This is a genomic window from Ensifer sp. ENS08 (genome assembly GCF_014852195.1).
In the GTDB taxonomy this organism is placed as follows: Bacteria; Pseudomonadota; Alphaproteobacteria; order Rhizobiales; family Rhizobiaceae; genus Ensifer; species Ensifer adhaerens.
On record NZ_JACVBF010000010.1, the window covers coordinates 57,319 to 114,989 of the forward strand.

Annotated in this window: 51 protein-coding genes (2 of these 51 only partly in view); 23 read left to right on the forward strand and 28 right to left on the reverse strand. The window is 61.3% G+C overall.

The genetic code is table 11. The features are described 5' to 3' along the window. The 5 genes from IB272_RS20905 to IB272_RS20925 all read right to left on the reverse strand — a co-directional run. On the reverse strand, positions 1-1,799 hold the 5' portion of the coding sequence (locus IB272_RS20905; protein WP_246810395.1) for a diguanylate cyclase. The gene continues 109 nt to the left of window position 1, outside the view; only the first 1,799 of its 1,908 coding nucleotides appear in the window; it begins with the start codon at positions 1,797-1,799; its stop codon lies beyond the left edge, outside the window. 101 nt (positions 1,800-1,900) lie between these two features. Further along, positions 1,901-2,077 carry a hypothetical protein gene (locus IB272_RS20910; RefSeq protein WP_167550733.1) on the reverse strand — a complete coding sequence of 59 codons (177 nt, stop codon included), beginning with the start codon at positions 2,075-2,077 and terminating at the stop codon, positions 1,901-1,903. Between the two features lie 778 nt (positions 2,078-2,855). Further along, positions 2,856-3,662, reverse strand: coding sequence for an aspartate dehydrogenase (locus IB272_RS20915; protein ID WP_060517961.1), 807 nt, complete (start codon positions 3,660-3,662; stop codon positions 2,856-2,858). Between the two features lie 29 nt (positions 3,663-3,691). Continuing rightward, entirely contained in the window at positions 3,692-4,234 is a 543-nt protein-coding gene (locus tag IB272_RS20920) for a 3-hydroxyanthranilate 3,4-dioxygenase (protein WP_060530138.1), read from the reverse strand. Between the two features lie 21 nt (positions 4,235-4,255). Then, a complete protein-coding gene (locus IB272_RS20925; protein ID WP_034796473.1) occupies positions 4,256-5,212 on the reverse strand; it encodes a dihydrodipicolinate synthase family protein in 957 nt (318 codons plus the stop codon). A 141-nt stretch (positions 5,213-5,353) separates the two neighbouring features. On the opposite strand from IB272_RS20925, the gene IB272_RS20930 reads away from it, so the two are divergent. Beyond that, entirely contained in the window at positions 5,354-6,259 is a 906-nt protein-coding gene (locus tag IB272_RS20930; RefSeq protein ID WP_060580828.1) for a LysR family transcriptional regulator, read from the forward strand. 76 nt (positions 6,260-6,335) lie between these two features. Here IB272_RS20930 and IB272_RS20935 read toward each other — a convergent pair whose 3' ends face one another. The 5 genes from IB272_RS20935 to IB272_RS20955 all read right to left on the reverse strand — a co-directional run bounded on the left by IB272_RS20935 (position 6,336) and on the right by IB272_RS20955 (position 12,056). Beyond that, positions 6,336-7,766 (reverse strand): NAD-dependent succinate-semialdehyde dehydrogenase, encoded by a 1,431-nt coding sequence (locus IB272_RS20935; protein ID WP_192444926.1) that lies wholly within the window; start codon positions 7,764-7,766, stop codon positions 6,336-6,338. Positions 7,767-7,965: 199 nt separating this feature from the next. Beyond that, a complete protein-coding gene (kynU, locus tag IB272_RS20940; RefSeq protein WP_192444928.1) occupies positions 7,966-9,207 on the reverse strand; it encodes a kynureninase in 1,242 nt (413 codons plus the stop codon). A gap of 12 nt (positions 9,208-9,219) precedes the next feature. Further along, a complete protein-coding gene (locus IB272_RS20945; RefSeq protein WP_060517968.1) occupies positions 9,220-10,143 on the reverse strand; it encodes an ABC transporter permease in 924 nt (307 codons plus the stop codon). A 7-nt stretch (positions 10,144-10,150) separates the two neighbouring features. Next, positions 10,151-10,930, reverse strand: a complete 780-nt coding sequence (locus IB272_RS20950; protein ID WP_034796481.1) for an ABC transporter ATP-binding protein — start codon at positions 10,928-10,930, stop codon at positions 10,151-10,153. Positions 10,931-11,069: 139 nt separating this feature from the next. Beyond that, positions 11,070-12,056 (reverse strand): ABC transporter substrate-binding protein, encoded by a 987-nt coding sequence (locus tag IB272_RS20955; protein WP_192444930.1) that lies wholly within the window; start codon positions 12,054-12,056, stop codon positions 11,070-11,072. Positions 12,057-12,221: 165 nt separating this feature from the next. Here IB272_RS20955 and IB272_RS20960 point away from each other — a divergent pair, with 165 nt between their 5' ends. From IB272_RS20960 to IB272_RS20970, 3 genes are all read left to right on the forward strand, one after another. Then, positions 12,222-13,007 carry a GntR family transcriptional regulator gene (locus IB272_RS20960; RefSeq protein WP_192444932.1) on the forward strand — a complete coding sequence of 262 codons (786 nt, stop codon included), beginning with the start codon at positions 12,222-12,224 and terminating at the stop codon, positions 13,005-13,007. Positions 13,008-13,242: 235 nt separating this feature from the next. Continuing rightward, the gene (locus tag IB272_RS20965) at positions 13,243-14,979 is read left to right on the forward strand and encodes a hypothetical protein (RefSeq protein WP_089045147.1); all 1,737 of its coding nucleotides are present in this window, start codon (positions 13,243-13,245) and stop codon (positions 14,977-14,979) included. 149 nt (positions 14,980-15,128) lie between these two features. Next, on the forward strand, positions 15,129-16,202 hold the full coding sequence (locus IB272_RS20970) for a porin (RefSeq protein ID WP_112772006.1): 1,074 nt from the start codon (positions 15,129-15,131) through the stop codon (positions 16,200-16,202). A gap of 332 nt (positions 16,203-16,534) precedes the next feature. Here the strand turns inward: IB272_RS20970 and IB272_RS20975 are convergent, their stop codons facing one another. From IB272_RS20975 to IB272_RS20995, 5 genes are all read right to left on the reverse strand, one after another. Next, positions 16,535-18,424, reverse strand: a complete 1,890-nt coding sequence (locus tag IB272_RS20975; protein WP_192444934.1) for a sugar phosphate isomerase/epimerase and 4-hydroxyphenylpyruvate domain-containing protein — start codon at positions 18,422-18,424, stop codon at positions 16,535-16,537. A 29-nt stretch (positions 18,425-18,453) separates the two neighbouring features. Beyond that, entirely contained in the window at positions 18,454-19,314 is an 861-nt protein-coding gene (locus IB272_RS20980) for a shikimate dehydrogenase (RefSeq protein WP_168711262.1), read from the reverse strand. A 91-nt stretch (positions 19,315-19,405) separates the two neighbouring features. Further along, entirely contained in the window at positions 19,406-20,422 is a 1,017-nt protein-coding gene (locus IB272_RS20985) for a TRAP transporter substrate-binding protein (protein ID WP_112975571.1), read from the reverse strand. A 63-nt stretch (positions 20,423-20,485) separates the two neighbouring features. Continuing rightward, the gene (locus tag IB272_RS20990) at positions 20,486-21,766 is read right to left on the reverse strand and encodes a TRAP transporter large permease subunit (RefSeq protein ID WP_060517979.1); all 1,281 of its coding nucleotides are present in this window, start codon (positions 21,764-21,766) and stop codon (positions 20,486-20,488) included. Between the two features lie 10 nt (positions 21,767-21,776). Beyond that, complete coding sequence (locus IB272_RS20995) at positions 21,777-22,340, reverse strand: TRAP transporter small permease (protein WP_034796497.1); 564 nt, start codon at positions 22,338-22,340, stop codon at positions 21,777-21,779. Between the two features lie 278 nt (positions 22,341-22,618). Here IB272_RS20995 and IB272_RS21000 point away from each other — a divergent pair, with 278 nt between their 5' ends. The 7 genes from IB272_RS21000 to IB272_RS21030 all read left to right on the forward strand — a co-directional run bounded on the left by IB272_RS21000 (position 22,619) and on the right by IB272_RS21030 (position 30,932). Beyond that, positions 22,619-23,284 carry a TetR/AcrR family transcriptional regulator gene (locus IB272_RS21000; protein ID WP_029742882.1) on the forward strand — a complete coding sequence of 222 codons (666 nt, stop codon included), beginning with the start codon at positions 22,619-22,621 and terminating at the stop codon, positions 23,282-23,284. Positions 23,285-23,477: 193 nt separating this feature from the next. Next, the gene (locus IB272_RS21005; RefSeq protein ID WP_060530147.1) at positions 23,478-25,349 is read left to right on the forward strand and encodes a sigma-54-dependent Fis family transcriptional regulator; all 1,872 of its coding nucleotides are present in this window, start codon (positions 23,478-23,480) and stop codon (positions 25,347-25,349) included. Positions 25,350-25,512: 163 nt separating this feature from the next. After that, positions 25,513-26,586 (forward strand): 2,3-butanediol dehydrogenase, encoded by a 1,074-nt coding sequence (locus IB272_RS21010; protein ID WP_029742884.1) that lies wholly within the window; start codon positions 25,513-25,515, stop codon positions 26,584-26,586. A gap of 67 nt (positions 26,587-26,653) precedes the next feature. Then, complete coding sequence (locus IB272_RS21015; RefSeq protein WP_029742885.1) at positions 26,654-28,453, forward strand: NAD(P)/FAD-dependent oxidoreductase; 1,800 nt, start codon at positions 26,654-26,656, stop codon at positions 28,451-28,453. A gap of 397 nt (positions 28,454-28,850) precedes the next feature. Next, a complete protein-coding gene (locus IB272_RS21020) occupies positions 28,851-29,897 on the forward strand; it encodes a glutathione synthetase (protein ID WP_029742886.1) in 1,047 nt (348 codons plus the stop codon). Positions 29,898-30,026: 129 nt separating this feature from the next. After that, entirely contained in the window at positions 30,027-30,275 is a 249-nt protein-coding gene (locus IB272_RS21025; protein WP_034796515.1) for a hypothetical protein, read from the forward strand. A 159-nt stretch (positions 30,276-30,434) separates the two neighbouring features. Continuing rightward, the gene (locus IB272_RS21030) at positions 30,435-30,932 is read left to right on the forward strand and encodes a hypothetical protein (RefSeq protein WP_034796517.1); all 498 of its coding nucleotides are present in this window, start codon (positions 30,435-30,437) and stop codon (positions 30,930-30,932) included. A gap of 82 nt (positions 30,933-31,014) precedes the next feature. On the opposite strand, the gene IB272_RS21035 is transcribed toward IB272_RS21030, so the two are convergent. Beyond that, positions 31,015-32,307: a DUF763 domain-containing protein gene (locus IB272_RS21035; protein WP_192444935.1), complete on the reverse strand. Its 1,293-nt coding sequence runs from the start codon at positions 32,305-32,307 to the stop codon at positions 31,015-31,017. A 163-nt stretch (positions 32,308-32,470) separates the two neighbouring features. Between IB272_RS21035 and IB272_RS21040 the strand changes: the two genes are divergently transcribed. Then, complete coding sequence (locus tag IB272_RS21040; RefSeq protein WP_192444937.1) at positions 32,471-33,805, forward strand: sorbosone dehydrogenase family protein; 1,335 nt, start codon at positions 32,471-32,473, stop codon at positions 33,803-33,805. Between the two features lie 23 nt (positions 33,806-33,828). Here the strand turns inward: IB272_RS21040 and IB272_RS21045 are convergent, their stop codons facing one another. From IB272_RS21045 to IB272_RS21060, 4 genes are all read right to left on the reverse strand, one after another. Further along, positions 33,829-34,719: a hypothetical protein gene (locus IB272_RS21045; RefSeq protein WP_192444939.1), complete on the reverse strand. Its 891-nt coding sequence runs from the start codon at positions 34,717-34,719 to the stop codon at positions 33,829-33,831. A gap of 218 nt (positions 34,720-34,937) precedes the next feature. Next, positions 34,938-35,957: an aminoglycoside phosphotransferase family protein gene (locus IB272_RS21050; protein WP_110819257.1), complete on the reverse strand. Its 1,020-nt coding sequence runs from the start codon at positions 35,955-35,957 to the stop codon at positions 34,938-34,940. Positions 35,958-36,246: 289 nt separating this feature from the next. Beyond that, on the reverse strand, positions 36,247-37,494 hold the full coding sequence (locus IB272_RS21055) for an MFS transporter (protein WP_060580741.1): 1,248 nt from the start codon (positions 37,492-37,494) through the stop codon (positions 36,247-36,249). 15 nt (positions 37,495-37,509) lie between these two features. Beyond that, positions 37,510-38,919, reverse strand: a complete 1,410-nt coding sequence (locus IB272_RS21060; RefSeq protein ID WP_060530151.1) for an amidase — start codon at positions 38,917-38,919, stop codon at positions 37,510-37,512. A 172-nt stretch (positions 38,920-39,091) separates the two neighbouring features. Here IB272_RS21060 and gcvA point away from each other — a divergent pair, with 172 nt between their 5' ends. Beyond that, a complete protein-coding gene (gene gcvA, locus IB272_RS21065; RefSeq protein WP_134887118.1) occupies positions 39,092-40,024 on the forward strand; it encodes a transcriptional regulator GcvA in 933 nt (310 codons plus the stop codon). A 362-nt stretch (positions 40,025-40,386) separates the two neighbouring features. On the opposite strand, the gene IB272_RS21070 is transcribed toward gcvA, so the two are convergent. The 3 genes from IB272_RS21070 to IB272_RS21085 form a co-directional block, all read right to left on the reverse strand. Next, positions 40,387-40,812, reverse strand: a complete 426-nt coding sequence (locus IB272_RS21070; RefSeq protein ID WP_112975597.1) for a DUF4168 domain-containing protein — start codon at positions 40,810-40,812, stop codon at positions 40,387-40,389. A gap of 699 nt (positions 40,813-41,511) precedes the next feature. Next, the gene (locus IB272_RS21080; RefSeq protein ID WP_034796355.1) at positions 41,512-41,964 is read right to left on the reverse strand and encodes a DUF2721 domain-containing protein; all 453 of its coding nucleotides are present in this window, start codon (positions 41,962-41,964) and stop codon (positions 41,512-41,514) included. Positions 41,965-42,123: 159 nt separating this feature from the next. Then, positions 42,124-42,957: an alpha/beta hydrolase gene (locus tag IB272_RS21085; RefSeq protein ID WP_060530164.1), complete on the reverse strand. Its 834-nt coding sequence runs from the start codon at positions 42,955-42,957 to the stop codon at positions 42,124-42,126. A 329-nt stretch (positions 42,958-43,286) separates the two neighbouring features. Here IB272_RS21085 and IB272_RS21090 point away from each other — a divergent pair, with 329 nt between their 5' ends. The 7 genes from IB272_RS21090 (at position 43,287) to IB272_RS21120 (ending at position 50,348) form a co-directional block, all read left to right on the forward strand. Then, complete coding sequence (locus tag IB272_RS21090) at positions 43,287-44,906, forward strand: benzoate-CoA ligase family protein (protein ID WP_034796293.1); 1,620 nt, start codon at positions 43,287-43,289, stop codon at positions 44,904-44,906. Between the two features lie 4 nt (positions 44,907-44,910). Then, positions 44,911-45,747, forward strand: coding sequence for a tryptophan 2,3-dioxygenase (kynA, locus tag IB272_RS21095; protein WP_060518000.1), 837 nt, complete (start codon positions 44,911-44,913; stop codon positions 45,745-45,747). Between the two features lie 42 nt (positions 45,748-45,789). Next, on the forward strand, positions 45,790-46,929 hold the full coding sequence (locus IB272_RS21100) for an ABC transporter substrate-binding protein (RefSeq protein ID WP_060518003.1): 1,140 nt from the start codon (positions 45,790-45,792) through the stop codon (positions 46,927-46,929). Between the two features lie 94 nt (positions 46,930-47,023). Next, positions 47,024-47,944, forward strand: coding sequence for a branched-chain amino acid ABC transporter permease (locus IB272_RS21105; protein WP_034796285.1), 921 nt, complete (start codon positions 47,024-47,026; stop codon positions 47,942-47,944). A gap of 7 nt (positions 47,945-47,951) precedes the next feature. Then, complete coding sequence (locus IB272_RS21110) at positions 47,952-48,923, forward strand: branched-chain amino acid ABC transporter permease (RefSeq protein ID WP_034796282.1); 972 nt, start codon at positions 47,952-47,954, stop codon at positions 48,921-48,923. Next, complete coding sequence (locus IB272_RS21115; protein WP_034796279.1) at positions 48,916-49,665, forward strand: ABC transporter ATP-binding protein; 750 nt, start codon at positions 48,916-48,918, stop codon at positions 49,663-49,665. Before IB272_RS21110 ends, IB272_RS21115 begins: the two co-directional genes overlap by 8 nt. Next, positions 49,662-50,348 (forward strand): ABC transporter ATP-binding protein, encoded by a 687-nt coding sequence (locus IB272_RS21120; RefSeq protein WP_060580770.1) that lies wholly within the window; start codon positions 49,662-49,664, stop codon positions 50,346-50,348. Before IB272_RS21115 ends, IB272_RS21120 begins: the two co-directional genes overlap by 4 nt. A gap of 8 nt (positions 50,349-50,356) precedes the next feature. Here the strand turns inward: IB272_RS21120 and IB272_RS21125 are convergent, their stop codons facing one another. The 5 genes from IB272_RS21125 to IB272_RS21145 form a co-directional block, all read right to left on the reverse strand. After that, positions 50,357-51,325 carry a pyridoxal-phosphate dependent enzyme gene (locus IB272_RS21125; RefSeq protein WP_034796273.1) on the reverse strand — a complete coding sequence of 323 codons (969 nt, stop codon included), beginning with the start codon at positions 51,323-51,325 and terminating at the stop codon, positions 50,357-50,359. 141 nt (positions 51,326-51,466) lie between these two features. After that, positions 51,467-52,714 (reverse strand): kynureninase, encoded by a 1,248-nt coding sequence (gene kynU / locus IB272_RS21130; RefSeq protein WP_192444941.1) that lies wholly within the window; start codon positions 52,712-52,714, stop codon positions 51,467-51,469. A gap of 15 nt (positions 52,715-52,729) precedes the next feature. Then, the gene (locus IB272_RS21135) at positions 52,730-53,653 is read right to left on the reverse strand and encodes an ABC transporter permease (protein ID WP_034796270.1); all 924 of its coding nucleotides are present in this window, start codon (positions 53,651-53,653) and stop codon (positions 52,730-52,732) included. Positions 53,654-53,658: 5 nt separating this feature from the next. Beyond that, on the reverse strand, positions 53,659-54,438 hold the full coding sequence (locus IB272_RS21140; protein WP_034796269.1) for an ABC transporter ATP-binding protein: 780 nt from the start codon (positions 54,436-54,438) through the stop codon (positions 53,659-53,661). Between the two features lie 66 nt (positions 54,439-54,504). Continuing rightward, complete coding sequence (locus IB272_RS21145; RefSeq protein ID WP_034796266.1) at positions 54,505-55,494, reverse strand: ABC transporter substrate-binding protein; 990 nt, start codon at positions 55,492-55,494, stop codon at positions 54,505-54,507. Between the two features lie 161 nt (positions 55,495-55,655). On the opposite strand from IB272_RS21145, the gene IB272_RS21150 reads away from it, so the two are divergent. The 3 genes from IB272_RS21150 to IB272_RS21160 all read left to right on the forward strand — a co-directional run. Then, on the forward strand, positions 55,656-56,429 hold the full coding sequence (locus IB272_RS21150) for a GntR family transcriptional regulator (protein ID WP_060580771.1): 774 nt from the start codon (positions 55,656-55,658) through the stop codon (positions 56,427-56,429). 100 nt (positions 56,430-56,529) lie between these two features. After that, positions 56,530-57,054, forward strand: a complete 525-nt coding sequence (locus tag IB272_RS21155) for a MarR family transcriptional regulator (RefSeq protein WP_226020898.1) — start codon at positions 56,530-56,532, stop codon at positions 57,052-57,054. A gap of 231 nt (positions 57,055-57,285) precedes the next feature. Further along, positions 57,286-57,671 carry the beginning of a bifunctional salicylyl-CoA 5-hydroxylase/oxidoreductase gene (locus IB272_RS21160; RefSeq protein ID WP_192444943.1) on the forward strand. The gene runs 1,936 nt beyond the window's last position, so the window shows 386 of its 2,322 coding nt (coding positions 1-386); its start codon is at positions 57,286-57,288; its stop codon lies beyond the right edge, outside the window.

Sequence of the window (57,671 nt, forward strand, 5' to 3'; positions counted from 1 at the left end):
TCGGCCCGTTCATAGAGTTTCTCAAAACCTTCATCGCCGAAGGTATCCGCCACTCCCATGCTGGCGGTTACAGGTCGCTCGAGACCCGGAACGGTACTGGCGACAATTCCCGGAATTGCCTGTCGCCGGCGTTCGGCCAGGGTGGCGGCATCATTGCCGCGCAAGAGAAGTACAAATTCTTCACCGCCAAGACGGTATGCCCGCACGTCCGGCCCTGTCTGGAAAGCATTGGCTACAGCTTTGAGCACGGCATCTCCAACGGCATGTCCGTTTACGTCATTGATTGACTTGAAATGATCAAGGTCAATGACCGCCAATGTTGCAAAGCCATCAGCTCGAAGCTGCGCGAACTGTCCCTCAATAGCTCGACGATTGAGCAATCCCGTCAATGGGTCCGTTTCGGAAAGCCGTTCAAGCAGATCGGCTTCGATGCGTGCGCGATCTCGCTCCCGCTTCATGGTCACGAAGCGATCAGCTACGCCGAGCGTGGTGAAGAGGGCTTCGAATAGACAGCCAGCATAAAACGCGAGCGTGGCGTCGATACTTTCGAACCAGGGTACGACGCCCGTCACCAGACGGATCAATCCGACCGCGATCATTGGCGTGTATCCGACTGCCTGAAATTTTGCCGCACGACTCCCGCGGCGCAATGCGTCGATCATCGACAGTATGAAAATGATGAGGATCGGTGCAAACGCAGCCGTGTACGCGGTCGATTGTATTGGCCGCGCAACGAACGGGAATGCCGCGTGAAACGCACTCAGGAACAATGCCGATGCCGCACAATAGGGTAGCAGACGCCGTAGTGCAGGATGCATCAGTCCAGGTTCGATGAAGCTGTACGTAAACATCGCTCCTGATGCGACCGTCATCCCGAAGAGCAAGGTGGTCATCCAGCTCAAAGTCATGGCCGGCGGGTCGAAAAATACGACTGACAAACTTGATGAGGTCATAATGGTCATCAGCAACGACAGCGTCAAAGCCGAGTGCCAGAGAACAAAAGGTTCGCGCAGGATCCGATAGAACGCCGCATTGAAGATCAGAAGCATGGCGAGCATGCCAGCTAGGCCTGCGACGAACGTCAGGAGTTGCATATCGTCGATGCTATCGACTGCGACATCCACTGGTGCCAGATATGCTCGCTCCAGTGTCATCCGATGGCTAGGCAAATCGATTGCGACGACGACTTGCCGCGTCGCATCTGTCACTACAGGCAGGGGAGCCTTGAAATACCCACCGGCCATTGAGCTGGGCAACGCTGCTGCAGAAACGGAGGCTTGCCGCACCGCGCCGTCCTGGTCGATTGCAAGGAGATGCACCGCCTCAAGTGCGCTCCGCCTGGAGAGAAAGTATCGAGGAGGGCTATCGCCCGGCCTGAGATCGAAGCGAAGCAGCACTCGCTCGGAATCAATCGAGAATTTCCGGTCATCACAGGACCACCGCTCGGCTGCCAAAGCTATGGTGATCACGTTCTCTGAGATGCGGCCGGATGCCCAGCAGGAATTGCGAATGTTGCTGGAATCACCAGCGTGGGTCGATCCAACGCCCAGGTGCGTCAGCATCAACAGAAGCAGAAATACCGCCAAAGCACGACTTCGAAACCCACCCCCAAGCATAGGGCTTCGATACAGCCAGAAGCTTTCGATACCATTAAGCGCCGCAAAAACGCGCCTGTTATCGGCTCGGCGGAAGGCGACGACCTTGCTATAGCGCCTGAACGCGAACCGCGGCCCGCTCACACTTCCTGTCTTCAATTCTGGCGCAAGGCGCTGGACGACGACAAGCGGGCAATCATCCATGGGCCGCTCCAGAAGAGCGCGCGACCGCCTCTCTTCATGAACTGCAACCGGACACGACGGATGTTTGAGATGGCTCTTTGAGGGTTTGCGCCGATCGCGCGCTAGAGCCGGTCGCCGCTTTCGATGGCGGCCGGTGCCTCTACTGGGTTCTCGGATGCCACGTGCTCTTCGGCAACGCTCAAATCCAGTTTCCCCCAGATCGATAGTTTTTCGCCGTTGGGTTTAAGCTTTCGGGACTGCTTGATCTCAACGATAAACGGCTTTGTCTGCTGACGCATCTTTCCTCCAGGCGACGAATCGCAGAGCAACTCTATCGCAACGCATTCGTCTCGCAAGCGGACCTTGCCCGAAGGTCGTGCGAGAAACGGGCGTATTTTCACTGTGGGTGTGGCAGTGTGCTGCAGCGCGCTGCGTCCCTTCGGGTAGGGGCGCGATTGCGCTGACGCCACTGTCAGATCTCTTCCCTTCGGCCGTTGCTCCAAGTGCGGGCTCGATGAGGCAGGTCTGACCGTAGAACGGCCGCGCTTCGCTCTTGTTCCCGAAACGAGCTTCACAAAGACAGGCATCGAGCCACTCGCAGGCTTACGTCGCTCGCCGGCCATCGTTACTTCCTCTGCGGCATCAACCCGCGTTCTAGACGTTTTGCCGGGGTTCGAACTTCGCGGTGACCATCTCGCTCTCCTTCGAGACGAGCCTGGCGGGCAAGAAGTTGATCCAGCCTTCGTTCGGCAGCAGGCACATTGGCGCGCATCACTGTATCGCGTAGCTTTCGCGCAATGCGATTCTGTCCCGCTTATCCCCCGTTGACAGCAGGAAAAACCACCTCCTACCTCTCCTGGATCGGCCGACGGCTTGCTAGGAAGAGCGTGAAAACCCGCGTCGGAGCGACTGCCCCCGCAACGTCTGGGCGTTCAAGCACCACCGCACGCGTGTTTCACCGACGATGCCAAAGGTGGTTTCGATAGAGCCAACGGATAAAGCGGCGCATGCGGTTGCCGGCAGCACAAAGATCTGCCCGGAACGGCAATGGCCGAGCAGTCGAGCGGCAGCTACCGACTAAAGGACAAGCGCGCTTGTCCTGTTCTCGATCAGGCGAACGAGGTTCAGTGCCGTCATCTCCGAGGATTTCGGATTGGTTGCGAGCGGGCGGTTCTGAAGGCGGATTTCGAGTGTGCCGAAGGCGCCGCGGGCGATAATGCTGTGCGTGTTTTCCACTGCTTTGGGATCGGCGACGAGCTGCACACGCGTATGTTCCATACCGATGCCGGCAAGGGAGATGGTCGCCGCCACATTGGCATTTTGCGGAAAGGCCGTCGCCGCCTCAGCGGCCGATCCTGCAAAGAAAGCTTCCGCTTCCTGAAGTTCGCCTAGGCGACAGCACTCTTCGGCGGGCGTCCCAAACCAGGCCCTCGCGGGCTTGGTGATGATGTGCTCCACGCTGTCCAGACCCAACCGTGAGGCCGCCGAGAGCGCATCGATGCCGCCGAGCGCGCCCGGCGGTATGATAAGCTTGCAACCGTTCCGCCGCGCAAGTTCCACGAGTTCGTCGAGCACGGTGGCATCCACCAGGGCCGAGGTCGAGGACACCGCGAAATCCATGCCCGCCGCCAATGCCGCCCGGGCGAAGGGCTGGACGCTTTCGCGGCTCGCCGCCTCGACGACCAACGTCGCGCCGGTCGCCGTCAGCGCTTCTGGACCGGCAACATGAACCGCCCCTTCCGGCATGGTCGCTTCGATTTCCCTGGGATCGCGCACGGCGATCCCGACAATCCGGGCGTTCGCGGCCCGCGCCTTAAGAAGTGCTGCCACCCGCTGTCCGATGGCGCCCCAGCCCACGAGGCAGATGGCTTCGACTTTCGACATGACGATCCTTTGCTGGTTGGCTGCCGGGTTCAGAGCGTCACCCAGCCCTCGGGCGGGGTCTTGCCGGGGTGCACGGTTCCGCATTTCGGGCACGTGCGCAGCTTTTCGTCCGCGTAGAAGGCCTGATAGATCGGCGGCAGATCGTCGACGATGGATTCGAGGTCTACCTCCGCGCGGTGCACAAGCTCCGTGCATTCGAAGCAGTACCATTCGACAGCGTCGAGCAGGCCCTCAGGCCGCGTGGGCTCGATCACAAGGCCGATCGATCCCTCCATCGGCCGCTGCGGCGAGTGGCGCACATGCGGCGGCAGCAGGAAGATGTCGCCCTCCCGGATCGGCACGTCGTAGAATTCCTTGCCGTCATAGAGCTTCAGCACCATGTCGCCCTTTAGCTGGTAGAAGAACTCCTCGACGGGATCGTCGTGATAGTCGGTGCGCTTGTTGGGGCCACCGACTATCGTCACCATGAGGTCGGCGTCTTTCCAGATCTGTTGGTTGCCGACCGGCGGCTTCAGCAGGTGCTTGTGCTCGTCGATCCACTTTTGCAGATTGAACGCCTTGAGCTTCGTCATCGATATTCCTCCCTGTCCCGTTCAGCGCAGTTTCAGGCCGCATTCCTCGAAGGCGGCTCTGGTCAGTCTCTTTTCCGCATCCGTCAGCTCCAGCAGTGGCTGGCGGACGGCTCCCCCCACTTGGCCAAGCAGTTCCTGCCAGTACTTCTGGTGCGCATGGGGCTTTTCCGCGGGCTTGGACTTGCGGAAGGCGTCACGCACCCCTTGCAGGCTCGCGCTGACGGCGCGGCTCTCCTCGGCCTTTCCGGCAAAGGCGAGTGCTGTGTACTCGGCCATGCGCCGGTCGGCCTTGGTCTGGAGCGTGTAGGGTGGCGACGAGCAGAGATAAAGCTGCCAACCGAGTTCCAAGACGTTATCCAGCCATTCCTCTTCCGAAGCGGTCGAGACGAGGATGCGGTCGCCGGCGAGCGCCGTCAGCGCCTTGTACATGGCGCGCGGCACCGAATACTTGATCGCTACCACCGTCTCGATGTCGGCAAGCCGGTTGCACAGTTCCGGGCTCATCAGATAGCCGCTGTCGGGATGCGACCACAGCGCCATGCCGATATCCACCTTTGAGGCGATGGCCTCATAGTAGCGCAGCAGCGTTTCGTCCTGCTGCTTGAAGAAATGCAGGATCGGCGCATGCACGACGATGTAGTCGGCGCCGCAGGCCTGCGCATGACGGGCAAGATCGATCACCACATCCATGTTCTGGTCGGAGCAGGACATGATCGTCTGCGCCCGTCCTCCGGCCGCTTCCACCGATAGATCGAACATCCGCTTGCGCTCGTCGACCGACATGGAGAAGAACTCACCCTGCTTGCCGGCAATGAAGAGGCCGTCGATACCGAGATCGGAAATCCAATGCTCGACATTGCGGCGGTAGCCCTCTTCGTCGATGGCGCCATCGGCCGTAAACGGCGTGTTCGCCGCCGCCCAGATGCCGCGCATCGTGGCACGGGAATGGGCCTTTGCATCTTTACGCTGGTATTTCATGACGCTCCCTGTCGCATGTCCGTCCGGTGGCGCGTGAAGCAACCGCTCCGGTCTCTCTCGGCGCATTTAGCGCAGGATTTTTTTATTCATTAAGACACATAGTCTGTATATATTCATGCCGAAATCAGTATGGATCCCGCGATGCTCAATCTCCGTCAGATCAAGTGTTTTCAGGCCGTGGTCGAACTCGGCAACTTCTCCCGCGCCGCCGAACGCTTGCGCACCAGCCAGGCCGGCATCTCGCATGCGATCCGCGACCTCGAGGCGCTGCTCGGCGCGCGGCTCTTCGACCGCACGACCCGACGCGTCGAACTGACCGAGGCCGGTCGGGTCTTTGCGGCGGCCGCGCTGCCCGGCCTTGCGGAAATCGAGCGCGCCGTCGATGCGGTGCACGATCTCGGGCAACTGAGAACGGGCCTGGTGCGCATCGCCGCCCCGCCCTTCCTTGGCGCAACCGTGCTGCCGCGCCTGCTGCAGGAAGTCGCTCAAAGCCATCCGAACCTCAAACTCAGGATCGAGGACGTCGTGACGGACATGATCGCGCCCCGGGTGCGCAGTGGCCTCTGCGACCTCGGCGTCGGCACCTTTGCCAGCGACGAGGACGGCCTTGAGATCCAACGCGTGCTGCGCGACCAGCTGATGGTTTTTGCGCCCGAGGGCCACGCCATCTGCACGAAGGCCGAAGTGGCCTGGTCCGCGCTTTCCGACCAACCGATCATCACGCTGACGCGCGAAAGCAATATCCGTCTTCTGACCGAGGTCGGCTTCGAAAGCGCCGGCGTGCCACTGCGCCCTTCTCTCGAAGTGCACCAGATCAACACGGCCCTTTCGCTCGTCGAGCGGGAGGCGGGGGTTGCCATCCTGCCGACCTATGCCTTTACCGGCCTCAACGGTCGGAAGATCTCAGCCCGCCCGTTGGTCGAGCCGTCGATTGCCCGCGATGTCTCTGTCATCACGGCGCGCGAACGCACGCCCTCCCCCGCGACGCTCGCGGTGCGCACACTGCTGCGCAAGGTGCTGCGCGACATGGTCCCGGTTGTCGGCTGATGGAACGCAAGAAGGCCGAAACCACCCAGACAGCGGTTTCGGCCTGATCATCCATTCATTGCGGCGCGCGATGCCGTCAGGCGGTGCGCAGCGAGACGTTCTTGACGACGGTGTAGTGATGCAGGCCCTCCGCGCCACCCTCGCGGCCAAGGCCGCTTTCCTTGACGCCACCGAACGGCGTTTCGGCGACGGAGGCCTCGAGCGTGTTGATCGAAAGATTGCCGGCCTCGATGCCCTGCATCAGGCGGTCGATGTTGGCGGCCGAGTTGGTGAAGCCATAGGCGGCAAGACCAAACGGAAGCGCATTCGCTTTCGTAAGCGCTTCGTCGATCGAGGCAACCGGATTGATCAGCGCGAGCGGGCCGAAGGGCTCTTCGCTGAGCGCGCGGGCATCATCCGGCAGATCGGCAATCGCGGTCGGCGCGAAGAAGTAGCCCTTGCCGTCCAGACGTCCGCCGCCGCACAGGATGCGGGCGCCCTTTGCGCGTGCATCGTCGACAAGCTCCTGGAGGGCAGCGATGCGGCGATCGTTGGCCACCGGGCCCATCTGCGTCCCTGCGTCGAGGCCGTCACCGACCTTGATCGAACGCGCCTTCTCCACGAAGGCGTCGGTGAAGCGCCTGTAGAGCGTTTCGTGCACGAAGAAGCGCGTCGGCGAGGTGCAGACCTGGCCGGAATTGCGATACTTGCGGGTGGCGCAGGCAATGCCGGCCGCAACCGGATCGGCATCCTCGCAGACGATGACGGGCGCGTGGCCGCCAAGTTCCATCAGCGCCGGTTTCATCACTTGCGAAGCGAGCGTCGTCAGGTGCTTTCCGATGACGGTCGAGCCGGTGAAGGCGACCATGCGGATCCGGTCCTGAGGGATGAGATAGCCTGAGATTTCGGCGGGGTGGCCGAAGACGAGGTTGAGCACACCGGCAGGAAGGCCTGCATCGTGGAACGCCCGCGCTATGTGCACGACGCCCGTTGGCGTCTCCTCGGACGCCTTCATGATGATGGAGCAGCCGGCCGCAAGTGCGCCGCCGATCTTGCGGGCGGGCTGGCTCATCGGGAAGTTCCAGGGCGAGAACGCCGCGACCGGGCCGATCGGTTCCTGCAGCACGATGTAGCGGATGCCCGGCGCGCTCGGGATAACCCGGCCGTAGAGACGCACGCATTCGCCGGCGTCCCATTCGAAGAATTCGCAACCGCGAATGACCTCGGACCGCGCCTCGGAAAGCGGCTTGCCGTTTTCGAGCGTGATCGAACGCGCGATCTCCTCTGAGCGCTCGCGCATAAGCTGGGCCGCCTTCAGGATGATCGCCGCGCGGGCAGCCGGCGATTTCCGGCTCCAGACCTGAAAGCCCTGCCAGGCAGCGTCTGTTGCATCGGCGAGATCCGTCTCGCGGGCGACCGCCACCTTGCCGATGACATCCTCATTGGCGGGGTTGATGACGGCGAGCGCCTCAGAGGTCGCCCTCCATTTGCCGCCGATATAGAGCTGAGCATGCGTATCCTGAGCCATGAGATTGCCTTTTCGCCATTCCTTCAGAGGCTGCGCCTTCCTGTTCCGGTAATGGATGCAATCAGCGGTCTAATATAACAATCCACATAGGTTGAATGAATTGATATCGAGATGTGATAAGTCTCGAGCCAGCACAAACGAAAAAAAGCGCCTTCCCGGACAGAGAAAGCGCTTTTCCATTTTTCACAAGCGATCGCGATCAGGTCACGGCGCTACGGACAGCAAAGCGGGCGTCGCGCCAAGCGCCAGTCTCCATCACGTCATGCAGCACGTCCACGGCGTTCCACACATCCTTAAAACTCGTATAGAGCGGTGTGAAACCGAAACGGATGGTGGCCGGGGCGCGGAAGTCACCGATGACGCCCCGCTCGATCAGAGCCTGCATGATTTCATAGGCCCCCTCGTGCTCGAAGGAGACCTGGCTGCCGCGCACCGTGCCGTCGCTTGGACCGACCAGCTTCAGGCCATGCGCGCCGCAACGCGCTTCGACGAGCTTTATGAAGAGGTCGGTGAGTGCGATGCTCTTCCGGCGGATGGCCGTCATGTCCACTTCATCCCAAAGATCGAGCGCGGCCGAAAGCGTGCGCAGCGACAGGATTGGCTGCGTGCCGGAGAGGAAGCGCAAGATGCCCGCGCCGCCGTCGTAATTGCGCTCGAAAGCGAATGGACGGGCGTGGCCCCACCAGCCACTGAGCGGTTGGCTGGCCTTTTCCTGATGGCGCCTGGCGACATAGATAAAGGCTGGCGCACCGGGGCCACCATTCAGATACTTGTAGGTGCAACCGACGGCGAAATCGACGTTGCAGCGATCGAGTTCCACCGGCAGCGCACCGGCCGAATGGCAGAGATCCCAGACGACGAGCGCACCCACATCGTGCGCGCGCTTGGTCAGCGCCGCCATATCGCGCAGAGCGCCGGTCTTGTAGTTGACGTGATTGACGAGCACCACGGCGACGCTCTCGTCGATCACGTCTTCGATCCGCGGGCCATCGACGCCCTCAAGCCGCAGGACGGTACCGGGCCGCGTCGCAATCACGCCCTCAGCCATGTAAAGATCGGTCGGGAAGCTCTCGCTTTCCGCGACAATGACCTTGCGCTCCGCATTGAGGCCGAGTGCGGCGTGCAGCGCCTTGTAGACATTGGCCGAGGTGTGGTCGGTCACGGCCGTCTGGCCGGGTGCTGCGCCAATGAGGCGGCCGACGCGGTCGCCGAGCGTCAGCGGCAGGGCGAACCAGCCAGCCGTGTTCCAGCTGCGAATGAGGTCGCGGCCCCATTCGAGTTTCGCGGCCTTCTCGATTTCGGCATAGGAGGCAAAGAGCGCCGCGCCGAGCGAATTGCCGTCGAGATAGGTGACGCCTTCGGGCAAATCAAAGCGCTTCTTGAAGGCCGCGAGCGGGTCGTCGCGGTCGAGCGCCTCGACAGCATGGATATCGATGTTCATGGGGCAGTCCTTCTATTCACGGACGGTTTCGCGGGCCGGCATGGGGCCGCGGGCGCGCTTGAGGGTTGGGAGCGCCAGCATGGCGAGCACGAAGAGGCCGGTGGCAAGTTTCAGGTCGGTCGGCGGCATGCCGGCGGCAAGGCAGAGCGAGACAAGCTGGTAGTAGACGATGGCTCCGACGAAGGGTGCCGCAAGCTGGCGCCGGATCGTCTGCTTGCCGACAATGGCTTCGCCGATCATCAGCGCCGCAAGACCGTTGATCAGCGTACCGATGCCCATGTTGACGTCCGCAAACCCCTGCGACTGCACCATGAGCGCGCCGCTGGTGGCCGAGAAGGCACCGGCTAGACCGACCCCGCCGATGGTGAAGGCCCAGATGCTGATCCCCTGCGCTTCCGCCATATCCGGGTTGGAGCCGACGGCGCGCATGGCCGTTCCGCGTTCGGTCCGGAAATAGAGGTTCAAAAGGCAATAGACGGCAATGCCGAGCAGTCCTGCAACGACGATCTTCGCGACCGGGAAACCCGGCTCGGCAAAGGGTACGCCATCGAAAATGGTTGGCGTGCCGTACACCGAGAGGTTGGACTTGCCCATCAGCCGCAGATTGATCGAGTAGAGCATCGTCATCATCAGAATGCCGGCAAGCAGCGTGTGGATGCGGAAGCGCAGATGCACGAAGGCCGTGCAGCTACCCGCCAGGAAGCCTGCGGCCATCGCAACGAGGATCGCCAGCCAACCGGGTGCGCCACCGGCGAGCGACAGCGCGCAGACGCAGCCGCCGAGCGGGAATGCGCCCTCGCTCGTCAGGTCCGGAAAATTCAGTGTGCGGAACGGCAGCATGATGCCGAGAACGATGAAGGAAAGGATGAGGCTCTGCGCCAGCGTGACCGGGACGAGCGTGATGAAGTTCGAAAATATCGTAGAAACCGTTTCCATGTCCGTCTCAGCTTGCGAGCAGCATCCGGTCGGTCTTCATGCCGAAGTGACCGATGAGTTTCGGGATCGTGACCTCGGCCTTTTCCGCGCCGGTGATCTCGAGCCGGATCTGGCCGGCATCGAGCATCACCACGCTATGGCCGAAATCGACAGCGTGCTGCATGTTGTGCGTCACCATCAGGGTGGTGAGATTGAAGGCTTCGACCGCGCGTACCGTCGCCTGCATGACGATGTCAGCCGTGCGGGGATCGAGGGCTGCGGTGTGCTCGTCGAGGAGCAGCAGATCCGGCTGGTCGCAGGTCGCCATGATCAGCGAAAGCGATTGGCGCTGGCCGCCGGAGAGCAGTTCGACGCGCGTGTCCAGCCGATTTTCCAGCCCAAGGTTCAGCGCCGCGAGGCGTTCGCGGTAGCTCGCGAGCCGCCTGGCATTGAGGCCTCGGCCAAGGCCGAGTTTCTTGCCGCGCAATTCGGCAAGCAGCATGTTTTCCGCAACCGTCATCGAGGCGGCGGTGCCTTTCATCGGATCCTGGAAGACCCGGGCCACCCGTGTCGCACGTTTGTGCACGGGCAGTGCCGTCACATCGTCGCCGTTGATGAGGATCTTGCCTGAATCGAGCATGAGCGCGCCGGAAATGGCATTGAGCATGCTGCTCTTGCCGGCGCCGTTCGATCCGATGACGATGGCGAAGTTGCCGGTCGGAAGCGTCAGGCTGAGATCGTTGAGGGCGATCTTCTCGTCGGGCTGCCCCTTGTAGAAGACCTTTCGTGCAGATCGGATTTCGAGCATCCGTTCCTCCTCTGAGCAATTCCGTAGAGGCCGCCTCCGCAGCCTTGCTTCCGGAATTCATGTAAATACGAATGGACAGGGCGCGCGGGGCGCGCTCATGGACGGCGGCGTCGTGGCCGCCGCCGTTGCTGGCGTCGGATTACTCGACGATGCAGTTGCAGTCGGCGAGCGAATCCGGGATCTCGACGCCGAAGGCGGCCATCGCCTTCTTCGAGATCAGTGCCTGGTGGTCCTCATAGGCAGGGAAAACAGGAGCAATGGACTTCGGGTCCTTGCCCTTCAAGAGTTCAGCCGCAATCTTGCCGGCATTCTTGCCGACCTGCTCGTAGTTGACGGCAAAGCTTGCCGGCACGAAACCCTCCTGTACGGCAGTATCGACGGCATTGACGACCGGGATGCCCGCCTGGCGCGCGGCCGACGCGACCGCCGCGATCGCCGGCTGGATCATGTTGGAGGTCGGGCCATAGATGACGTCGACCTTACCGGAGAGCGAGGTGATGCGCTGCTGGATGTCGTTGAGGTTGTCGACGCCGACTTCGACGACTTCAAAGCCCTGCTCAGGCGCAATTTTGCGCACCGCTTCAAGCAGCGCAACGTCGTTGGCTTCGCCCGGATTGTAAGGCAGACCGAGGCGCTTGGCGTTCGGCAGAAGCTTCTTGGTAAACGCGAGCACGGCCGCCATGTCCTGGCTGTCGGTCGCCCCAGTGATGCCGTCGTCGCCGCTTTCCTTGGACGGGACGAGCTTGGCGGCGACCGGATCGGTCACGGCCGTGAAGATCACCGGGATGCCGGAGCCTGCGAGCGCCTTCTTGGCGATCTGCGAAACCGGGGTGGTGACGGTGTAGACGAGCTTTGGCTGTTCGGCCTGCAGCTTGGCGATCATCTGCGGCACCAGCGAGGCGTCGAAATTGGTGTGGCTCTCCGTGTAGACGACGTCCTTGCCCTCGACGAAGCCGTTTTCGGCGAGCGCCGCCTTGAAGCCGGCGATGGCGGCGTTGAGCGGTGGGTGTTCGCCGAAATTGGCGATGCCGATGCGGATCGGATCGGCAGCCGCCGAACCGATGCCGGCAAGCACCAGGCCCGCCGCCATCAGGCCTGTGATGAGTTTCGATTTTGTGTTGGCCATGGGTTCCTCCTCCAGCTGTCGCAGTGACAGCACGAGCGATGAGGAAGCGCAGCCCAGCGGCAAAGTCAACGATATAGTATACAATTATAGCAATTGGCGATTATCATATATTATTCTCGCATATATGATTACCGAACATTCGGGCGGTGAATTTTGGAGGTGCCTTTGGTCGACGAGCAGGAAAACAGCACAAAAACAGAGGCCGCCTACAGGATTTTGCGAAACGAGATCCTCATGGCCCGCCTGCAACCGGGGGCGCCGTTGCGGCCCGACCTTCTGAGCAAGACCTATGATGTCGGGCGGACGCCTCTTCGAGAGGCGCTGTCGCGGCTGGAGGCCGAGCGGCTGGTGGTGGCGATCTCCAACCGCGGCTTCACCGTCGCACCCGTGTCGCGCAAGGGGCTGGAGGATCTGACAAAAGCCCGCGCAGTCGTCGAAATCCCTCTGTTGCTGGAAGCCATGGAGCGCGGCGGCTCGGAATGGGAATCGGCGATCGTCACGGCGCACTACCGTCTGTCTCGCTGCAAGACGATCGTCGAGGATTCTTCCGACCTTGCCGTGGATACCTGGATGGAACGGCACGAGGCATTTCACGCCGCCCTCTTGAGCGCTGCGCAATCGAGTTGGCTGATGCACTTCCGCTCGACCATCTCCGACCAGCTCCAACGCCACTACCGGTTCCTCGCCTTCGCCCCTGTTCTGCGCGCGGCGCACGGAGAGACGACCGGCTACGCGGAGGCCATGGCCGCGCTGCATAAGGCGCAATCCATCGGTCCGCACACCGAGCTGATGGAGGCCGTACTCGACCGCAACGCCGAACGCGCTCGGATCCTGATGGACGAGCATTTCGGCTATCCGCTCGAAGTCTACGCCGTCGAGGAAGGGGAAGTTGCGTCATCTGCATCCCGCAAACCATCAACACGCCCGGGAACTCATAAGAAATCCGCATGAATTAATGCTGATTAAGGCGATTGTTATGGGGAAAGCGACCCTGTTTCATGGCGCCTAAGCAAACGGAAGCGGCGTGATTTGCGCGGGCATGAGGAGGCCTTCGCGATCAACTGACACGACGAAAGAAGAATTCGGAACGCGACACAGGGGTGTGTTCGCCGCCGAGCTGTCGTTTGCTTGCGCCGCTGCCAGCCTTGGACGCGTCCGTTCACCGATATTCCAGGAGGAGACCAACATGCCGAGAAGGCTGATCATCACGTGCTCAATTTTGTGTCTGGCCGCGGGCACTGCGCTTGCCGCGGGTTGGGAAAAGGAAGTACCGACGGAGATCAACATCCAGGATCCCCACCTCAAGCGCTGGTCGGAACTGACCTACGACAAGCAGCCGCCGGCGCTGACGCCGGGCAAGGACTACGGCATGGATCCGGCGACGGGCAAGTTCAACGCGCCGCGCGCCACAGCACTCGGCGCATCGCCGAACTTCCCCGGCCAGCTCACCCATTGGGACGACAAAACCTACAAGAGCAACGTCGAGGAAATCGCCTTCTACCCGCACATCACGTCGCCCTGGCATGCCTGGCCCGACGTCGCGGATTTTGACGGCAAGCGCTACATGTACCTGCATGACCGCGACTACATGCGCGTGCTCGACATCACCGACCCGGCCAAGGCCAAGGTCGTCTATTCCAAGGGCGGCGTCTGGGGACAGGACGGTTCAAGCGAAGACTGGGACGCCAAGACGGTCCAGGACTATTTCGGCGGTATGACGATTGCCTGGAGTGAAAAGCTCCAGAAAAACGTCGTCGTAGCCTCCTACGAGATCGGCCGCTTCGGCATTCTCGACAACAAGCGCACCCAGCCCGACATCGTCGAGACGCTACGCCACTACAATTCGCTCAAGGGCTTCAAGGTCTACGAGATGAACGGGCCGCTGCCGAGTGACTGGACGCTGATCGCCACCCGCACGACCGACATCAACAACCCGGACGCGCCCATCGGCAAGCAGCAGGGCTCCGGTTCGCTCGACGCACCCGCCTGGTTTGGCGGCAAGTACATGTACCTCTCGTCGGCGCCCGACGACAGCTACGCATTGACCGAGTATCCGGACTACCTGCATTCGCCGGGCTACCAGGCTTGGGACATGACGGACCCGGCCAATCCTCTTTTCGTCAGCCAGGTCACCGTTCCCGGACAGGTCGTCGGCGACAAGGCAAGCGAGGACGCCTACCTGATGAACCCGCGCGCCGGCAACCGCACGTCTTGGATGGGCTCGCGCATGCCGCTGTTCCTGCCGAAGCCGGTGGAAAAAGGTGGCAAGATCGGCTTCGGCGCGATGGGCGGCCTCGGCTTCTACACCTTCGATCTCACCAATCCCGGCACGCCGGAAATGATGGGTCATCTGAGCATCCCGCCAAGCTTTGCCGGTACCGAATTCGACAATGCCGATACCAGCCAGTACGAGCGCACCGGCTATGTCTTTGCCAACGGCTACCCGATGAACTCCAACTGCTACGAGCCCTACAAGGACGTGCTGGTCATCGACGCCAAGGATCCGAAGGACCCGAAGGTCGTCGCCACCTTCCCGCGTCCGACACCCCCGGCAGAGGCCGAATTCACCGACTATTGCCAGCGGCGCGGCAGCTTCGGTCCGAAGCGTTCCGGCACGACCCACCAGCCGGGTCACAGCCGCGACGGCATCCTGCCCTATGCCTTCTACAATGCCGGCCTGCAGATCTTCGACGTCAAGGACCCGAAGGATCCGAAGATCGCCGGCTACTACGTGCCGCGCTTCCCCAAGCCTGAGGAAATGCCCGAATACACCTATGAAAACGCCAGCTTCGCGGTCTTTACCGAATACGACCGCAACATCATCTGGCTGATCAGCATCGACGGCATCCGCGCCCTGAAGACGCCGCTTCTCGGTGAACCGAAAACCGGCCTTGCCGGCGAAGTCTGGCCGCCGCGCGGGTAACCCCCGACTGGCCGGTATCGCAAACGATACCGGCCCTTTTTTCTCTCATTCCATACAGACCCGCTCAGCACCCGCTTGTCCCGCACGCCACGGACGGAGCCGGCGAAGCTTTGCCAATTTTCAAGAACCGACAAGGGAACGAACTCGATATGTACAAACCAACCAGTGCTACGGCACTTCTCCTCCTGAAAGGTGCCGCAGCGGCGCTCTGCCTGATGGCCGCCACCCAAGCGGCAACGGCTGCAGACGCGGAACCGGTCGAATATGTCCGCGTCTGCGATGCCTATGGCAACGGTTTCTTCTATGTTCCGGGCACCGAAACCTGCCTGAAGATCAGCGGCTACCTGCGCCACGAGGTTGCGGCCGGCGACGATGTCTACTGGGGCGGCTCGCTCGATGGCTTGCCCGGCAAGGCGCGGGCGACACTGCGCTTCGACGCTCGCAATGAAACCGAGTTCGGTACGCTGCGCTCCTATCTGGAGACGCGCTTCGAGCACAAGGCATCTGGCGAGCGCATCTACATTTCGGAAGCGCTTATCGAGCTTGCCGGCTTCTCGGTCGGCATCGCCGATTCGCTCTTTGCCAACTGGACCTGGGGTGCCGGCAACGTCATCTACGACGACGTCATTTACTACTCGGGCGACCGCACGATGCAGGCGAGCTATACCCACGACTTCGGCAACGGCTTTTCCGCCATGGTGGGCGCAGAGGAAGGCAATGGCTCCTGGGAACTGGAGGCGGTCGACGCGTCCGGCGTGGCAAGCCGCGAGTGGTTTGACCTACGGGCCGACAGCATTCCCCACCTCCTCGGCGGGGTGAAATACGAAGCGGACCGGATGACGCTTTTCGGCATGGCGGCCTATGACACGCGCTATGATGCCTGGGCCTTCAAGGCGCGCGTCAACCTCGACGTCACCGACGCGTTCTCCCTGTTCGTCATGGCTGCCTACCAATCCGACCCGAGCCGGCCGAATTATTATGGAAGCTGGTACGGCGAATGGGCGATGTGGGGCGGCTTCTCCGCCAAGATCAGCGAGAAGGCGACGATAAACACGCAGATCGACTTCGAAGAGGACGGTACCTGGAACGCGGCGCTCAACGTTGCATACGAGGTCGTGCCGGGCTTCAAGATCACGCCGGAACTCGACTACACCGCTTTTCGCGGGTTTCGCGGACACGAGGACGCCTTCGGTGGTGTCGTGCGCTTCCAAAGAAACTTTTAAGCTTCGCGTTGAGGAACCGGCGGCGACCTTGCTGCCGGTTTTTATCCGGCTGCAGCAACGATGCGGGCTGCCCTTGCCAGAGAAACCTTCGCGCTGTGCAACTCCCTGAACGGAATCGAACCCCGCCACCAGTTGTTTCAAAGCTTACGAGTATCTCACCACTCCAAGATGAGCATTCCAGGCGGCGACTGCTCGCGGCCAGAGTCCGTTCGCACGCGGCTTGACCGGTTGAAGGGTCGTGCGCCAAAGGATTTCAGCATAGGGCATGCCATCGGCCGGGAACCGGGCGCGAACTTTCCCTAGCAACGGAAAGAATTACCATCGCTAGGCTGTCAGCCTTTTGGCAGCCCCTCTGGCCTCAGGTACTTTCGTAGCGCTGCAATGCGAAAAATCGCGTTGGCGGCTCCGTAGCCGCGATAGCCCCGTCTTTCGACGATCTCGAAGAAGAAACCTTCGCCAAAGGTCGGGCTGTAGAGCTGGTAATACTCGCCGTCCTCGTCGCGGTCATAGAGGATGTTTTCGGACTTCAGCCTTTCGACGAGTTGAACGTCGAGACCGAAGCGCGCTTCAACGTCATCGTAGTAGTTCGGCGAAATCGGTAGCGCCTTGAAACCATTGGCGCGCAACGCCTGCGCGGTCGAAAAAATGTCATCGGTGGCAAAGGCCAGATGCTGGACGCCGGAACCGAAGGTTTCGGCGATGAACCGGCCGGCCAGCGTGTTGCGATTTTCCGCGCCGTTCAGTGTCAGGCGCAACGTGCCGGCGTCATTTTCCACGACCTGGCTGCGAACGATGCCTGCTGGATCGACGATGTCGATCATCGGCGTCTTATGAGCATCGAGTAGCGATGTGTAGAAGAGCAGCCAGGTTAGCATTTCCTCATATTTTACGGTCTGAGCGATGTGATCGATGGAGCATAATCCGGCCGCGATGACAGAGCCGCCGTCGCGCACTGGCTCAAACTCGACCTCCCAGATCTTGGAGAGCTCGGATTTGTCGTCCAGAAAATAGATGAGCCCTCCGCCCACGCCGTGGATCGCCGGAACCACGAGCTCGCCTGGACCAACCGGCTGCTCGAATGGTTCTGCCCCAAGCACCCGTGCCCTTTCTACCGTCGCCGCAGCATCATCCACCATGAGGCCGAAGGCATAGGCGGACGTGCCGTGAACGAGATAGCAAGCGCTGGCAAAGCCTTCGCGCTCGGTGTTGACCACCAAATTGATGGCGCCCTGGCGATAGACCACCACTTGTTTCGTCCGATGTTGTGCTGTTTTCGTGAATCCGACTGAAACGAGCAACGCTTCGAGTTCGCCTGCTTCCTCTTCCGAGGCACTGAACTCCACGAACGCTACACCTCTCACGTCGACGCGAGGGGGCATTATGGGGACCGGCAAACGAGTATCCGGTTCGGCGCGCTTGACCTGATCCCCGAGATAAATCAGCGAGCGATATCCATCGACAGCGATCGCACTGGGGTTGCCTCCACGAAATTGGTCGTTGAAGATTTCGAGCGATAGATAGCCGTCATATCCAGTTGCCGCCACCGCGCGGGTAAAGTCTGTCACTGGGAGATCGCCCTCGCCCGGCATATTGCGGAAGTGCCGGCTCCAATACAGCAGATCCATGTCGATCAGCGGGGCGTCGGCCAACTGGACTATGAAGATCTTCTCCTTCGGGATGGAGCGGATCGAGTTGATCTCGATCTTGCGCGACAGCGTATGAAAGCTGTCGAGAATCAGCCCGATACTCGGGTGATCGGCGCGCCGGACGATTTCCCAGGCGTCTCGATGATCGCTGATATGACGTCCCCAGGCGAGCGCTTCGTAACCGACGCGCAAGCCCCGCTTTGCGGCCCTTTCGCCTAGTTCGCTAAAGTCCGCGGCCGCCCTGTCAATGCCACCAACGGCAGCCGGCGAGACATTGGAACAGACAAGGACGAGGTCGGTGCCGAGCTCCTCCATCAAGTCGAACTTGCGCTCGGCACGGTCGAACGTTCGGGCTCTCAACGGCTCCGGCATGCCCTCAAAATCCCGGAACGGCTGAAACAGACTGATCTCCAAACCGAAATCTCGCACCATGCGGCCAACCTGACGCGGGCTCTCGTCAAAGGCGAGGAAATCGTTCTCGAAGATTTCGACACCGGCAAAGCCCGCCTTGGCGATGGCACGCAGCTTGTCCTTGAGGTCGCCGCTGAGCGAAACCGTTGCTATCGAGGTCTTCATCACTTGCTCCTCGGTGGAATTTTCGGGAATCAGCCGGTCATTGCCTTGAAATGGGCAAGCATCCGCGTTGTGTCGGGCTCAAGACCTGTAAACAGGCGAAAAGCGCCAACTGCCTGGAATACCGCCATTCCTCCACCGTCGAGCGTGCGGCATCCGCGTCGCCTCGCTTCTGAAAGCAGCGGCGTTTCGAGCGGGAAATAGACGATCTCGGCGACCCAGTGCCGCGGATCGAGAAGTTCGGCGTCAAGCGGCATCCCGGGATAGTTCGCCATGCCGGTCGGCGTGGCGTGAATCAACCCGGATGCCGATCGCATCGCAACAGAAAGGTCCGTACCGGCGGTGATGTCGGCTTCTGGAAACAAGGCGGTCAGCATCGCGGCAAGCAATCGCGCCCGTTCCGGCTCGCGATCGAAAACGATGAGACGCTTCAGGCCAAACGAAAGCGCGGCATAGGCTGTTGCGACGCCCGCACCTCCTGCTCCCAGTTGCACGCCCGAGGAAAGATCTGCATCGGGCAATCCGCGCCTGAAGCCTTCCGCAAAGCCCCACCAATCGGTGTTGTGGCCATATCGTCGCCCTCCTGTGAGCACGACCGTGTTGACGGCACCGAGCCTGTGTGCGTCTGGCGAGAGTTCATCGAGATGGGCAATGACCGCCTGCTTGCACGGATGGGTTATGTTGAGGCCGGCAAACCCCTGCCTCTCAGCGTCGGCGAGCAGCCGCGGCAGATCATTTTCCGTCGCACCAATTTCGGAAAGATCGATAAGCTCATAAGCATAGCGGAGTCCCTGAGCTGCACCTTCGGCCATGTGCATGGCGGGCGTCAACGAGGCCTGGATGCCTGCACCGATCAGGCCCGCCTTCAAGGGTCTTACAAGCGTTTCGGACATTGTTTCCGTTTCCATCTTCTGAGCCCGTTGCAAAGGGCAGCCAGCCTGCGGCCCGCCGCGACTTTGCGGGCGGGCCGAAGTATTCGCGCGGTTACTGGCCCCGCGCGGCACCTATCTCCTTGAACAACAACTGCACGGTGTCAGCGCCGATCTCGGCGCTAAACTTCTCGATCACCGGCTTGACGGCGTCGCGCAGCTTCTGCGTCTCCTCGGGACTGAATTCGCTGACCTCCATGCCTGTCTTGCGGATTTCCTCAAGGGCTGCGGTATCCGCCTCGCGCGAGACCTTGCGCTGATAGTCGCGGGCCTCGGTCGCGGCCGCCTGCAGGACGGTCTTTTCCTCGTCGTTCAGGCCATCCCAGAATTTCCTGCTGACGAGCACGATCTGCGGATTGTACTGGTGACGGGTCAGCGTCATGTATTTCTGCACTTCGTAGAATTTGGCATTCAGGATGTTTGCCGCCGGGTTCTCCTGCCCATCAACCGTCCCAGTCTCAAGCGCGGTGTAGAGTTCCGTATAAGGCAGCGGCACGGCATTCGCGCCGAGCGTGTTGAAGAGTTCGATCGGGATCGGAGATTGGATGGTGCGGATCTTCAGACCTTTGATGTCTTCAAGCTTGGTCACTGCATGGCGATTGTTCGTGAGATTGCGGAAGCCGAGTTCCCAGTATCCAAGTCCGACTAGGCCGGTATCGGGCAAAAGCTTGCTGAGGCTCTCGCCAAAGGGGCCATCCATCACCTTGTCCGCCTCCTCGCCACTATTGAAGAGGAAAGGAAGGTCGACGGCACCGAATTGCTTGACGTTGTTGGCAAGAATACCGGCGTTCAACACGGTCATCTCGATAACGCCGCCCTGGAGAGCGGAGACGGTCTGCACGTCACCACCAAGCGTGCCGCCGGGGAACAGCTTCACCTCGATCTTGCCGCCACTCTTTTCATTCACGAGCTCGGCGAACTTCTCCATGCCCGTCACTTGGGGGTGACCCTTGTTGTTGGCTGACGCGAACTTGATGGTCTGGTCGCGTATCTCTGCAAGCGTTGGCGCTGCTGCAAACAAAACGATCGGCAGGGCGACGCCCAGTGCCATTTTTGTAAATCGGTTCAACATGTTATCCTCCCAGATTGAGCCGGTAATCCCGCCGGCCTGTTGAAGCGCAATAAAAAGTTGCCGTCAGTGCCCGAACCAGGAGACCGGTACGGTCACCAGTTCTGGGAACAGGACGAGCAGGAAAAGGACGATCAGTTCGGCAATGAGGAAGGGCCACACGCCCTTCATCAGGTCCTCCATCGTCAGTTTCGAGACGCCGCAGATAACGTTGAGAACGGTGCCCACTGGCGGGGTGATCAGGCCGATCGAATTGTTGATGATAAACAGCACGCCGAAATAGACCGGGTCGATCCCCGCTTGCTTGATGATCGGCATCAGAACCGGCGTCATGACGAGGATCGTCGGTGTCATGTCCATCGCTGTCCCGACGACAACGATCAGGACCATGATTGCGATGAGCAGAAGGGTCTGGTTGTCCATCAGCGGTTCGACAAGCGCGGCAAGCGCACCGGGGACGTCTGCAACCGTAATCAGCCAGGCGGAAACGGCAGCGCAGGCAACCAGGAACATCACGACGGATGTAATTTTCGCGGCCGCTACGAAGACATGGAAGAGCTGGCCCGGCGTCAGCTCGCGGTAGATGACCATCGAGACGAACAGGGCGTAGACCGCCGCAACAACGCCGGCTTCGGTTGGCGTGAAAACACCAAACTTCAGACCAACGATGATGATCACCGGCAACAGAAGCGCCCAGACACTGTCGAGCAGCGCTCCAAGCCGCACGCGGGCGCTTTGTCTTGGCGGGAGCTCGAACTGCTCCTTGCGAGCGACGATAAGCCAAGTGATGCAAAGGGCCGCGGCGATCATCAAACCCGGGAAAATGCCCGCAAGAAAGAGCTTGGTGATCGAGACGCCGCCAACCACACCATAGAGGATGAAGCCGATCGACGGCGGAATGATAGGCCCGATGATCGATGCAGAGGCAAGCAGCCCTCCGGCGCGCGCCGGATCATGACCGCTCTTCAGCATCATCGGCAGAAGCAGCGCGCCGAGGGCCGCCGCGTCGGCGACAGCTGAACCAGAGAGGCTGGAAAGAATGCAGGCGGCAAAGATCGCCACGAAGCCGAGGCCGCCGCGGATGTGACCGACCATGGCCATCGCCAGGGCGACGATGCGGCGGGAAAGCCCGCCGGTGTTCATGACCTCGCCTGCAAGCAGGAAGAAGGGCACGGCCATCAACGGAAAGCTGTCGGCGCCGTTCAAGACGTTTTGGGCGACGATCTGTGCATCGAAGAGCCCGAGAAAGAGCATCAGGGCGACGCCGCTGATGATCAGCGCAAATGCAATCGGCACGCCGAGCGCCATGGGGCCGAGAAGTGCGCCAAGGAAGATGGTGACCGTCATCGGCTCGTCCTCAGCGTTTGACGGGCAGCGGCCCGAGCGTGGCCGTGGGGTGTGGGTCAAGCGCCACTTCGTCTTCGCTGTCGCGCACCAGTTCCGCCGTCGTCACGTCGATGCGTCCGGTCGCGATGGCGAAAGCGTCGGCAAGCAGGATGAGGAATGCGGGTACCCCAAAGGCGAGACCGGCCCCATAGAAGAAGCCCATGGAAAGCCCAGTCGCAGGCGCGCCGACATGCAGGTTGATGAGCGTCTGCGTCCAGCTGCCGCTGATCATCAGCCAGGTAGCGTAGAGCATCAACACATGGCCAAGAAGCACCGCGACCTTCGCGGCGGCCGGCGGCAGTCGTTTGATGAGCGTATCAACGCCGAGATGCCCGTGTTCGCGCAAGGCAACCACGGCGCCAAGAAACGTGAGCCAGACGAAGAAGATGCGTGATAGCTCCTCAGAGACCGTGATGCCCTGATTGAACGCATAGCGCAAAACGACGTTGCCGAAGACGAGGACGACCATGCCGGCAAGCAGCAAGGCAATCGCCACCTTCAGCGCGAAGAAATAGAAATCGATAATGCGGATCATGCGCTCCTCCCAAAGCGGAGTGCCGTCTTGGCGCCCGCGCATCACATTGGCGTCACGGGGCGGCGTCAGGGCACCGGTGCGAACACATCCTCCTCAAGTCGTCTTCGCCACTACAAAATGTACGAACTAGTACGTATGTCAAGCAGACTCTCTTGAAAGACCCCCGTAACCTCAATATGAATCTCACGGGAGGCGGTGTGGCGAGCCTCTGCGCTCGCCCGTTTCGATTTGGTTTCATTGGAAAATTTCGGCGAGTGCCGGGGGAGTGATGAAAAAGAATGGCGGGGCGGGTTGAGGCAAGTCGGAAGAACGATCCGGAACGCACCAAGGAAGACATCCTTGTCGTCGCCACGGAAGAGTTCTCGACGCACGGCCTTGCGGGCGGACGCGTTGACGCGATCGCAGAACGGACCCGAACCTCCAAGCGCATGATCTATTACTATTTCGGGGGCAAGGAGGGACTTTACCTGTCCGTGCTTGAGCGCGCCTATCGCAAGATCCGCACGCTCGAGGAGGACCTGAAGCTTTCAAGCCTTGCCCCGGAAGAGGCGTTGCGTACGCTAATTTCCAGCACATTCGACCACGACGAGGCCAATCCCGACTTTGTGCGATTGGTCAGCATCGAAAACATCCACCACGCAGCGCATATGCTGCGGTCGGAAGCGATCCGTGATCTGAATGTCTCGGTCATCGAAACGATCGCGGGCATTCTGGAACGCGGTATCGCTGAGGGTGCATTCAAGCGAAAGGCCGACCCGATAGATGTGCATATGCTGATCAGTGCCTTCTGCTTCTTCCGGGTTTCGAACCGATATACATTCGGAACTATCTTTCGCAGGGACCTTTCCGAATCGGCCACGATCGGCCGCCATCGCCGAATGATCGCCGACGCCGTGATCAGCTACCTCCAGACGGAGGAAGGGGCAGCGAACCCCATATCCTAGGGCTATCGCGCATGGGATGGGAAGCACTCAGGCAATGGGGTGTTAATGCCAGAACGCTGCCGATCTCAACGACGTGCAGCCCAGACCTCGATAGGCCTCGTCGGCAAGCGCTTGGCTGACGCACGTCACCGTCCACCGTTGGCTTGACGTTGTCGATGAGAGTGTGTCAGCTTTCCCGTCAGGAGGGCGCTCGATGTCGACGTCGCTGTCGCATATTCGTGAGATAGAACGAGTCGCCTCCGGGGCCGCGAGCCCACGCGACGAGCCCGTCGTCCAATCCTGGCTTCGCTGCCTCAATGATTACAAGCTGGATCCGACGATCGCGCAGGAAGCCTATATCGTTCCGGGATCGAAGCTGCGCGAGCATCGCGAACAGGCGGAAGAACTGATCCGCATCGGGCGTTCCGGGCTTGAAGGGCTGTTCAACCAAGTCGCCGAACAGAACTATGTCCTGTTGCTGTCCGATGCCCGCGGCGTCACCGTCGATTTCATGGGGGATCCGACCTTCGACAATCAGCTGCGCAAGGCGGGCCTCTATCTCGGCTCGGAGTGGTCTGAGAGCCGGGCGGGCACCTGTGCCGTCGGGGCGTGCATCGTCTCCGGCCAGCCGGTCATCATCCATCAGGACGACCATTTCGACGCGAGCCATATCGGGCTGACCTGTACGGCGGCGCCGGTCTTCGACACGCTCGGCGATCTGACCGCCGTGCTCGACATCTCCCAGCTCCGGTCGCCCACTGCCAAGGCAAGCCAGCAGCTGGCGCTGCATCTGGTATCCGCCACTGCGCGGCGGATCGAGCTTGCCAACCTCATGACCCGCACCCGCAACGACTGGGTCCTGCGGCTTGCCCGCTCCCCGGAATTCCTGGATGTCGACCCGGACGCCGCCATCGCCCTCGACGGCAGCGGCCGCATCACCGGTATGACCCATGGTGGCTTCGGCGCACTCGCCCGCTCGATGAACATCCGCGGCCTCCAGACACGCAATTTCCTCGGCCTTCCGCTCTCGGAGGTGTTCGATATCGACGTGGACGATTTGCCCAACTTCATGCGCGGTCGTCCGAACGGCGAACGCTTGCTGAGAGCCAAGAGCGGCCTAGTCCTATTCGCCAGCGCCATCGCGCCCGTCGTCAGCCTGCGCACGCCCGCCGCGCCCGAAGCGCGCCTCCCCCGGGCCCTGCGCGATCTCAGCCAGGGCGACGCGACAATGGAACGGGTGCAGACCCGCGCGGCAAAATTGGCCACACGCCGCATCCCAATTCTCATTCAAGGGGAGACGGGCAGCGGCAAGGAGTATCTTGCTCGCGCGATCCATGACAGCTGCGGCGACAATGGCAATTTCGTCGCCGTAAATTGCGCAGCCATTCCCGAACATCTCATCGAATCCGAACTGTTCGGCTACGCACCCGGTGCATTCACGGGCGCCAGCCAGAAAGGTAAGCGCGGCCTGATCGAGGATGCGGACGGTGGCACCCTGTTCCTCGACGAGATCGGCGACATGCCGTTCACGCTGCAAAGCCGGCTGTTGCGCGTGCTCTCGGAAAATGAGATTCAGCCGATTGGGGCGCTGAAGGCCCGGCCAATCCGCCTGCGCGTCGTCTCCGCCTCCCACCGCGATCTGGCGGAACTGGTTAAGCAGGGCCGTTTCCGGGAAGACCTCTATTACCGCCTGAACGCCGCAACGCTCTCGCTCCCCGCCTTGCGAGAGCGTCAGGATCTTAGCTGGCTGATCGATCAATTACGCGCTCGTGTCGAGAAGGAGAACCACGAGTCCTACCGCATCGACAAGACGGCTCGGGCGGCCTTGCTCGCGCATGAATGGCCCGGAAATCTGCGTGAGCTTTCCAATGTTCTGCGCGTGGCCGCGGCCCTTTCCGAAAATGGTCTCATCGATAGCGAGTGCCTGCCGGAACATCTCTTCTCCGAAGCCATCCACTCGTTGCCCGGCGAGGATGATGCGTTACGCCAGGCACTCAGGGACTGCGGCGACAACGTTTCGGCGCTTGCGAGAAAGCTCGGCGTCAACCGTTCCACGATCCACCGCCGTCTGAAGCGGCTCAACTGACGCAACGCCTGCAACACCTGTTGCACCCGGACTGTTGCATTTTCGGTGACTTTCGCTCCCGTCACGTTTCAAGCCTTTGATATCACAAACAAAATAGACGCAGTTGCGATCTGGCATGCTGCTTGCTGCCTCTCCTGTGCAAGAACAAACAGGAGGAAACACAATGAAAGCTCTGCGCTTTCACGCCGCCAAGGACCTACGCATTGACGATGTCGACGCTCCGCCTGCCCCTGGCCCCGGTGAGGTACTGGTGGAAAATCGTTTCTGCGGCATCTGCGGGACCGATCTGCACGAATACGCCTATGGCCCGATCTTCATCCCGAAGGAACCGCATCCCTTCACGGGTGCTCATGGACCGCAGATCCTCGGCCATGAATTCGGCGGCGTCGTGAAGGCGATCGGCGAAGGGGTTAGCCATGTGAAGCCGGGCGACAGGGTCTCCGTCCAGCCGCTGATCATGCCGCGCCGCGGAGACTATTATGCCGACCGTGGTCTGTTTCACCTGAGCGCCAACCTGGCACTGGCCGGCCTATCCTGGCACTCCGGCGGAATGGCGGAAGCGGCGCTGCTCAACGACTACAATGTCCAGCCCATTCCCGATGCGCTATCCGACGAAGAAGCCGCGCTGATAGAGCCGACCGCAGTCGCCGTATATGCGTGCGATCGCGGCAGCGTCACCGCCGGCAACAGCGTGCTGGTCACGGGCGCAGGACCGATCGGCATTCTCGTTGCCATGGCAGCGCGGGCGGCCGGCGCGTCGAAGATTTTTCTCTCCGATCTCAACGAGACGCGGCTTTCACTGGCGAAGGAAGCACTCCGCGAGGTCCGCACCATCAATCCCAAGATCGAAAAGGTCAGCGATGTTGTCCAGGCCGAAACCGAGGGCGGCGTTGGCTGCGATGTCGCCATCGAATGCGTCGGCAACGAACATGCGCTCAAGAACTGCGCGAGCGCAGTGCGCAAGCAGGGCGTCGTCGTGCAGACCGGCCTTCATCCAGGCGAGAACCCGCTGAACTGGTTTGACGTGACCTTCAAGGACATCGATATCCGCGGTTCCTGGGCCTATCCGACCCACTACTGGCCGCGCGTGGCGCGCCTGATCGCGAGCGGCCAAATACCGGCTCGCCGCATCGTCACCAAACATGTCTCACTGAGCGAAGCTGTTTCGGCAGGGTTCGACCAGTTGCTCGATCCCGCCGGTACGCACCTGAAAATACTGATCGACCTCAAGCGTTAGGCCGGTCCCCATTGCGGGACGGTTGAGGAGCCGTTCCGTTTGTCATCACAGAGCAGGAGGATAAAGGATGCTCGAGAAGACCCCCACCACCCGCGTTCAGGCACAGCTTGATGCCCTTGGCGCTGCACTCGAAACCGGCCGTATCGACGATGCGGTCAACCTCTTTGCAGAGGAATGCTACTGGCGCGACCTCGTCGCCTTCACCTGGAACCTCAAGACTGTCGAAGGCCGGGACGAGGTGCGCGACATGCTTCAGGCACAGCTTGCCTCTGCAAAACCCTCCAACTGGCGCGTCGCCGCCGGCGAAGAAGCAACCGAGGCGGATGGCGTGCTTGAAAGCTGGATCTCGTTCGAGACTGCGACGGGACGCGGCTACGGCCTCGTGCGCATCAAGAACGGCCTGATCTGGACGCTGCTGACGGCACTGGCCGAACTCAAGGGCCACGAGGAGAAATCCGGCTTTACCCGGCCACTTGGCGCCAAGCACGGCCAGAATGTCGGCACGAAAACCTGGAAGGAGGAGCGCGAGCACGAGGAGCGCACGCTCGGCTATGAGACGCAACCCTATGTCGTGATCATCGGCGGCGGACAGGGCGGCATTGCGCTCGGGGCCCGGCTTCGCCAACTTGGCGTGCCCACCATCATCCTCGAAAAGAACGACCGGCCAGGCGACAGCTGGCGCAAGCGCTACAAGTCGCTCTGCCTGCATGACCCCGTCTGGTACGACCACCTGCCCTACATCGATTTCCCGAAGAACTGGCCGGTCTTCGCACCGAAGGACAAGATTGGCGACTGGCTGGAATTCTATACCAAGGTGATGGAGCTGAACTACTGGACACGCTCCACCGCCAAATCGGCAAAATGGGACGAAGCCGCGAAGGAATGGACCATCGTCGTTGACCGCGACGGTGAGGAAGTGGTGTTGCGGCCAAAGCAGCTCGTCTTTGCGACCGGCATGTCTGGCAAGGCCAACATTCCGAATTTCAACGGCCGTGAGCGCTTTGTTGGTGACCAGCATCATTCCTCGCAGCACCCGGGGCCGGATGGCTACAAGGGCAAGAAGGTCGTTGTGATCGGTTCCAACAATTCGGCCCACGACATCTGTGCCGCGCTGTACGAGGCGGGCGTCGACGTCACGATGATCCAGCGCTCGACGACCCATATCGTCAAGTCCGACACGCTGATGGATATCGGCCTCGGTGGGCTTTATTCGGAACAGGCGCTGGCCAACGGCGTAACGACGGGCAAGGCGGATCTCATCTTTGCGTCGCTTCCCTACCGGATCATGCACGAGTTCCAGATCCCGCTTTACGACAAGATGCGCGAGCGCGACGCCGATTTCTACGCGGCGCTGGAAAAGGCGGGCTTCCAACTCGATTGGGGCGCGGATGGCTCAGGTCTCTTCATGAAGTACCTGCGCCGCGGGTCCGGATACTACATCGATATCGGCGCGTCGCAGCTGATCATCGACGGCAAGGTGAAGCTTGCCGCAGGACAGGTGGAAGAGATCACCGAAACCTCGATAAAACTGGCTGACGGCAAGGAGATCCCGGCCGACGTCATCGTCTATGCGACGGGCTACGGCTCGATGAATGGCTGGGTCGCCGATCTCATCGACCAGGAGACAGCCGACAGGGTCGGCAAGGTCTGGGGACTTGGCTCCGATACGCCGAAGGACCCCGGCCCCTGGGAGGGCGAGCAGCGCAACATGTGGAAGCCCACGCAACAGGATGCCCTGTGGTTCCATGGTGGTAACTTGCACCAATCGCGCCATTATTCGCAGTACCTGTCACTGCAACTGAAGGCACGATTGGAGGGTATTCAGACGCCGGTTTACGGTCTGCAAAGCGTCCATCACAAGCGCTGAACCATTTAAGAGGCAGAGGGAGCTTGAGCGCCCTCTGCCTGTCGGTCGTGTCCGCGTGCAGGCACCCCAGTGCGGCTGTGTGCCATGCGGACATAGCCAGGAGATTGACGCTGAGCCCGCACTTAATCCTCGTCCGAGACTTGCCAGACCCTCCGGTCCGAACATTAGAGACATCACCTAGCTGGAACCCTGGCCATCGGGTTAGGGCGCATCTGCGGAGACAATCAAGACTGACAGGAACCAGTAGCAGCGAGGAGCGTTAATGCAACGGATCCTTCATGTCGTCTTCAGGTTGGGTCTAACGCGAGCCCCACACGCTTCGGGCCCCTAAAGTCGCCTTCGGGGCCATTGTACCGGGTGTGGCCGGTTGCACCCTTGTCTTAAGCCAGGAGCCCCCATGCGCATCGCCTTCCTTGTCAACGCGATCGAAACCGAAAGGCCGTCCTATACGACAACATCCTTGGCGCTTGCTGCGCTTGCTCGTGGCCATGAGGTCCTCTACATCACGCCGGGTGACTTCATACTTGGGCCCGACGACGCATTGATGATCCGGGCGGCACATCTTGGCGACGCACGCCCCAAGAAGTCCGAAACTCTGCTACGCGCTTTGATCGCGCCCGAACAGCAAAGAGCCCTTGTCAATGTTGAAGAGGTGGATGTTCTGTTCTTACGGAACGATCCGTCGCTGGATGCCGATACTCGCCCCTGGGCCGCGCATGCGGGTGCAAATTTTGGTCGGCTTGCCGCAGAAAGAGGCACGATCGTCGTCAACGACCCATGTGGTCTGGCCTTGGCGCAAGACAAGCTTTACTTCCAGGATTTCCCGGCCATCGTTCGTCCGACCACTTTGATTTCCAAGGACATCGAGGAGATCAGGGCGTTTATCGACGATCATTCAGACGGCGTAATCATCAAACCGCTACAGGGATCTGGCGGCAAGAACGTTTTTCGGGTCGGAAGCAGCACCGAATCCAACCTCAATCAAATCATCGATGCGGTGGGTGAGGTCGGCTATCTCATTGCGCAATGTTACCTTCCTAAGGCGTCGGAAGGAGATACCAGATTGTTTCTCATGAACGGGCGACCTTTGCAGCGCGGCGACGTCTACGCTGCGTTCAGGCGCGTTCCCGCGAAGGGAGACGTGCGCTCCAATATTCACGCGCGTGGGACGCCAAAACGGGCGCATGTGACAAAGGAAATGCTGGCGATCGCCGAGACCTTACGCCCGAAGCTTGTCGAAGATGGCATGTTCCTGGTCGGCCTCGACATCGTCGGCGACAAGCTGCTTGAGATAAACGTGTTCACGCCCGGTGGTCTCCAGACCATTCGTGAACTCTACGACGTCGACTTCTGCGAGGACATCCTCGAGTCGCTGGAGAACAAAATTGCGACCAGGAAGACGTATCAAGGAGCGTTGAACAACCGGATCTTGTCGACCCACTAGGACTTTGCCGAAGAACTCTGGGCACAAGGTCGCTAGCAAATTGGTGCTTTAAAAAAGATCTTTCCAAGGATTCGGAACCGATGGCGCTGTCCTCGGTTTCTCCTGCATACGCGATAGGAGAAGAAGGCGATGGCCAAAGACGACGATCTAAAAGCCGGCTTTACCGGCACACCCGAAGAACCTCTCGCTGGCGTTCGCAAAGCTGCGCAGACAGCCACCGAAGCAGTGAAGAGAGAGACGAGCGCTGTCGCGACTGCCGCAGCAGATCATCCTCACACCGCGACCACTCTCGGATTGCTGATCGGCGCCCTCGCCTTTACCATCGGCTACGTCGTGGGACGGTCATCGGTCGATACCGGGCGGGGATACTGGCGATAGATCCGCCAGCCGGCGAAGCTGATGTTCGCCGGCGCCTCTCAAATCACGATAACTCCCTCGTTACCATGAATTTAGGCGCCGCTAATATCTATTGACTATAGCGTGCACTATGCAAGGCTGAAAGCTCTTGATTGTGTCGTGACGCTGTAGGGTTTCTTCATGTTCTTGGTCCGCACCGATCTCGATGTCGCCATCACACGATGGCGCGAGATCATCTTGACTTCCTTGCCGTGGGACCAACTTGGCGGCTACGTTGCGTTGCGCAAGCATGATTTGACAATCGAACTTCACAACCTCGATGAGGATAGCGATCTGCTCGTCTTTGCCACCGATGGCGAAGTTCTGGCCAGCCGGTTCCGTTCAGCTTATCCCTTTGTGGTGACATACGGGAGGAATCCCGGCTACCCGCTGGAATACCTGGTCTGGCTTTCATTCCACATGCAAGCGAACTTCGATCGGTTGGGTGTCCTGGAGATGAGCGCGACTTACGAGGACGAAGAGGGCGACATCGAAAGCATGTCTGCCATGGCGATGGGCTTCTCGCGTCAGGCCGACCTTGACGACTTTATAGCGCGGTTCGACGGCAAGGACCTGAGCCAGGATTTGTTGTTCGGCTATGACGCTTATCTATTGGAGGTGGGAGAGAAGATCGGCTAAGGCATCCTTCCCCAAGGAATATCTCGCTCCCGCCCCTCGACTGAAGCTCATCTCGCTGAACCAGCGCCGGCCACTCGATTTTCTAGCGTGCCTGACGGTGAGCGTTCGACGGCGTCGGTTCCAGCGACTTCTGCTCGGCCGATCCGCCAGTCTCCTCCCATCCAAACACACTGCGACCGCCCCATTCGGGCGAGTGGCGAAACTCTCCGGCAACAATTTCCTTGAGGTCCGGGCCGGTGGCGTATCTTTCGAGCTGCCGTGCCTGGTCGTCAAGGCGCTTCAGCGCCTCCAGTTCCTCGCCAAGTCCGAGCCGCGCTTTCGTCACGGCCGATCGCATGACCGCGATCGTGTGGTCGTACACCTTGAGGGGCACGGGAAACGGATGGCGGTCCTTGCCACCGTGCGCAAGCGAAAACCGCGCCGGATCGGCGAAACGGCAAGGCGCGCCATGAACGACTTCAGCCACCATCGCGAGCGCGTTGACCGTACGGGCACCGACGCCCGGAACCATCAAAAGCTGCTCGAAATCTTCCGGCCCGCGATCGGCAGCCGCAGAAAGTGTCGCATGCAGCCGTCGCATGTTGACGTTTTCATCCCGTACGTCGTGATGTGCCGGCATCACGAGATGTGGGAGCAACGGCTGATCGGCCTCCTTCGGTTTACCCTTTGGATCCAGAGCGACGACTTCCCGGACAATTCGGTCAGGCCCAAGCGATGCCAAAAGCTCAAGCTGCCCGTGGCGTGATGCGGCAGCCCGTCTGTCTGCGAGATTGACGATTTCCCCCTGACCTTTTCCCTCGATCGCCGCATGGGGAGCGTCGACGAAGCTGGAAACGCCCTCCGACAACCAATGATAGCGCCGGGCCTGGCGTTTATCGCCGTTCATGCCTTGCTGTACCACCACCCATTTGCCATCGTCAGCGACGATGAAACCGTGCAGGTAGAGGTCGAAGCCGTCCTGGACCGCGGCACTATCGACCTTTGCAACAAGCCGGCTGGTGGCCGCAAGGCCGGCACCATCGATGCCGACGCGGTTGCCGATGGCGATCAGTTCGTCTGGCGTCTGCCGCGAATGTCGTCCGCGACCGCCGCAGACGCTTATCCCGAGATCCCGCGAACGAGGAGCGAGACCGCGCTTGAGAGCGCCGATGACGCTGGTGGTGATGCCTGATGAGTGCCAATCCATGCCCATGACGCAGCCGAAGGACTGGAACCAGAAAGGATGGGCCAGACGGCGCAGAAACTCGTCACGGCCGTATTCGATGACGATGGCTTCGGCGATGATCGTCCCGAGCTTCGTCATGCGATCGCCGAGCCACGGGGGAACCCTGCCGCCATGAAGAGGGAGATCTGCACTTCCAGCTCGCTGAACCATTCGTGTCTTATAGGCCGCTTACAGGCATTGTGACAGGGGAAAGTTCTTCAAACGTTCCTACCGCCGGGAACAAGTCGCAACCCTTGCTGTTTTGTGGTTGGAATGTTGCGAGGCGCCGTTGCGCCTCACGATGAGATGGGCCAATCCCTGCGGAGGCCTTCCAATGCAAAACCGTTTCCCGTGTGCGGCAGTCGTCATCCTCCTAACCGCAGCTTTACTGGCGGGTTGCGCCAACGTCTCAGCCAGGCAGACAGCGAGCAACACCGGCAAGGTTGGATACGGTTCGGATCCGGTTCTGCCAAAACCACGCCCAACCGTGATCCCGACGGTCAACATCGCCGATGCGACCGGGTGGCGGGGCGGAGAACATCCACTCGCTGCCAAAGGATTGAAGGTCAACGCCTTTGCGACGAATTTTGACCATCCGCGCTGGCTGCGCGTCCTTCCCAACGGTGACGTTCTGGTGGCCGAAAGCAATGCTCCGGCCAAACACGACGAGGGCTTCAGCCTGAAGAAGGTCTTCATGAGCGCGGCCATGAAGCGCGCTGGCGCCACCACACCAAGCGCAAACAGGATCACGCTGCTTCGCGACACCGATGGCGACGGGGTGGCCGACCTGCGGACCACGTTCGCCGAAGGTCTCAACTCGCCTTTCGGCATGACGCTGTCGCGGGGCAAGCTCTATGTCGCCAACACCGACGCTCTCGTCGCCTTCCCCTATTCGAACGGACAGACCCGGATCACGGCGCCGCCGCAAAAGATCGCGGATCTACCGCCCGGCGATCTCAATCACCATTGGACCAAGGATGTGATCGCAAGCCCGGACGGCCGCAAGCTCTACGTTACGGTCGGCTCCAACAGCAATGTTGCCGAAAACGGCATGGCCGTCGAACGGCACCGTGCAGCCGTGCTCGAGATCGACAAGGCAAGCGGCCACATGCGCCCCTTCGCCTCGGGCCTGCGCAATCCCAACGGGCTCTCCTGGAACCCTCAGAATGGAAAGCTGTGGGTCGCGGTCAACGAACGCGACGAACTCGGTGACGATCTCGTCCCGGACTACATGACATCCGTGCGCGATGGCGCCTTCTATGGCTGGCCCTACAGCTACTTCGGCCAGAACGTCGACACCCGCGTCAGGCCGCAGCGTCCTGACCTCGTCGCAAGGGCCATCAAGCCCGACTACGCGCTGGGCGCCCACACGGCATCATTGGGACTGGTGTTCTCGAGGGGCTCGTCGCTCGGCCCCACCTATTCGAACGGCGCATTCGTTGGACAGCATGGCTCCTGGAACCGAAGCGTACCCAGCGGCTACAAGGTCATCTTCGTCCCGTTTTTGAATGGCAAGCCCAGCGGCCGGCCAAAAGATGTCCTCACCGGGTTCGTCGGCAAAGGCGGCAGCGCCATGGGGCGCCCGGCCGGCGTGGCAATCGATAAGACGGGTAGTTTGCTGGTTGCCGACGATGTCGGCAATGTCGTGTGGCGTGTCAGCAGAGAATGACCTTTTGCCTGTTTCAAAAGCGATCAATGTGCATTTGGTCGTCCCGCGTCGGCAATCGCCCGATGAGAACGGGATGCCGCGCGCCGGCGCTCTTGAGTTCGGGCCTGTTTCCTGGAAACCCGCAATTCCTCCAGATCTGGAAGCCACCAGCCGCTTCGATGATGGGGACCGGTGCGTGCCGGCCATACAGAGATCAATTCCGACAGTGTTGCGGGCCGCCAGGAGGCCCAGACAAACTCCATCAGGCTATTGTTCATGAATGGATACGAGCAGGAGAAAGTTCGAGGGACAATCTCCTGTGAAATCCCGATGAATATTACGACGCCGTAAGTTTCAGTGGAGACGGCACGCCCGAGCTGTGGTGGAAAAACCGCAGGAACAGGGTATCGCCGTCTTCTCCGTTCGACGCTGCGACTTCTCGCTTCCAGTTCCTCGGCGGACCCCCGCGACGCAAGTCGGCGTTGCTTTCGTGCATCCGGTTCATTGCGGCGGGCGGCCGCTTCGATCACAGGCCACCGTTTCCGCAATTCCTCGTAGGAGCGGAACGGAACATGCCACGTCCTGGAATTGTCATCCCAATGCGCCCACGGCACCTGTCGCAATTCCTCAACGATGGTGCGGGAGAAAGGTGTCCGCAGGCAAAGGTCATCGCCTGCCTCCAGATACGGACTGCCGATGGGATCGAAGTCGTAAGCGTCCCTGCCCTTTGATTCACCGAACGGATCTCGTTCCGACAATTGGCCGTCCATCCATCTGGTAAACCGGCGGTCGGCAGTCTTGCCCGGAATAAACCAATTGCGCCTATCATCGCTCCATCTGGCCCGGGGAAAAGCCCGTCGAAACTCTCCCAGCATGGTTCGGTCGTAGGGAAACGAAATATACGCACCGGGGCGATTTGATGGCTCACCCGACATTGCTTCGCGAACCCCTCCTCGTTCCGACACATTTTCCCGTCTCACTCAACGAATAGGCTTGGCCCGCTGTTCCCCGATTGCGCAAAAAAACGAGAGCCGAACGGCTTTTTTCGATGCTGTAAACCGAGGCGCGAAGTCCACATCGCGCCCAATGGCGGACATCGAACCGCGTTCGGATGAGGTGGGCCGAAGCAAATCCCGGTGAGAGGATGAGCGGACTACGCCGCAAAGGCGTGCACGCCCGCGCGGACTGTCTCCGGGTCGCGGTTTTCGACGCCGTACAGAATGTCGAGAAGCGGAAAGGTCATTCGATAAAAACCCATACGATCCCTTGCCGCCGTGTCTGGGGAAAAGTGCGCGAGCACCAGGTCGACGAACGGGTCACCAAGCCCTGCCGCGAGGCTCGCAAAATCGTAAGCTGGGTCGCCGGGGCCGCAGCCGGAGAAATCGATGACGCCTGAAAGTCTGCCGCGATCGACGAGAATGTTTCCGGTCCCAAAATCCCCGTGAATAAGGCACTGCGGAAGCGCGTCGCAGGTCGCTAAAAAGTCGGAAAAGCGCTTCCGCAGACCGGTAACGACATCAGGCGAAAGCAGAGGAAAGGCCACTGCTTCGCATTGCGCCAAAAGGCCATTCCACTCGGATGAAGACGCCTCGGCAGGCTCGGCCTCCACGCTGTCGATGGGGAGCGAATGCAGAGCCTTTAGAAAGGCGGCAAGATCCGCGGCCAAAACCCTCTGTGCGCCTATCCTCAGGCCGGTCAGGTCCGAAAGCGGTTCGCCCAAGATCTTGGCGTGCAGCGAGACGAATTGGCCGTCGATGCGGCGCACCTCAAGATCAGGTACCGGCACCGGGAGAAGCGGCCGCACCGCGCGAAGCGCCGCGGCTTCGCGCACCAGGTCGCGTTCAGCGCCGCAATGACGCGGCAATCGAAGGATCCTGCCGTCAAGCTCGTAGGCCACCGAGTTCTGCCCCGAGCCGATCAGGACAGCCGCAGGCTCGGATGGCAAGCCAAGTTCCGCAACGATCCTCTGAAGGGGCATCGCATCGGTACCGCCACGAGTGGCGTCGACTTCCCTCTCAACGGAGGCGGTCGCGATTGGCTCTAGGGATAGATCCTTCACTGCGTTCGTCCTTTGCAATCCCACCCGGCAGGCCCTGGCCGCACGTCTGAATTCTGTAGCCGCTATTCTTCGCGATGACGGCCCGGATAAGACCGACACCGAGACGAAGTCCATGGCCGACGGGCTGGCTGAAATACTACGCCCGCTAAAGGGGGGTGTTGGGCTCGTGCTCCTGGCACCTGCGCAACCGCCCCCTCACAAAGTATCGAGGCCCATTCTTCGGCCGGCTTCGATTGGGGCCATGCGTGACGGCAAGCGAAACGCTCAAGGGATGGAACGGCATTCGTTCCCTCACCCTCGACCATATCTCATTGGTTGTATCGTTAGCAATTTATCGCAAGCAATGCGAACGCATGGCAGCGATATCCAATTGCGAAACGGACGAAAAAACTGCACCGCCAGTTCAAAGCCCTTCCGCAGCCGTTCTTGATTTGAGACCGATGGTCACGATCGCCACAAGCGCGGCCACCGCGTTGGCGCCTCCGCTGATCGCAATGGCCGGGAAGTAACTGTGGCTGGCGTCGTAGATAAAGCCGGCGAGGCTCGGGCCGATCAGCGTGCCGATTGCGACGCTCGTGTAAAGAAGCCCGATGATCCCGCCCACATTGCGGCGGCCGAAATGATCGGCAACCACGGCCGGCAGCACCGCGACCCAGCCACCGTAGAACAATCCGAACAACAGAGCGAAGGCAACAAGGGCCAAAAGCCCGGTCGCAGAGGCCCAAACCGCAAGCGACACGGCGATGCCCGCGTACATTGCCGCCAGGAAAGTGTCGCGACCCAAACGATCGGCAAGCCCCCCAAGGCAGAAGCGCCCCGCAGTGCTCCCAACGCCGATCGCGCTCAGGAGGAGGACGCCGACCGTCGGAGCGATCTGGTGATCGACTGCAAACGGGACGAGATGAACAAAGGGAACGAACACGCCGACTGCACTCAACAGGCATGCGACATACATGCCGACAAATTGCCGAGTCCGTATCGCATCCTTGACCGAAACGCCCTCCTTTGCCGCCGAATTCACGACGCCCGGTTCGACGAAGACTCCGTCCGGCCGAAGACCACGTCGCCCCGGATCGTTTTCGAGCAGCAATGCGGCGCCTATGCCGAAGGCCGCGGCCGCTCCACCGAGCACCAGATAGGCCTCTCTCCAGCCCAAAGCGGCGATCAACCAAGTCGCCAGCGGCGGCATGACAAGCGTGCCCAAGCCGATACCGCTGACCGCAAGACCCGATGCCAGGCCACGTCGCGCGACGAACCAGCGCTGAACGGCCCCAAGGGCCGGCACATAGGCACATCCCACGCCCAGACCTATTCCGAGCCCATAGGCGGCATAGACCTCGGCGATGGTGCGCGCCTGGCCCGCCAAGGCAAGGCCGAAGCCGACAAGCACCATGCCGACAAGGCAAAGCGATCTTGCTCCGAACCGATCCGCAAGGGGACCGGAAATCACGCCCAGGGCGAAGTACAAAAACCCTGCCAAAGAAAAAACAAGCGAAACGGAGCCACGCGATGCCCCGAGATCCTGCTGCAATACCTCGATGAAGGCGCTGAAGGTATAGGCGCTACCAAAACCTACGAATGTCAGCGTAAACGTCGCGGCGACGACGACCCATCCGTAGAAGATGCCTTGGCGCTGGCGGTGAGCGTTCATGATCGTTCGTCTCCGTCACCCTTTTCCCGGGTGTCTCTGGTGCCAAGCCGTATGCCCCTGGAATGCCGCTCCGGCGCGCACAAGGGTCAGTTCCTGGAACTGACCAGCCAGCAATTGAAGGCCGATCGGCATCTCGTCCTTTGCGACACCTGCAGGGAAAGTCAGTGCCGGATGGCCGCTCATATCGAGGGGGCAGGTATAGCGCTGCAGCCTAGCGATCAGATCCGGCTGCTCACCAAGTGTCGCGATGGCAGCGAGTGTCAGGGGAGCGAACGGCTGAACCGGGGTCAAAATCAGGTCGACGGATGCAAACAAGGCTTCGACGTCACGGCGGAAAATCGCGCGTCGCAGAAGGATCTGCTGATACTCCGCCTCCGAGACGGCTTTGCCCTTTTCAATGACGCCGGCAAGGATAGGCCCGTACAAGTCTTTGTTCGCAGCAAAGTCTCGCGCGTGAACGGCTGCCGCCTCCACGGCGCAGTTCGGCACCCAATCGGCAACGGCCTGGCTCACGTCCGGGAACCTGATCTCGACCATGTGCGCGCCAAGATCGGAAAAAACGTCCGAGGCAGCGGCGAGTGCGGCCTGTGTCTGAGGCTCCACGTCCTCGCTGTTCCACCCTGGATCAAAGCCTATCCGCAGACCGCCGACCCCGCTTCGCGAAGCGGAAGCGAAATCCGGCACCGGTTGCGCCGCCGCCGTTGGGTCCTTCGGATCACTTCCCGCGATGGCGGCAAGAATGATCCCCGCATCCATGGCGCTTCGCGCAATCGTACCGAGGTGGTCGAGGGAGGGAGCGAGATCGAAAACGCCGTGCCGGCTGACGCGCCCCCATGTCGGTTTGAGGCCCGTGACACCATTTGCGGCCGCCGGCCAGCGGATCGAGCCGCCGGTGTCGGACGCGATCGCACCGAAACAAAGGCCCGCTGCCGCCGCGACAGCTGAACCGCTCGAGGAAATCCCGGTCCAGTAGTCCGCGCTCCACGGATTGACAGACGGGGTTATTGCCGGATGGTAGTCCGAATACGCTCCCTCGGTCATTTGCGTCTTGCCGATAATGATCGCGCCTGCTTGCCTGAGGCGTCTGACGACAGTGGCGTCTTCGTCCGGAACAAAATTGCCATGGACGAGTGTGCCAGCCCTGGTTGGCACGCCTTCGATCCAGCACAGGTCTTTGACGGCGATCGGAACGCCGTGCAGCGGGCCGCGATGGCGTCCAGCGGCGATTTCCTCATCCGCCACCTTCGCCTGTTCCAGCGCGCTTGTGTCCATCACCTGCGCATAGGCGTGGAGGTCCGGTTCCAGTCGCGCGATGCGCCGAAGCTGCGCCTCGGTGATCGCCAGCGAGGAAATGCTCCCTCTTTTGATTCTGTCTCCGATCTCCGTGAGGCTGAGCAAAGTGAAATCATCCGAAACTATCGTCATTCAATTTTTCCCGACTGCGGTGAGCGAAATACATTAGAAAATCTATCTATCTTCAATCGCGCCTCCTGTTCCTCGTGAGGAGCGAGACAAGCACAGTTTAATGTGATAAAGCACATCATACTCGGCCGACAAACCAGATTTAATCATCCCTATAACTTAGAAAATCTAAATCATGAGCCGCCACCTTCCCCCGCTCAATGCCCTGAAGGCTTTCGAGGCCGCCGCCCGCCATCTCTCGGTCAAGATGGCGGCCGACGAGCTTTGCGTCACTCCGGGCGCGGTCAGCCAGATGTTGAAATCGCTCGAGACACATCTTGGCGTGAAGCTGTTCGAACGAGTGACACGCGGCATCTATTTGACCGATGCGGGCCGGGACTACCTGCCAGCGGTCCGCAATGCCTTTCGCCAGATTGCCGAAGCCTCGCGACGCGTCATGGCCTCCAACGACAGCGGCATGCTGACAGTCAGCGTCACGCCATTCTTCGCATCGGCATGGCTCTTGCCGCGCATGCACTCCTTCCAGGAGATCAGCCCCGAAATCGATCTCCAAATCGTCGCAAGCAGCACCCTTGCCGATTTCTCTCGCGGCAGCGTCGATGTCGCGGTGCGTCATGGTGCCGGCCGTTATCCGGGCTTGCGCAGCGACCGCGTCGTAACCGTCGAGATGGTCGCCGTGGCAGCCCCTGATCTCGTCGATCGCCTCGGCGTCCCTCGATGCGCGGACGATCTCATCCGCTGGCCGCATGTCCATGATGCCGACCGCAAGGGATGGAGCCTTTGGTTCCAGGCAAATGGCGTGGAAGAGTTCCGTTCTCCCCGCGGTCCGTCGTTTGACGATAGCAGCCTTATTTTGAAGGCGATCCTGTCTGGCCATGGCGCAGGGTTGCTGCCCGCTGCAATGATTGCAGCGGAACTCGCCAGCGGTGAGTTGGTGAAGCTCCTGGACGCGGCTTTGATAGACGAGTTTGCCTATTACCTGGTGTGCCCCGAGCACGCCCAGGACAATCCAAAGATTGCGACCTTCCGGGATTGGATACTCAATGTGGAGAAGACGCAGCTGGCCGAAACGTCCGGCAAGGCTCAGAAAAGCCTCCATCCTGGCTGATGCGCTGCGGATCCCGACCGTGACAGACTCAGCATCCTGATCGATGGCGATGTCTCTGAGCCTCGAAGGACGATGCATCGGAATTACGCCCGAAGTGCTCGAGCGCGAGACTACAGCACTCGCCGGAATTCTTGCCAGGCGCCCGAACTGGCGCGCTCATTGCCGGTTTCAGCGAGATAGATCGCGAGCTGGTCGTAGGTGATCGTCAAAGGACAACAGGGAAGCGGAGGAGGATAATCAGGCGATCTTGAAGCGCTGGACCTTGGTCAGGCAGATCGGCGAAGATCCATTTCGTAGCGGGTAGCCCGCACCTGGTGCGGGCTACCCATTTGTCTCTGTCAAACTGGTTGCGTCCAAGCCGGTTATTGCTGTGTCGGAGCGGTGTCTTGGAGTTTTGCCTGAACCTTCTTGGCGACTGCCGGATCACTCTGTGCAGCTGTAAGGATTGCCGAATACTCTTCGATCGAAATGGTCGGTGAGGCTTGTACCGCCTCGACCATTTTCTTGCTGGCTTCGGTCTCCAAGTCCTTCTTCGCCGTTGCATCCGACGTTGCTTCTATCTTGGCGGAATATTCCTGCCTGACCTTGTCGACCTGAAGATAGGCAACCGCGAAGGCCTCGATTTTCTGGTCGCTGATCGCAGCGTCCGGGCCCTTGCTGCCAGCCTGGCCCTGCGTCGGCTGGGTCGTTTCGGCCTGAGCGATCTCAAGGGCGGATGCGGGACTGACGACCATGAAGCTAAAGACTGCCGCCGCGAGCGACGCGACGGGTTTGTAACCGGTGATCATATTCATTCCTCTCTGATGCGCATGACGTGATCAGGAGCGACACTGACTTTCAATCGCCCCTAAGGTCGGCCGGATACCGAATGCGCCGCGACGATGGAACGTTGGAATGGGCTCGATGCGGCCGTATCGGGGCCATTTGCTGACCATTCCACGGCAGCTTTACGGCTCACCCGACGGCTCCGGTCCCACACTTTCTCCCGGTCCCGGACCGACTACTTCTTCCCCACCCGTTCGCGCCGGACCCGGCGCGTCAGATTGAACGCGTCATGGCCGGCACCGGAAACGATGTCGCGATGGGAGAGTTGACGCTCTCTCGCGCTTGCTCTAACGGCCCCGATCAAATCGCGATCGAAAGCGATCCCCGGCGAGTGCCACGTCAGACGCCCCTGAAGATCGATCGCGCCATGGCAACGCCGCCGACATCGACGTCGCCTGCGATATCGCGGCCACGCGGTTTCGACAGGGTGTCTGTTCGCGCATGCCGCTCCGGCGGCGGACAGACGTCCTCATCCGTTTTTCCGAATTGATCGCCGAGAGCCGTGACATCCTGGCGGTGCTCGATACGATGGAGATGGGCAAGCCGATCGCCAAAATGTGTGCGAAGAACCGGGACCGATGCCGGTCGCCAAGATCGAGTACGTAGTCAACGAGGCGCAGGCGACGGTTGAATTCGCCTGAAAGCTGACGGCGGCACCGGCATCAGTCGCCGCCCGACGCTGCCTGATCCATGCGCATCTGGCGCAGCATGTTCCGCCCGGCGATCAGCATCTCGAACAGGAAAGCCAACAGCGACCCGATGAGCGAGACGATCGCGCCGCCGAAAAACCAGAAAAGGTTCTCCTCGCGAAACCCGAAGGCAAGCGCGCCGGCGAGCAGATTGAGAATGGCGCAGCCCGTGCAGATCGCCGCGAAAGTCCCCAGCGCAACGGCGATCTCGAGCGCCAGCGTCCGCCGGCGCAGATAGTCAAGCTGCATCCGCCGCGCGTCGTTCTGCTCGTATTTCTCCCCGATCTCGTTGACGCGATCGGACACCCTGCCAAGCCGGGAGGCATAGACACTGACAAAGCCGGCAGTGCCGGCGAGAAGAAAGACGGGCGCCAGCGAGGTTTGGACGATCGAAGCGAGATCGATGACGGTCGACGGCGTCTCCATGCTTGCCTTCATTTTGCGTCGCTCGCTTCCGGCGAGACCGGGAGGAGCACTCTAGTCAGTTTTGACGGATATAGTAGCGATACAAACACCGAGATATGGCGCAGATAGAAGCGCTTCATACCCTTATCAAGGGAATACGGGAGCGACCCAGCCCGACGTTCACACGCCCAACAGTAACGTCCGCACCAGGGGATGCTTGGCGTCGGCAAGGCCGTCGACGACGTTGAAGTGGTGCCGGTCCGGCTCCGCGACAGCAGCCGTCGTTGCACCCAATCCGGTCCAGATATTGGCAAGAAGCGCGTTCTGACGCAGGAACTCCGCACGCTCGCCGCCTCCGACCCAGCAGGTGATGCGGGCGTCTGGCATCGGCCGCAGCAGTGCCGGGCTCTGTGAAAGTGCCTCGGCCTCGTCGATCGCGAGCTTCTCGTTCATGGCCGTCGACATGATCGGGCGCAGGTCATGCACGCCGGAGATCGAGACGACGTTGCGGATCCGGCCCTGGACATCAGGCGAAAGCGGCGCGGTCGTCGTGATCATTCGGCTGACGAGGTGGCCGCCGGCCGAATGGCCGGTCAGCATCAAGGGACCCTCGACGCGTTTCGATGCCTCGCTTATAGCGGCGGCGACCTCTTCGACGATCCCGGCAATGCGAATCTTTGGGCAGAGCGTGTAGGACGGCATCGCGACGGCATAGCCGCGCTCCACTGCTCCGGCCGCCAGGTGCGACCAGAAGCTCTTGTCGAGCTGTAGCCAGTACCCGCCGTGGACGAAGACCACCAGGCCCTTGGGCGAACCGTCGGGAAGAAAGAGATCCATACGGTTCCTCGGCCGATCGCCATAGGCAAGGTCGAGTTTGGCGCGTCCGGCGCTCAAGAGGGCGTTGCGGAACGCCTCGGCCGGTTTGACCCAGGCTTCCGGCCAGCGATCGCCGCGCGCGATGTTCGAGCCGTTCGCATAGGCGTCGTCCCAGTCGGAAATGCGGTGTTCCAGCATCGATTTCATCCTCCCTTTGATGTCTCCTCACAGATAGCAATCGCCTGCCCCACCGGGAAAGGCAATGCCGGCAATCGAAAAAAACTTTAGGCTTGAAATAATTTTGGACTGGTGCGATGCTGCCCCATGTTCAGCCGAGAAGTGGAGGTCTCGCTGTGCCTATCGCCATAACTGGAGTCGCGTCGCCGACGGCCCGTGTCACTTTGAATAGTGCCGCGACGCTTGCCGCTTGTCCGCAGACCAGGGCTTTGAACCACCGCAAGACTTTCAGCCGGCTTTGAACAATGCCTGGGCAACAGGCACGAACGAAATTAGGGAACAGCCGCCACATGCTTGGACCGACTTCGCACGTCGATACGTTCACCCGCGACCATCTTCCGCCACAGGAAGAATGGCCGGAGTTTCTTCTCGAAGGTTTTGACTACCCGGATCACCTCAACGCCGCCGTCGAATTGACGGACGCCATGGTTGCCAAGGGTTTCGGCGATCATACCGCGTTGATCGGCAATGGCCGCCGCCGGACTTACAAGGAACTGTCCGATTGGACCAACCGTCTCGCCCACGCGCTGGTTGAAAATTACGGTGTGAAGCCCGGGCACCGCGTGCTCATCCGCTCCGCCAACAATCCGGCCATGGTCGCCTGCTGGCTGGCGGCCACCAAGGCCGGCGCCGTCGTCGTCAACACCATGCCGATGCTCCGGGCCGGGGAACTCGCCAAGATCGTCGACAAGGCCGAAGTCAGCCTGGCACTTTGCGACACGCGGCTGATGGAAGAAATGATCGTCTGCGCCAAGGACAGCCGCTTCCTGAAGCAGGTCGTGAGTTTCGACGGGACCGCGAACCACGACGCCGAACTCGACCGCATTGCGCTCGACAAATCAGTGGTCTTCGAGGCGGTGCATACCGGTCGCGACGATGTGGCGTTGCTCGGTTTCACCTCTGGCACGACGGGGATTCCGAAGGCGACCATGCACTTTCACCGCGATCTCCTGGCGATCGCCGACGGCTATGCCCGCGAAGTGCTCGGGGTCACGCCCGACGATATCTTCGTCGGCTCGCCGCCGCTCGCATTCACCTTTGGCCTTGGCGGCCTTGCGATCTTCCCCTTGCGCTTTGGAGCCGCAGCGACACTGCTCGAGCATGCGACGCCGGCCAACATGGTGGAGATCATCGAGAAGTACAAAGCGACGATCTCGTTTACCGCGCCCACCGCCTATCGGGCGATGATGAAGGCGATGGATAACGGCGCCGATCTTTCATCACTGCGCGTCGCGATCTCGGCGGGCGAGACCCTGCCCGGTCCGGTCTTCGAGGAGTGGACGGCCAAGACCGGCAAGCCGATCCTCGACGGGATCGGCGCAACCGAGATGCTGCATATCTTCATTTCCAACCGCTTCGAGGACCGCAAGCCTGCCTCGACCGGAAAGCCGGTCGGCGGCTACGAAGCGCGGATCGTCAATGACGACATGCAGGAAGTCCCCCGCGGCACGATCGGCAGGCTTGCGGTGCGTGGCCCGACCGGCTGCCGCTACATGGCCGACAGCCGACAGCGCGACTATGTGCGCGACGGCTGGAACCTGACCGGCGACGCCTTCTATCAGGACGAGGACGGCTTCTTCCATTTCGCCGCCCGTTCGGACGACATGATCATCACCGCCGGCTACAACATCGCCGGCCCCGAGGTCGAAGCCGCCCTGATTTCCCACCCGGAGGTCGCAGAATGCGCCGTCGTCGGTGCGCCCGATCAGGAACGCGGCCAGATTGTCGAAGCCTATGTCGTTCTGATATCTGGCGTGTCGGCAGACGACGCAACGATCAAGCGTCTGCAGGATCATGTGAAGGCGACGATCGCGCCTTACAAATATCCGCGATCGGTAAAGTTCCTGGACAACCTGCCGAAAACAGCCACGGGCAAGATCCAGCGGTTCCGATTGCGGTCGGAGAACTGAAAACATGAGCAAATCATACGACCCTTCGAAAGAAGGCGCCCAGATGTCGTTCGAGGGACGCATGTCCTATAGCGACTACCTGATGCTGGAAAAGGTACTGGATGCGCAGGAGCCGCTTTCCAAAGCCCATGACGAGATGCTGTTCATCATCCAGCATCAGACGTCCGAGCTCTGGATGAAGCTCGCGCTGCACGAGATCAACGCGGCGGTCCGCTCGATCCGCGACGACCGGCTGGAGCCCGCATTCAAGATGCTGACGCGCGTCGCCCGCATCTTCGAGCAGCTGAACAGCGCCTGGGATGTGCTGCGAACGATGACCCCCAGCGAATACACCACGTTCCGTGAATCGCTCGGCCAATCCTCCGGCTTCCAGTCCTGGCAGTACCGGGCGATCGAGTTCCTCGCCGGCAACCGCAATGTCGCGATGCTCGGGCCGCATGCGCACCGCCCCGACATCATGGAAAAGCTGGAAGCGATCCTGGCAGCGCCGTCGCTCTACGACGAGGCGATCCGGCTTCTTTCGCGCAACGGTTTCGATGTCGGCGCGGAAGCGGACAAGAGCGATTGGCGCGAGACGCGCACGGAAAGCGAAAAGGTCTTCGCCGCCTGGCAGATCGTCTACCGCGATCCCGAGCGCTATTGGATGCTCTACGAGCTCGCCGAGAAACTGGTCGATTTCGAGGACTACTTCCGTCGCTGGCGCTTCAACCACGTCACGACCGTCGAGCGCATCATCGGCATGAAACGCGGAACCGGGGGCACATCCGGCGCGTCCTATCTGAAAAAGATGCTCGAAGTGGAACTTTTCCCCGAGCTCTGGCACGTGCGCACGGGTCTCTGATAGAACACAACCCAAAAGGGAACCAACAAAGAGGAGAACAGCATGAACCGCATTCTGGCAGCAGGCCTTCTTGGCCTTTCACTTGCAACGTCAAGCCTTGCCCATGCCGAGCCGGTGAAAATCGGCGTCATCACCACGCTGTCGGGCGGCGGCGCCGGCCTCGGCATCGATATGCGCGACGCCTTCACGCTGGCGATCAAGCAGTCGGGCAACAAGGACGTGGAACTGGTGATCGAGGACGATGCCCAGAAGCCGGAACTTGCGGTGCAGATCGCCGAGAAGATGATCCAGGGCGACAAGGTCGACCTGATGACGGGCATCATCTGGTCGAACCTTGCGATGGCCGTCGTGCCGAACACGGTGGCACAGGACGTGATCTATCTGTCGCCGAACGCCGGTCCCTCGGCACTTGCCGGTGCGAACTGCAATGCGAACTATTTCAACGTCGCCTACCAGAACGACAATTTCCATGAGGCGATGGGCCAATACGCCAACAAGGATTACAAGAACGCCTTCATCCTCGCCCCCAACTATCCGGCCGGCAAGGACGCGCTGACCGGCTTCAAGCGCTATTACAAGGGCGCGCTTGCCGGCGAGATCTACACGCAGGTCGGGCAGACGGACTACGCTGCCGAAATCGCCCAGATCCGCGCCTCGGGTGCCGACACCGTCTACTTCTTCCTGCCCGGCGGCATGGGCATCGCCTTCATGAAGCAATATGCCCAGTCGGGTGTGAACATCCCCGTCATGGGCCCGGGCTTCTCCTTTAGCCAGGACGTCCTGCCGGCGATCGGCGACGCGGCGCTTGGCGTCAAGAACTCGGCGACCTGGTCGAAGGACCTCGACAACGAGGCCAACAAGAAGTTCGTCGAAGCCTTCAAGGCCGAGTACAAGCGCCTGCCCTCGATCTACGCGGCGCAGAGCTGGGATACCGCAAACCTGATCCTCGCCGCGCTGTCCAAGGCAAGCGTCAAAGACAAGGACGCCTTCCGCGCAGCACTTAAGGCAGCAGACTTCCAGTCGGTGCGCGGCAAATTCGTCTTCAACAACAACAACCACCCGATCCAGAACATCTACGTCCGCGAGGTGGTGAAGGAAGCCGACGGCGTGCTCACCAACAAGATTATCGCCACCGCCTTCGAAGACCACAAGGACGCCTACGCCGAGAAGTGCAGCATGTAGTGCCCTGCACCTGTCGTTGCCCGGGTGCGCGGCCTTGATGCCGCCATCCGGTCGATGATCCATGTCCTCCTGACATCAAGCTTGGACCGGTCTCTTGTTCACCGCACTTCTGATCGAACAACTGCTCAACGGGCTCCAGCTCGGTGTGATGCTGTTTCTGATGGCCGCCGGCCTGACCCTGATTTTCGGGGTCATGGGCCTCATCAACCTGGCGCACGGCTCACTGTATATGATCGGCGCGTTTGCCTGCGCCACGGTCGCAGCCGCCACCGGCTCCTTCTGGATCGGCCTCATCGCCAGCCTTGCAGCTGCAGCTGGTGTCGGCGCGATCATCGAGGTCGCCGTCATCCGCAGGCTCTACGACCGCGATCATCTCGATCAGGTCCTTGCGACCTTCGCCCTGATCCTGATCCTGTCGGAAGGCGCCCGCTGGCTCTTCGGCTCCTTCCCGCTCTATCTCGACATTCCCCCCTTGCTCCAGGGTGCCGTACCGCTGCCGGGCGGCGGCCAGTACCAGCTCTACCGCCTGGCGATCATCGGCGTCGGCATTGCCGTTGCGATCGGCCTCTATCTGTTGATCTCCAGAACCCGGCTCGGCATGCGCATCCGGGCGGGCGAGTCCGATCGAGAGATGATCGGAGCGCTCGGTGTCGACATCGGCACGCTCTATACGGTCGTCTTCGCACTCGGTGCAGCGCTTGCCGGGCTTGCCGGCGCATTGGTGGGTGCATTGCAATCGGTGCAGGTCGGCATGGGCGAACCGGTCCTCATCCTCGCCTTCGTCGTCATCGTCATTGGCGGTATCGGCTCGATCAAGGGGGCACTGGTCGGCGCTGTCATCGTCGGTGTCGTCGACACGATGGGCCGTTTCCTGCTCCCATCGCTTCTGGCACTCACCATGCCCGCATCACAGGCGACCACGATCGGTGCGGCGCTCGCCTCGATGCTGATCTACGTCGTCATGGCCCTTATCCTCGCCTTCAGGCCGAGTGGCCTGTTTTCGGCACAGTCATGAGGCCAAGATGACCCGCGAAACCACAATCAACCTGCTTCTCGCCCTGCTGCTTCTCGGTGCGCCGATACTGGCTGCAAGCTTGGGCGAACCCTTCTACGTGACGCTCGCAACCCGCATCGTCGTGCTGGCGCTTGCCGCCGTCGGCCTCAATATGGCGCTCGGGCTTGGTGGGCTGCTCTCTTTCGGGCATGCGGCCTTTTTCGGCCTCGGCGGTTATGTCGCCGGCATCCTCGCCACGCACGCCTTCAATGCCGAACCGCTCTTTGCCGGCATTCCGGCGACGACATCCATGCCGCTGATCTGGGTCGTCGCCGTCGCGGTCGCCGGGCTCATCGCGTTGCCGATCGGTGCGATCAGCCTGCGCACCTCAGGCGTCTATTTCATCATGATCACGCTCGCCTTCGCGCAGATGATCTACTACTTCGCGATCTCCTGGCCGGCCTATGGCGGCGAGGACGGCCTGTCGCTGTCGATGCGCAACGCCTTTCCCGGCGTCAACACGGCCAAGCCCCTGCCCTATTTCCTGATCTGCTACGCGGCACTGATGGCGGCGCTGCTTCTGTTTCGCGTGGTCGAGGGTTCACGCTTCGGCAGCGCCCTGCAGGCGGCGAGACAGAACGGTACCCGCCTTGCCGCAGTCGGCATCGCACCTTTCAACATCCGCCTCGTCGCCTTCGCCGTCTCGGCGATGATCACCGGGTTTGCCGGCGCGCTCTATGCCGACCTCAATCGCTTCGTCGGTCCCTCTATGCTCTCCTGGCACATGTCGGGTGAACTGATCGTGCTGATCATCCTCGGCGGCAAAGGCCGACTGTTCGGCCCGGTTGCCGGCGCGATGATCTTCGTCTTCTTCGAATATGTGCTCGGCGGCATCACCGAGCGCTGGCAGTTCTTCCTCGGCCTCATCCTGCTCGGCATCGTGCTGTTTGCCCGCGGCGGTCTGCTGGGTCTCCTCTCCGGAAAGCCGCGCCATGTCTGAGCCCGTTCTCGAAATCCGCGACCTCAGAAAATCCTTCGGCGCCCTTAAAGCGACTGATGGCGTCAGCCTCGAGCTTCACCCGGGGCAGATCCATGCGCTGATCGGCCCGAACGGCGCCGGCAAGAGCACGCTGATCCACCAGATTGCCGGATCGCTCAGGGCCGACAGCGGCACGATCCGATTTCTCGGCCAGGATATCGGCGGCCTCGATATGGCCGCCCGCGCAAGGCTCGGCCTTGCCCGTAGCTTCCAGATCTCCTCGCTGGCGCAGGAATTCTCGGCTCTTCGCAACGTCATGCTGGCGGTGCAGGCGCGCCACGGCAGCAGCTTCCACTTCTTTCGCCAGGTCAGCAACGACAAGGAACTGACCGAACCGGCGATGGCGATGCTGGAGCGCGTCGATCTTGCTGCGCGTGCCCACGTGCCGGCGGCCGAACTCTCGCACGGCGAACGCCGGCAACTCGAAATCGCCATCGCGCTGGCGCTGTCGCCGAAAGTCTTTCTGTTCGACGAGCCCATGGCCGGCATGGGACCGGAGGGCTCCAAGCGGCTGACTTCGTTCCTTGATGGGCTGCGCCACGAAGCGCCAATGCTCTTGGTGGAGCACGACATGGATGCGGTCTTTGCGCTGGCGGATCGCATCTCCGTGCTGGTCTACGGCCGCATCATCGCGTCAGGCACAGTCGATGAAATCCGCAGCGATCCGGATGTGCGCCGGGCCTATCTGGGAGAAGCCGCGTGAGCCTGCTCGAACTCAAACGTCTCGAAACCTTCTACGGCGCATCCCAAGCGCTCTTTGGCGTCAACCTCGATGTGCGCGAGGGCGAGGTCGTCGCGCTCATGGGCCGCAACGGCATGGGCAAGACGACGACGATCAACTCGATCCTCGGGCTCGTGCGCCCGCGTTCAGGCGCCATCTCCTTTGCCGGCAAGACCATCTCCGGCCTGCGCCCGCACCGGATTGCAAGGCTCGGCCTCGGTCTCGTTCCTGAAGGACGGCGCTGCTTTCCCAATCTCACCGTCATGGAGAACCTCGTCGCCACGGCTCGCGGAAACGAATGGACCTTCGAGAAAGTGACCGCGCTCTTCCCTCGCCTCGGCGAGCGGCGCGATCAGTATGCCAACACGCTTTCGGGCGGGGAGCAGCAGATGCTTGCGATCGGCCGGGCCTTGATGACCAATCCCAGCCTGCTCATTCTCGACGAGGCAACGGAAGGGCTGGCGCCGGTCATTCGCCAGGATATCTGGTCGGCGATCCGCACTCTGAAGGCGGCAGGGCAGTCGATCCTCGTCGTCGACAAGACGCTTTCGGAACTCCTGCCCGTTGCCGACCGCTGCTTCGTCCTGGAAAAGGGCGCGACCGTGTTCGAGGGAGCGCCGCTTGCGCTGACGCCAGAACTCCAGGATCGCTATCTCGGCGTTTGATCGGTCGCTCAGGCCGAGGGAATGCCACCGCCGAGCACTGTGGAATAGGCAGCCGCGTCGATGTTTCCGCCCGAGACCACGCAGACGATGTTTCCCTTGAGATCCGGTCGCGCGATTGCGGCGGCAAGCGAGGCAGCACCCGCGCCTTCGGCAACGATCTTCGCCTTCTTGAAGAGAATCCGCATCGCTTCGGTCACCTGCCCCGGGCTGACCGCAATCGCCCCATCGATCAGGTCACCGACCACCGGCCAGATCTGAGGCACCAGCGACGGCGCGCCGATGCTCTTGATAAAGGAGGGGCGGGTTTCGATCGTCACGATTTGGCCAGCGACCAGGGCCGCCGAAACAGGGGCGGCGCTGTCATCTTCAACCGCAAAGACACGGCAGCGGTCGGAAGCGGCCTTGATAGCGCTGGCCACCCCGGTGGTCATGCTGCCACCGCCATACGGGGTAAGCACGACGTCGACATCGGGCAGATCCTCGATGATCTCCACACCGATGGAGCCGTTCCCGGCCAGCACCGCCTGATCGGTCACCGGATTGATCAGCAGTTCCAGCGCATCCGGATGATCGGCGCCAGTGATGTAGTCCCACCAGGTCTCGGCACTGACGAACCGTACTTCTCCGCCGAGCGCACGCACACCGTCGATCTTGGTCTGGGGTGCGCCGCGATACATGTAGGCAACCATCGGCACACCGATGAGGCGTGCCGCCCAGGCCATGCCATAGGCCATATTGCCGGAACTGGTGACTGCGACGCCGCTTTCGAGTTCGGCCGGATCGCGCGACAACACAGCGTTCAAGGCGGGACGGAGCTTGAACGCGCCAATTGGCGACAGCGTCTCCAGTTTCAGGAATATCTGACGGTCCGGAAACCCAAGATCGAGCCTGACGAGCGGTGTGCGCGCGAAATGCGGCGCGATGCGTTTACGAGCATCGGCGATTTCCTCCGGGGTCGGGCGGTGTGGCGCGATCATTGCTTAAGTCCCCCGTTAGCCGTCCTCTCGCCTCCAGGCACAATGGCTCTGAACGAATCCGCTGCGGGGCGGCAGCCTCGGTATGTGTCTGAACAAGAGGCAACGGGCGAAATACCGCCCGCTGCTCTTCGGTGCCATCAATCAGGTTACGGCCGCACGGACCGCGAAGCGCGCATCCTGCCATGCACCGGTCTTGAGGATGTCCTCCAGGATTTCGACGGCCTGCCAGACGTCGGCGTAGCTCACATAGAGCGGCGTGAAGCCGAAGCGCATCGTCGTCGGCGCGCGGAAATCACCGATAACGCCACGGGCAATCAGCGCCTGCATGATTTCGTAAGCGTGCGGGTGTTTGAACGATACCTGGCTTCCGCGCTTGGTTCCGTCGCGCGGGCTTTCGAGCGCCAGACCGTGGGCACCGCATTTCGCCTCAACGAGCGCGATGAAGAGATCCGTGAGCTGGATGCTCTTTTCGCGCAGCGCTTTCATGTCGACCTCGTCCCAGACGTCGAGCGCGCCCTTTAGCGCCCGCAGCGACAGGATCGGCTGTGTTCCGCAGAGGAAACGGCGGATGCCCTCGCCGGCAGCATAGTGCTTCTCGAAGGCGAAGGGACGGGCGTGTCCCCACCAGCCGGTGAGCGGCTGGCGGATATCGCCGTGGTGACGGGTGGCTGCATAGATGAAGGCGGGGGCTCCGGGGCCACCGTTCAGGTACTTGTAGGTGCAGCCGACCGCGAAATCGACATTGGCGCCGTCAAGATCGACTGGCAACGCGCCGGCCGTATGGCAGAGGTCCCAGATGACCAGTGCGCCATGTTCGTGCGCCTTGCGGGTCAGGGCCGCCATATCGCGCAGCTCGCCGGACTTGTAGTTGACGTGGTTGACGAGAACGACGGCGACGCTGCCATCGATCAGATCCTCGATCTCGGGCGCATCGACCCCTTCGAGCCTGAGCGAGGCGCCCGGACGCGTCGAGACCACGCCTTCGGCCATGTAGAGATCGGTCGGAAAACTGCCGCTTTCGCTGACGATCACCGACCGATCGGGCCGCAAGGCCATGGCCGCATGGAGGGCCTTGTAGATGTTGATCGACGTGGTGTCGCAGACGACGGTCTGGCCGGCGGCCGCCCCGATCAGCCGCCCGACCCGGTCGCCGAGCGTCAGCGGCATCTCGAACCAGCCGGCCGTATTCCAGCTGCGGATGAGGTCCTGCCCCCATTCCTCGGTGGCGGCCTTGCGAAGCTCGTCGAAGGCGGCGGTCGAGGCAACGCCGAGCGAGTTGCCGTCGAGATAGATGAGACCCGGCGGCAGGATGAAACGCTCGCGCATCGGGCGGAGCACATCGGCCACATCCATGGCCTTTATCGCGGCAAGATCAGGAACTGCATTCATGAAGGTGGTCCTCATTTATTCGCGAACGGTTTCGCGGGCGGGCGCAGGGCCGCGGCTTCGCTTGAGGCTCGGAAGAGCCAGCATGGCCAGAACGAAGAGGCCGGTCGCAAGTTTCAGGTCCGGCGGTGGCATGCCGGCGGCCAGGCAGAAGGAGACGAGCTGGTAGTAGACGATCGCACCTACGAACGGCGCAGCGAGCTGGCGCGCCACGCTCTGCTTGCCAACGATCGCCTCGCCGATCATCAGCGCCGCAAGGCCGTTGATCAGGATGCCGAGGCCCATGTTGACGTCAGCAAAGCCCTGTGACTGCACCATCAGCGCGCCGCCTGCCGCCGAAAACGCACCCGCAAGCCCGACGCCACCGATCGTCGCCATCCAGACATTGATCCCTTGAGCTTCAGCCATATCGGGATTGGCGCCGACGGCGCGAACGGCCGTGCCTTTTTCCGTGCGGAAGAAGTGGTAGAGCAGGACGAAGACGATGAGTGCGATCAGGCCCGCGACGACGATCTTGCTTGCGGGGAAGCCCGGCTGCAGCCCCGGCGCCCAGTCGAACACCGTTGGCGCACCGAAGACCGAGAGGTTCGAGCGCCCCATGATCCTGAGGTTGATCGAATAAAGCATCGTCATCATGAGGATGCCGGCGAGCAGCGTGTGGATCCGGAACCGCAGATGGATGAAGGCCGTGCAGCAGCCGGCAACGAATCCGGCGAGAAGTGCGATGGCGATCGCGGCGAGCGGCGACATGCCCGCCGCCATCAGCACGCCGCAGACGCAGCCGCCGAGCGGAAACGCACCCTCGCTGGTCAGATCCGGGAAGCTCAACATGCGGAACGGGATCATGATCCCGAGCACGACGAAGGCGAGGATCAGGCTCTGCGCGAGCGTGACGGGAACGAGCGAGACGAAGCTCGCGAAGGTATTTTGAAGAATATCCATGATCGTCAGCTCGCCAGGAACATGCGGTCGGTTTTGACGGAGAAGTGGCCGATCAGATCCGGCACGGTCGTCTGCGCCTTTTCCTTGCCGTCGATTTCGAGACGGACGCGCCCGGCGTCGAGCATGATGACCTTGTGACCGAAATCCACCGCGTGCTGCATGTTGTGCGTCACCATCAGCGTTGTCAGCTTCAGGGCTTCGACCGCGCGGATCGTCGCCTGCATGACGATATCGGCGGTGCGCGGATCAAGCGCTGCGGTGTGTTCGTCGAGCAGCAGCAGTTCCGGCTCGCCGCCGACCGCCATGATCAAGGACAGCGATTGCCGCTGGCCGCCGGAAAGCAGCTCCACCCGTGTGTCGAGGCGGTTTTCAAGGCCGAGCCCGAGCAGCGACAGGCGTTCCCTGTAGGTGGCGAGCCGCGTCGCGTTCAGGCCGCGCCGCAGGGTGCGTTTGTTGCTGCGCAATTCGGCAAGCAGCATGTTTTCGGCCACCGTCATAGAGGCAGCGGTGCCGCGCATCGGGTCCTGGAACACGCGGGCAAGCCGCATCGCGCGCTTGTGTACGGGCGTTGCGGTCACGTCGTCGCCATTGATGACGATCTGGCCGCTATCGAGCACCAATGCACCCGAAATGGCGTTGAGCATGCTGCTCTTGCCGGCGCCGTTGGAACCGATGACGACGCCAAATTCGCCCGTGGCAAGGCTGAGATTGAGGCCGTCGAGCGCGACTTTTTCGTCCGCCTGCCCCTTGTAGAAAACTTTGCGGGCCGATCTGATTTCCAGCATTGGCTCCCCCTTAACTTATGAGATGACGGCGCTCGGGGCGCCGTCACTGAAGAGACAAGACGGAGATCAATCGACCACGCAGTTGCATTCGGTCGCGAGCGCTGCCGGCACTTCGATGCCGAAGGCAGCGGCAGCCTTCTTCGAGATCAGCGGCGCGTGATCCTCATAGGCCGGGCGCGACGGCGCGATCGTCTTCGGGTCTGCACCTTTGAGGATCTGAGCAGCGATCTTGCCGGCATTGACGCCGACCTGCTCATAGTTGACCGCAAAGCTTGCCGGTACGACGCCGTCACGCACTGCACCGTCGTCGGAGTTTACGATCGGGATCTGCGCCTGGCGCGCGGCTGCCGACACAGCACCGATCGCCGGCTGCAGCAGGTTCGATGCGGGCGTATAGATCACGTCGGCCTTGCCGGCGAAGGAGGCGATGCGCTGCTGGATGTCGTTGACATTGTCGACGCCGACCTCCACGACCTCGAAGCCTGCGTCAGGCGCTGCTTCCTTGATCTTGTCGAGCAGGGCCTGGTCGTTCGCCTCACCCGGATTATAGGGCACGCCAAAGCGCTTCGCGTTCGGCAGCAGCTTGTGGGTGAAGGCCATGACGGCGGCCACGTCCTGAAGGTCGGTCGCACCGGTCATGCCGTCGTCACCGGCCTCCCAAGACGGAACGAGCTTGGCGGCCACCGGATCGGTAACGGCGGAGAAGACGACCGGAATGCCGGAGCCGGCGAGCGCCTTCTTGGCGATCTGCGAGACGGGCGTGGTGATCGTGTAGACCAGTTTCGGCTGTTCGGCCTGCAGCTTGGCGATCATCTGCGGCACCAGCGAGGCGTCGAAATTGGTGTGGCTCTCGGTGTAGACGACGTCCTTGCCTTCGACGAAGCCGTTTTCGGCCAGCGCCTTCTTGAAGCCGGCGATCGATGCGTTCAATTGCGGATGCTCGCCAAAATTGGCGATGCCGATGCGGATCGGATCAGCGGCCGCTGCTCCCAGTCCCCATGCCATTGCACCGGCGACAACCAATCCCGAAAGCCACGTGCTCTTAAGCCTGCTCATACATCCCTCCCAGAATTTGACGAGCGTTACCGCCCTCCTCGGCGGCTTGCGCGGATCATGGAACCGCTCCGGCCTCTTGTCAAATTAATATATATATTTTCACATGAGGCGCAGAACTATATATATTTGTATCGACCCGGTGTGGGCGCTAAGGGAACCTGATGCAAGACCACGAACAGTCGACCAAAACGGAATCGGCATACCGGTTGCTACGCCGCGACATTCTTTCGACGCGGCTGAAGCCGGGCGCGCCGATGAAGCTGAGCACGCTGCGCGAAAGCTACGGGATCGGCTGGACGCCGCTACGCGAGGCTCTGTCGCGGCTGGAGGCGGAAGGGCTGGTGACCGCCATCAGTAATCGCGGCTTTGCTGTTGCTCCGGTGTCACGCGAGGAACTCGACGACCTCACCCGCGCCCGCCTTGCCGTCGAAATGCCGCTGCTCATCGAGTCGATCGAGAACGGCGACAGCGCCTGGGAATCCGCCGTCGTCACGGCACACTACCGGCTGTCGCGCTGCAAGGTTTCCGTCGAGCGTTTCTCCGAGAGCGAAGTCGACGAGTGGGACGAGAAGCATGCCGGGTTTCATACGGCTTTGATCAGTGCTGCGAGGTCGCGCTGGCTCACGCGCTTTCAGGCGACGATCTCCGACCAGCTTCGCCGTCACCACCGCTTCCTAAGTCTGGCGCCGACGATTAGGGCCGCCGCCGGTATGAGCGCAGGCTACGAGGAGGCCGTTTCGGCGCTTGAGGACGCGATGGCGATCGAGCACCATACCGAGCTGATGGAGGCAGCACTCGATCGCGATATCGAGCGTGCCCGCACCCTGATGGCCGAGCACATCGGCTTTACCGTCAACGTCTATGTCCAGTCCGAGGATGGCGGTCGCGCGTCGCCGCTGCTCGCCCAGTCGGTACCTGGGCTTGCGTCCAAATGACGGCCCGTGACAACCTGTCCAAGACCTGCTTACCTCTCTAAAAGCAGAAAAACGAAAGAGCCGCTGATTTGCGGCCAAGGGTTGGAAGCGGACGTTGGGAATGATGGGTGAAGACAAGTTCGACACCTCGCCGGAATGGGTCGATGGCGAGACCAAGGCGCTCGAGGCTCCGGGCGATCACCGTGCAGAGCTCAGGCTATGGCTGCGTCTCTTGACCTGTTCGACACTTGTCGAAAGCGAAATCCGTCGGCGGTTGCGGGAAGAATTCGATTCGACCTTGCCGCGTTTCGACCTGATGGCCCAGCTCGAGCGTGCGCCTGACGGCATGGTGCTTGGCGAAGTCTCCAAGCGCATGATGGTCTCCCCCGGCAACATCACGGTGCTGGTGGAACGGCTGACCGAGAGCGGCCACATCAGCCGCACGACGCTTCCGACCGACCGGCGTGTCCAGATCATCGCGCTTACCCCCTTCGGCCGCGCCGAATTCGAGAAGATGGCAGCAAGCCATGCCGACTGGATCTCGGATCTGTTTGCCGGCCTTCCGGCCAAGGAAGGCGGCGTGCTGATGGATGAGCTTGCCACACTCAAGCGGTCGATCATCGCCTCGCTCGCGCGAAATTCCTGAGTTCACGGCGCTTCTGCCTACAACTGCCTTACTTTCTGCCGCACCGGCCCCGAAGCGATGCGACGCCGTTCGGCGGCGCTGCGAGCGCCCGGCGTCGGCTTCCCATCTGCCCAAAACAATTTTAAGCTTGAAATTTCTCCTGAACGAGTCCACCCTGCTTGCAACAGTCCAGCATGGCCACTTGTGCCAGCTCGACGGTGACGCGCAGCCGGAACTCGGGAGGAGAACGACATGCGGATCGTCTGTATCGGTGGCGGGCCTGCCGGCCTTTATTTTGCGCTGCTGATGAAGCGGCAGCATCCGGAGCATCACGTCACCGTCGTCGAACGGAACCGCCCCTTTGACACATTCGGCTGGGGCGTCGTCTTTTCGGACGCGACCATGCAGTCGATGCGGCAATGGGACCCGGAGACCGCCGAGGCGATCGAGGTTTCCTTCAACCATTGGGACGACATCGAGCTGGTCTTCAAGGGCCGCAAGATCCGCACGACCGGCCACGGCTTCGTTGGCATCGGCCGCAAGAAGATGCTCAACATCCTCCAGGAACGCTGCCTCGAACTCGGCGTCGAACTGCTGTTCGAGCAGGACGTGGAAAGCGACGAGCAGTTCGCCGACGC

What these genes read in the sequence shown, in the direction of transcription:
- IB272_RS21135 (WP_034796270.1), bottom strand. Translation starts at nt 53,653, where the DNA reads ATGGATATTCTTCAAAATACCTTCGCGAGCTTCGTCTCGCTCGTTCCC.
- IB272_RS20980 (WP_168711262.1), bottom strand. Translation starts at nt 19,314, where the DNA reads ATGTCCGAAACGCTTGTAAGACCCTTGAAGGCGGGCCTGATCGGTGCA.
- IB272_RS21005 (WP_060530147.1), top strand. Translation starts at nt 23,478, where the DNA reads ATGTCGACGTCGCTGTCGCATATTCGTGAGATAGAACGAGTCGCCTCC.
- IB272_RS21140 (WP_034796269.1), bottom strand. Translation starts at nt 54,438, where the DNA reads ATGCTGGAAATCAGATCGGCCCGCAAAGTTTTCTACAAGGGGCAGGCG.
- IB272_RS21015 (WP_029742885.1), top strand. Translation starts at nt 26,654, where the DNA reads ATGCTCGAGAAGACCCCCACCACCCGCGTTCAGGCACAGCTTGATGCC.
- IB272_RS21090 (WP_034796293.1), top strand. Translation starts at nt 43,287, where the DNA reads ATGCTTGGACCGACTTCGCACGTCGATACGTTCACCCGCGACCATCTT.
- IB272_RS21155 (WP_226020898.1), top strand. Translation starts at nt 56,530, where the DNA reads ATGATGGGTGAAGACAAGTTCGACACCTCGCCGGAATGGGTCGATGGC.
- IB272_RS20945 (WP_060517968.1), bottom strand. Translation starts at nt 10,143, where the DNA reads ATGGAAACGGTTTCTACGATATTTTCGAACTTCATCACGCTCGTCCCG.
- IB272_RS21145 (WP_034796266.1), bottom strand. Translation starts at nt 55,494, where the DNA reads ATGAGCAGGCTTAAGAGCACGTGGCTTTCGGGATTGGTTGTCGCCGGT.
- gcvA (WP_134887118.1), top strand. Translation starts at nt 39,092, where the DNA reads ATGAGCCGCCACCTTCCCCCGCTCAATGCCCTGAAGGCTTTCGAGGCC.
- IB272_RS20975 (WP_192444934.1), bottom strand. Translation starts at nt 18,424, where the DNA reads ATGAAGACCTCGATAGCAACGGTTTCGCTCAGCGGCGACCTCAAGGAC.
- IB272_RS21070 (WP_112975597.1), bottom strand. Translation starts at nt 40,812, where the DNA reads ATGATCACCGGTTACAAACCCGTCGCGTCGCTCGCGGCGGCAGTCTTT.
- kynU (WP_192444928.1), bottom strand. Translation starts at nt 9,207, where the DNA reads ATGAACATCGATATCCATGCTGTCGAGGCGCTCGACCGCGACGACCCG.
- IB272_RS21085 (WP_060530164.1), bottom strand. Translation starts at nt 42,957, where the DNA reads ATGCTGGAACACCGCATTTCCGACTGGGACGACGCCTATGCGAACGGC.
- IB272_RS20910 (WP_167550733.1), bottom strand. Translation starts at nt 2,077, where the DNA reads ATGCGTCAGCAGACAAAGCCGTTTATCGTTGAGATCAAGCAGTCCCGA.
- kynU (WP_192444941.1), bottom strand. Translation starts at nt 52,714, where the DNA reads ATGAATGCAGTTCCTGATCTTGCCGCGATAAAGGCCATGGATGTGGCC.
- IB272_RS20950 (WP_034796481.1), bottom strand. Translation starts at nt 10,930, where the DNA reads ATGCTCGAAATCCGATCTGCACGAAAGGTCTTCTACAAGGGGCAGCCC.
- IB272_RS20935 (WP_192444926.1), bottom strand. Translation starts at nt 7,766, where the DNA reads ATGGCTCAGGATACGCATGCTCAGCTCTATATCGGCGGCAAATGGAGG.
- IB272_RS21040 (WP_192444937.1), top strand. Translation starts at nt 32,471, where the DNA reads ATGCAAAACCGTTTCCCGTGTGCGGCAGTCGTCATCCTCCTAACCGCA.
- IB272_RS20990 (WP_060517979.1), bottom strand. Translation starts at nt 21,766, where the DNA reads ATGACGGTCACCATCTTCCTTGGCGCACTTCTCGGCCCCATGGCGCTC.
- IB272_RS21100 (WP_060518003.1), top strand. Translation starts at nt 45,790, where the DNA reads ATGAACCGCATTCTGGCAGCAGGCCTTCTTGGCCTTTCACTTGCAACG.
- kynA (WP_060518000.1), top strand. Translation starts at nt 44,911, where the DNA reads ATGAGCAAATCATACGACCCTTCGAAAGAAGGCGCCCAGATGTCGTTC.
- IB272_RS21035 (WP_192444935.1), bottom strand. Translation starts at nt 32,307, where the DNA reads ATGGTTCAGCGAGCTGGAAGTGCAGATCTCCCTCTTCATGGCGGCAGG.
- IB272_RS21050 (WP_110819257.1), bottom strand. Translation starts at nt 35,957, where the DNA reads ATGGACTTCGTCTCGGTGTCGGTCTTATCCGGGCCGTCATCGCGAAGA.
- IB272_RS21115 (WP_034796279.1), top strand. Translation starts at nt 48,916, where the DNA reads ATGTCTGAGCCCGTTCTCGAAATCCGCGACCTCAGAAAATCCTTCGGC.
- IB272_RS21045 (WP_192444939.1), bottom strand. Translation starts at nt 34,719, where the DNA reads ATGTCGGGTGAGCCATCAAATCGCCCCGGTGCGTATATTTCGTTTCCC.
- IB272_RS21060 (WP_060530151.1), bottom strand. Translation starts at nt 38,919, where the DNA reads ATGACGATAGTTTCGGATGATTTCACTTTGCTCAGCCTCACGGAGATC.
- IB272_RS21125 (WP_034796273.1), bottom strand. Translation starts at nt 51,325, where the DNA reads ATGATCGCGCCACACCGCCCGACCCCGGAGGAAATCGCCGATGCTCGT.
- IB272_RS20965 (WP_089045147.1), top strand. Translation starts at nt 13,243, where the DNA reads ATGCCGAGAAGGCTGATCATCACGTGCTCAATTTTGTGTCTGGCCGCG.
- IB272_RS21110 (WP_034796282.1), top strand. Translation starts at nt 47,952, where the DNA reads ATGACCCGCGAAACCACAATCAACCTGCTTCTCGCCCTGCTGCTTCTC.
- IB272_RS20920 (WP_060530138.1), bottom strand. Translation starts at nt 4,234, where the DNA reads ATGACGAAGCTCAAGGCGTTCAATCTGCAAAAGTGGATCGACGAGCAC.
- IB272_RS21010 (WP_029742884.1), top strand. Translation starts at nt 25,513, where the DNA reads ATGAAAGCTCTGCGCTTTCACGCCGCCAAGGACCTACGCATTGACGAT.
- IB272_RS21020 (WP_029742886.1), top strand. Translation starts at nt 28,851, where the DNA reads ATGCGCATCGCCTTCCTTGTCAACGCGATCGAAACCGAAAGGCCGTCC.
- IB272_RS20955 (WP_192444930.1), bottom strand. Translation starts at nt 12,056, where the DNA reads ATGGCCAACACAAAATCGAAACTCATCACAGGCCTGATGGCGGCGGGC.
- IB272_RS20970 (WP_112772006.1), top strand. Translation starts at nt 15,129, where the DNA reads ATGTACAAACCAACCAGTGCTACGGCACTTCTCCTCCTGAAAGGTGCC.
- IB272_RS21025 (WP_034796515.1), top strand. Translation starts at nt 30,027, where the DNA reads ATGGCCAAAGACGACGATCTAAAAGCCGGCTTTACCGGCACACCCGAA.
- IB272_RS21000 (WP_029742882.1), top strand. Translation starts at nt 22,619, where the DNA reads ATGGCGGGGCGGGTTGAGGCAAGTCGGAAGAACGATCCGGAACGCACC.
- IB272_RS21150 (WP_060580771.1), top strand. Translation starts at nt 55,656, where the DNA reads ATGCAAGACCACGAACAGTCGACCAAAACGGAATCGGCATACCGGTTG.
- IB272_RS20925 (WP_034796473.1), bottom strand. Translation starts at nt 5,212, where the DNA reads ATGAAATACCAGCGTAAAGATGCAAAGGCCCATTCCCGTGCCACGATG.
- IB272_RS21030 (WP_034796517.1), top strand. Translation starts at nt 30,435, where the DNA reads ATGTTCTTGGTCCGCACCGATCTCGATGTCGCCATCACACGATGGCGC.
- IB272_RS20915 (WP_060517961.1), bottom strand. Translation starts at nt 3,662, where the DNA reads ATGTCGAAAGTCGAAGCCATCTGCCTCGTGGGCTGGGGCGCCATCGGA.
- IB272_RS20995 (WP_034796497.1), bottom strand. Translation starts at nt 22,340, where the DNA reads ATGATCCGCATTATCGATTTCTATTTCTTCGCGCTGAAGGTGGCGATT.
- IB272_RS21055 (WP_060580741.1), bottom strand. Translation starts at nt 37,494, where the DNA reads ATGAACGCTCACCGCCAGCGCCAAGGCATCTTCTACGGATGGGTCGTC.
- IB272_RS21080 (WP_034796355.1), bottom strand. Translation starts at nt 41,964, where the DNA reads ATGGAGACGCCGTCGACCGTCATCGATCTCGCTTCGATCGTCCAAACC.
- IB272_RS20930 (WP_060580828.1), top strand. Translation starts at nt 5,354, where the DNA reads ATGCTCAATCTCCGTCAGATCAAGTGTTTTCAGGCCGTGGTCGAACTC.
- IB272_RS20985 (WP_112975571.1), bottom strand. Translation starts at nt 20,422, where the DNA reads ATGTTGAACCGATTTACAAAAATGGCACTGGGCGTCGCCCTGCCGATC.